Source organism: uncultured Rhodoblastus sp. (genome assembly GCF_903903185.1).
GTDB lineage: Bacteria > Pseudomonadota > Alphaproteobacteria > Rhizobiales > Beijerinckiaceae > Rhodoblastus.
This window is the reverse complement of the sequence record NZ_CAIUXT010000140.1, coordinates 1-54,420: the sequence shown is the minus strand read 5'-3', so window position 1 is coordinate 54,420 and position 54,420 is coordinate 1. Positions and strand designations below refer to the sequence as shown.

The 54,420-nt window shown below is 59.8% G+C and carries 61 protein-coding genes and 2 pseudogenes (1 of these 63 only partly in view); 34 read left to right on the top strand and 29 right to left on the bottom strand.

Annotation, left to right across the window (positions count from 1 at the left end; all coding sequences use genetic code 11):
• From repC to QZY01_RS13145, 8 genes and pseudogenes are all read right to left on the bottom strand, one after another.
• Positions 1-233 carry the start of a plasmid replication protein RepC gene (repC, locus tag QZY01_RS13180; RefSeq protein WP_294537765.1) on the bottom strand. 1,000 nt of this gene lie to the left of the window's left edge, so 233 of the gene's 1,233 nt are visible here — the first part of the coding sequence; its start codon is at positions 231-233; the stop codon falls past the left edge of the window.
• 224 nt (positions 234-457) lie between these two features.
• Complete coding sequence (locus QZY01_RS13175; RefSeq protein WP_294537764.1) at positions 458-835, bottom strand: helix-turn-helix domain-containing protein; 378 nt, start codon at positions 833-835, stop codon at positions 458-460.
• 346 nt (positions 836-1,181) lie between these two features.
• Complete coding sequence (repB, locus tag QZY01_RS13170) at positions 1,182-2,180, bottom strand: plasmid partitioning protein RepB (protein ID WP_294537763.1); 999 nt, start codon at positions 2,178-2,180, stop codon at positions 1,182-1,184.
• Positions 2,181-2,255: 75 nt separating this feature from the next.
• Positions 2,256-3,467 carry a plasmid partitioning protein RepA gene (gene repA / locus QZY01_RS13165; RefSeq protein WP_294537762.1) on the bottom strand — a complete coding sequence of 404 codons (1,212 nt, stop codon included), beginning with the start codon at positions 3,465-3,467 and terminating at the stop codon, positions 2,256-2,258.
• Between the two features lie 544 nt (positions 3,468-4,011).
• The gene (locus QZY01_RS13160; RefSeq protein WP_294537761.1) at positions 4,012-4,392 is read right to left on the bottom strand and encodes a hypothetical protein; all 381 of its coding nucleotides are present in this window, start codon (positions 4,390-4,392) and stop codon (positions 4,012-4,014) included.
• A gap of 79 nt (positions 4,393-4,471) precedes the next feature.
• A pseudogene (locus QZY01_RS13155) lies at positions 4,472-4,648 on the bottom strand (hypothetical protein); the annotation flags it as partial.
• A complete protein-coding gene (locus QZY01_RS13150) occupies positions 4,590-5,927 on the bottom strand; it encodes a methyltransferase domain-containing protein (protein ID WP_294537759.1) in 1,338 nt (445 codons plus the stop codon). The pseudogene QZY01_RS13155 and the gene QZY01_RS13150, both read right to left, overlap by 59 nt.
• 97 nt (positions 5,928-6,024) lie before the next feature.
• Positions 6,025-6,279 (bottom strand): annotated as a pseudogene (locus QZY01_RS13145) (transposase); the annotation flags it as partial.
• Between the two features lie 454 nt (positions 6,280-6,733).
• On the opposite strand from QZY01_RS13145, the gene QZY01_RS13140 reads away from it, so the two are divergent.
• The 3 genes from QZY01_RS13140 to QZY01_RS13130 all read left to right on the top strand — a co-directional run bounded on the left by QZY01_RS13140 (position 6,734) and on the right by QZY01_RS13130 (position 9,279).
• A complete protein-coding gene (locus QZY01_RS13140) occupies positions 6,734-7,474 on the top strand; it encodes a hypothetical protein (RefSeq protein ID WP_294537758.1) in 741 nt (246 codons plus the stop codon).
• 66 nt (positions 7,475-7,540) lie between these two features.
• The gene (locus QZY01_RS13135) at positions 7,541-8,767 is read left to right on the top strand and encodes a hypothetical protein (protein ID WP_294537757.1); all 1,227 of its coding nucleotides are present in this window, start codon (positions 7,541-7,543) and stop codon (positions 8,765-8,767) included.
• A complete protein-coding gene (locus QZY01_RS13130; protein ID WP_294537756.1) occupies positions 8,767-9,279 on the top strand; it encodes a hypothetical protein in 513 nt (170 codons plus the stop codon). Before QZY01_RS13135 ends, QZY01_RS13130 begins: the two co-directional genes overlap by 1 nt.
• Positions 9,280-9,357: 78 nt before the next feature.
• On the opposite strand, the gene QZY01_RS13125 is transcribed toward QZY01_RS13130, so the two are convergent.
• From QZY01_RS13125 to QZY01_RS13085, 9 genes are all read right to left on the bottom strand, one after another.
• Positions 9,358-9,666 carry a hypothetical protein gene (locus QZY01_RS13125; protein ID WP_294537755.1) on the bottom strand — a complete coding sequence of 103 codons (309 nt, stop codon included), beginning with the start codon at positions 9,664-9,666 and terminating at the stop codon, positions 9,358-9,360.
• Positions 9,667-9,717: 51 nt separating this feature from the next.
• Positions 9,718-10,215 (bottom strand): hypothetical protein, encoded by a 498-nt coding sequence (locus QZY01_RS13120; RefSeq protein ID WP_294537754.1) that lies wholly within the window; start codon positions 10,213-10,215, stop codon positions 9,718-9,720.
• A gap of 2 nt (positions 10,216-10,217) precedes the next feature.
• On the bottom strand, positions 10,218-12,563 hold the full coding sequence (locus QZY01_RS13115) for a DotA/TraY family protein (protein ID WP_294537753.1): 2,346 nt from the start codon (positions 12,561-12,563) through the stop codon (positions 10,218-10,220).
• A 60-nt stretch (positions 12,564-12,623) separates the two neighbouring features.
• Positions 12,624-14,915, bottom strand: a complete 2,292-nt coding sequence (locus QZY01_RS13110) for a hypothetical protein (RefSeq protein ID WP_294537752.1) — start codon at positions 14,913-14,915, stop codon at positions 12,624-12,626.
• Between the two features lie 11 nt (positions 14,916-14,926).
• Complete coding sequence (locus tag QZY01_RS13105) at positions 14,927-16,039, bottom strand: hypothetical protein (RefSeq protein WP_294537751.1); 1,113 nt, start codon at positions 16,037-16,039, stop codon at positions 14,927-14,929.
• Between the two features lie 124 nt (positions 16,040-16,163).
• Complete coding sequence (locus QZY01_RS13100) at positions 16,164-16,388, bottom strand: hypothetical protein (RefSeq protein ID WP_294537750.1); 225 nt, start codon at positions 16,386-16,388, stop codon at positions 16,164-16,166.
• Positions 16,389-16,400: 12 nt separating this feature from the next.
• Positions 16,401-16,946 carry a hypothetical protein gene (locus QZY01_RS13095; protein WP_294537749.1) on the bottom strand — a complete coding sequence of 182 codons (546 nt, stop codon included), beginning with the start codon at positions 16,944-16,946 and terminating at the stop codon, positions 16,401-16,403.
• Positions 16,946-17,359: a hypothetical protein gene (locus QZY01_RS13090; RefSeq protein WP_294537748.1), complete on the bottom strand. Its 414-nt coding sequence runs from the start codon at positions 17,357-17,359 to the stop codon at positions 16,946-16,948. The genes QZY01_RS13095 and QZY01_RS13090 overlap by 1 nt, the downstream gene beginning before the upstream one ends.
• A gap of 63 nt (positions 17,360-17,422) precedes the next feature.
• A complete protein-coding gene (locus QZY01_RS13085) occupies positions 17,423-17,878 on the bottom strand; it encodes a hypothetical protein (RefSeq protein WP_294537747.1) in 456 nt (151 codons plus the stop codon).
• Between the two features lie 320 nt (positions 17,879-18,198).
• Here QZY01_RS13085 and QZY01_RS13080 point away from each other — a divergent pair, with 320 nt between their 5' ends.
• The 19 genes from QZY01_RS13080 to QZY01_RS12990 all read left to right on the top strand — a co-directional run bounded on the left by QZY01_RS13080 (position 18,199) and on the right by QZY01_RS12990 (position 37,445).
• A complete protein-coding gene (locus QZY01_RS13080) occupies positions 18,199-18,561 on the top strand; it encodes a helix-turn-helix transcriptional regulator (RefSeq protein ID WP_294537746.1) in 363 nt (120 codons plus the stop codon).
• A 269-nt stretch (positions 18,562-18,830) separates the two neighbouring features.
• Positions 18,831-19,766, top strand: a complete 936-nt coding sequence (locus tag QZY01_RS13075) for a hypothetical protein (RefSeq protein ID WP_294537745.1) — start codon at positions 18,831-18,833, stop codon at positions 19,764-19,766.
• A 57-nt stretch (positions 19,767-19,823) separates the two neighbouring features.
• Entirely contained in the window at positions 19,824-20,453 is a 630-nt protein-coding gene (locus QZY01_RS13070; RefSeq protein WP_294537744.1) for a DotI/IcmL/TraM family protein, read from the top strand.
• Positions 20,454-20,467: 14 nt separating this feature from the next.
• Positions 20,468-21,409 carry a DotH/IcmK family type IV secretion protein gene (locus tag QZY01_RS13065; RefSeq protein WP_294537743.1) on the top strand — a complete coding sequence of 314 codons (942 nt, stop codon included), beginning with the start codon at positions 20,468-20,470 and terminating at the stop codon, positions 21,407-21,409.
• A complete protein-coding gene (locus QZY01_RS13060; protein WP_294537742.1) occupies positions 21,406-22,659 on the top strand; it encodes a DotG/IcmE/VirB10 family protein in 1,254 nt (417 codons plus the stop codon). The genes QZY01_RS13065 and QZY01_RS13060 overlap by 4 nt, the downstream gene beginning before the upstream one ends.
• A gap of 121 nt (positions 22,660-22,780) precedes the next feature.
• Positions 22,781-24,184, top strand: coding sequence for a hypothetical protein (locus tag QZY01_RS13055; protein ID WP_294537741.1), 1,404 nt, complete (start codon positions 22,781-22,783; stop codon positions 24,182-24,184).
• A 14-nt stretch (positions 24,185-24,198) separates the two neighbouring features.
• Positions 24,199-24,735, top strand: coding sequence for a hypothetical protein (locus tag QZY01_RS13050; RefSeq protein ID WP_294537740.1), 537 nt, complete (start codon positions 24,199-24,201; stop codon positions 24,733-24,735).
• A 95-nt stretch (positions 24,736-24,830) separates the two neighbouring features.
• A complete protein-coding gene (locus QZY01_RS13045; RefSeq protein WP_294537739.1) occupies positions 24,831-25,250 on the top strand; it encodes a hypothetical protein in 420 nt (139 codons plus the stop codon).
• 13 nt (positions 25,251-25,263) lie between these two features.
• Positions 25,264-25,821, top strand: coding sequence for a hypothetical protein (locus QZY01_RS13040; protein WP_294537738.1), 558 nt, complete (start codon positions 25,264-25,266; stop codon positions 25,819-25,821).
• A 19-nt stretch (positions 25,822-25,840) separates the two neighbouring features.
• On the top strand, positions 25,841-28,891 hold the full coding sequence (locus QZY01_RS13035) for an ATP-binding protein (RefSeq protein WP_294537737.1): 3,051 nt from the start codon (positions 25,841-25,843) through the stop codon (positions 28,889-28,891).
• A 105-nt stretch (positions 28,892-28,996) separates the two neighbouring features.
• The gene (locus tag QZY01_RS13030) at positions 28,997-29,476 is read left to right on the top strand and encodes a DotD/TraH family lipoprotein (RefSeq protein ID WP_294537736.1); all 480 of its coding nucleotides are present in this window, start codon (positions 28,997-28,999) and stop codon (positions 29,474-29,476) included.
• A complete protein-coding gene (locus QZY01_RS13025) occupies positions 29,469-30,521 on the top strand; it encodes a type IV secretory system conjugative DNA transfer family protein (RefSeq protein WP_294537735.1) in 1,053 nt (350 codons plus the stop codon). Before QZY01_RS13030 ends, QZY01_RS13025 begins: the two co-directional genes overlap by 8 nt.
• A 4-nt stretch (positions 30,522-30,525) precedes the next feature.
• On the top strand, positions 30,526-31,698 hold the full coding sequence (locus QZY01_RS13020) for an ATPase, T2SS/T4P/T4SS family (protein WP_294537734.1): 1,173 nt from the start codon (positions 30,526-30,528) through the stop codon (positions 31,696-31,698).
• A 12-nt stretch (positions 31,699-31,710) separates the two neighbouring features.
• Positions 31,711-31,959: an IcmT/TraK family protein gene (gene icmT, locus QZY01_RS13015; protein ID WP_294537733.1), complete on the top strand. Its 249-nt coding sequence runs from the start codon at positions 31,711-31,713 to the stop codon at positions 31,957-31,959.
• The gene (locus QZY01_RS13010) at positions 31,956-32,366 is read left to right on the top strand and encodes a hypothetical protein (protein ID WP_294537732.1); all 411 of its coding nucleotides are present in this window, start codon (positions 31,956-31,958) and stop codon (positions 32,364-32,366) included. Before icmT ends, QZY01_RS13010 begins: the two co-directional genes overlap by 4 nt.
• Complete coding sequence (locus QZY01_RS13005; protein ID WP_294537731.1) at positions 32,363-32,866, top strand: lytic transglycosylase domain-containing protein; 504 nt, start codon at positions 32,363-32,365, stop codon at positions 32,864-32,866. The genes QZY01_RS13010 and QZY01_RS13005 overlap by 4 nt, the downstream gene beginning before the upstream one ends.
• On the top strand, positions 32,863-33,993 hold the full coding sequence (locus tag QZY01_RS13000) for a hypothetical protein (protein ID WP_294537730.1): 1,131 nt from the start codon (positions 32,863-32,865) through the stop codon (positions 33,991-33,993). Before QZY01_RS13005 ends, QZY01_RS13000 begins: the two co-directional genes overlap by 4 nt.
• Before the next feature lie 556 nt (positions 33,994-34,549).
• A complete protein-coding gene (locus tag QZY01_RS12995) occupies positions 34,550-36,907 on the top strand; it encodes a TraM recognition domain-containing protein (RefSeq protein WP_294537729.1) in 2,358 nt (785 codons plus the stop codon).
• Positions 36,908-36,923: 16 nt separating this feature from the next.
• Positions 36,924-37,445 carry a DUF2726 domain-containing protein gene (locus tag QZY01_RS12990; protein ID WP_294537728.1) on the top strand — a complete coding sequence of 174 codons (522 nt, stop codon included), beginning with the start codon at positions 36,924-36,926 and terminating at the stop codon, positions 37,443-37,445.
• Positions 37,446-37,624: 179 nt separating this feature from the next.
• On the opposite strand, the gene QZY01_RS12985 is transcribed toward QZY01_RS12990, so the two are convergent.
• Entirely contained in the window at positions 37,625-37,894 is a 270-nt protein-coding gene (locus QZY01_RS12985; protein ID WP_294537727.1) for a DUF2312 domain-containing protein, read from the bottom strand.
• Between the two features lie 191 nt (positions 37,895-38,085).
• Here QZY01_RS12985 and QZY01_RS12980 point away from each other — a divergent pair, with 191 nt between their 5' ends.
• A complete protein-coding gene (locus QZY01_RS12980) occupies positions 38,086-40,311 on the top strand; it encodes an ATP-dependent RecD-like DNA helicase (RefSeq protein ID WP_294537726.1) in 2,226 nt (741 codons plus the stop codon).
• Positions 40,312-40,569: 258 nt separating this feature from the next.
• Here the strand turns inward: QZY01_RS12980 and QZY01_RS12975 are convergent, their stop codons facing one another.
• From QZY01_RS12975 to QZY01_RS12965, 3 genes are all read right to left on the bottom strand, one after another.
• Positions 40,570-40,854 carry a hypothetical protein gene (locus QZY01_RS12975; RefSeq protein ID WP_294537725.1) on the bottom strand — a complete coding sequence of 95 codons (285 nt, stop codon included), beginning with the start codon at positions 40,852-40,854 and terminating at the stop codon, positions 40,570-40,572.
• A gap of 307 nt (positions 40,855-41,161) precedes the next feature.
• Entirely contained in the window at positions 41,162-41,374 is a 213-nt protein-coding gene (locus tag QZY01_RS12970) for a hypothetical protein (RefSeq protein ID WP_294537724.1), read from the bottom strand.
• Entirely contained in the window at positions 41,371-41,832 is a 462-nt protein-coding gene (locus QZY01_RS12965; RefSeq protein WP_294537723.1) for a hypothetical protein, read from the bottom strand. Before QZY01_RS12965 ends, QZY01_RS12970 begins: the two co-directional genes overlap by 4 nt.
• A gap of 318 nt (positions 41,833-42,150) precedes the next feature.
• On the opposite strand from QZY01_RS12965, the gene QZY01_RS12960 reads away from it, so the two are divergent.
• Together QZY01_RS12960 and QZY01_RS12955 are read left to right on the top strand one after the other, a co-directional pair.
• Positions 42,151-42,384: a helix-turn-helix transcriptional regulator gene (locus QZY01_RS12960; RefSeq protein WP_294537722.1), complete on the top strand. Its 234-nt coding sequence runs from the start codon at positions 42,151-42,153 to the stop codon at positions 42,382-42,384.
• Between the two features lie 110 nt (positions 42,385-42,494).
• The gene (locus tag QZY01_RS12955; RefSeq protein ID WP_294537721.1) at positions 42,495-43,118 is read left to right on the top strand and encodes a transposase; all 624 of its coding nucleotides are present in this window, start codon (positions 42,495-42,497) and stop codon (positions 43,116-43,118) included.
• A gap of 430 nt (positions 43,119-43,548) precedes the next feature.
• Here the strand turns inward: QZY01_RS12955 and QZY01_RS12950 are convergent, their stop codons facing one another.
• Complete coding sequence (locus tag QZY01_RS12950) at positions 43,549-43,887, bottom strand: hypothetical protein (protein WP_294537720.1); 339 nt, start codon at positions 43,885-43,887, stop codon at positions 43,549-43,551.
• A gap of 40 nt (positions 43,888-43,927) precedes the next feature.
• Here QZY01_RS12950 and QZY01_RS23870 point away from each other — a divergent pair, with 40 nt between their 5' ends.
• On the top strand, positions 43,928-44,185 hold the full coding sequence (locus QZY01_RS23870; RefSeq protein ID WP_342394898.1) for a hypothetical protein: 258 nt from the start codon (positions 43,928-43,930) through the stop codon (positions 44,183-44,185).
• A gap of 270 nt (positions 44,186-44,455) precedes the next feature.
• Here the strand turns inward: QZY01_RS23870 and QZY01_RS12940 are convergent, their stop codons facing one another.
• The 3 genes from QZY01_RS12940 to QZY01_RS12930 all read right to left on the bottom strand — a co-directional run bounded on the left by QZY01_RS12940 (position 44,456) and on the right by QZY01_RS12930 (position 46,183).
• Positions 44,456-44,647 carry a Thivi_2564 family membrane protein gene (locus tag QZY01_RS12940; RefSeq protein ID WP_294537718.1) on the bottom strand — a complete coding sequence of 64 codons (192 nt, stop codon included), beginning with the start codon at positions 44,645-44,647 and terminating at the stop codon, positions 44,456-44,458.
• Between the two features lie 149 nt (positions 44,648-44,796).
• A complete protein-coding gene (locus QZY01_RS12935; protein ID WP_294537717.1) occupies positions 44,797-45,693 on the bottom strand; it encodes a hypothetical protein in 897 nt (298 codons plus the stop codon).
• A gap of 298 nt (positions 45,694-45,991) precedes the next feature.
• Entirely contained in the window at positions 45,992-46,183 is a 192-nt protein-coding gene (locus tag QZY01_RS12930) for a CsbD family protein (protein ID WP_294537716.1), read from the bottom strand.
• 557 nt (positions 46,184-46,740) lie between these two features.
• On the opposite strand from QZY01_RS12930, the gene QZY01_RS12925 reads away from it, so the two are divergent.
• Positions 46,741-46,968: a hypothetical protein gene (locus QZY01_RS12925; RefSeq protein WP_294537715.1), complete on the top strand. Its 228-nt coding sequence runs from the start codon at positions 46,741-46,743 to the stop codon at positions 46,966-46,968.
• Positions 46,969-47,545: 577 nt separating this feature from the next.
• Entirely contained in the window at positions 47,546-48,835 is a 1,290-nt protein-coding gene (locus tag QZY01_RS12920; protein ID WP_294537714.1) for a patatin-like phospholipase family protein, read from the top strand.
• 348 nt (positions 48,836-49,183) lie between these two features.
• Here the strand turns inward: QZY01_RS12920 and QZY01_RS12915 are convergent, their stop codons facing one another.
• Positions 49,184-49,516, bottom strand: a complete 333-nt coding sequence (locus QZY01_RS12915; RefSeq protein ID WP_294537713.1) for a hypothetical protein — start codon at positions 49,514-49,516, stop codon at positions 49,184-49,186.
• Here QZY01_RS12915 and QZY01_RS12910 point away from each other — a divergent pair.
• A complete protein-coding gene (locus tag QZY01_RS12910) occupies positions 49,515-49,661 on the top strand; it encodes a hypothetical protein (RefSeq protein ID WP_294537712.1) in 147 nt (48 codons plus the stop codon). The two genes, QZY01_RS12915 and QZY01_RS12910, sit on opposite strands and share 2 nt — an antisense overlap.
• On the opposite strand, the gene QZY01_RS12905 is transcribed toward QZY01_RS12910, so the two are convergent.
• Positions 49,655-49,870 (bottom strand): hypothetical protein, encoded by a 216-nt coding sequence (locus tag QZY01_RS12905; protein ID WP_294537711.1) that lies wholly within the window; start codon positions 49,868-49,870, stop codon positions 49,655-49,657. The genes QZY01_RS12910 and QZY01_RS12905 overlap by 7 nt on opposite strands.
• A 725-nt stretch (positions 49,871-50,595) precedes the next feature.
• Between QZY01_RS12905 and QZY01_RS12900 the strand changes: the two genes are divergently transcribed.
• The 4 genes from QZY01_RS12900 to QZY01_RS12885 all read left to right on the top strand — a co-directional run bounded on the left by QZY01_RS12900 (position 50,596) and on the right by QZY01_RS12885 (position 52,612).
• The gene (locus QZY01_RS12900; RefSeq protein WP_294537710.1) at positions 50,596-50,832 is read left to right on the top strand and encodes a hypothetical protein; all 237 of its coding nucleotides are present in this window, start codon (positions 50,596-50,598) and stop codon (positions 50,830-50,832) included.
• 225 nt (positions 50,833-51,057) lie between these two features.
• Positions 51,058-51,957, top strand: a complete 900-nt coding sequence (locus tag QZY01_RS12895) for a transglutaminase family protein (protein WP_294537772.1) — start codon at positions 51,058-51,060, stop codon at positions 51,955-51,957.
• Positions 51,958-52,021: 64 nt separating this feature from the next.
• Positions 52,022-52,270, top strand: coding sequence for a hypothetical protein (locus QZY01_RS12890; protein ID WP_294537709.1), 249 nt, complete (start codon positions 52,022-52,024; stop codon positions 52,268-52,270).
• 159 nt (positions 52,271-52,429) lie between these two features.
• Positions 52,430-52,612, top strand: coding sequence for a hypothetical protein (locus QZY01_RS12885; RefSeq protein WP_294537708.1), 183 nt, complete (start codon positions 52,430-52,432; stop codon positions 52,610-52,612).
• 466 nt (positions 52,613-53,078) lie between these two features.
• Here the strand turns inward: QZY01_RS12885 and QZY01_RS12880 are convergent, their stop codons facing one another.
• Together QZY01_RS12880 and QZY01_RS12875 are read right to left on the bottom strand one after the other, a co-directional pair.
• Entirely contained in the window at positions 53,079-53,357 is a 279-nt protein-coding gene (locus QZY01_RS12880) for a WGR domain-containing protein (RefSeq protein WP_294537707.1), read from the bottom strand.
• Between the two features lie 390 nt (positions 53,358-53,747).
• On the bottom strand, positions 53,748-54,131 hold the full coding sequence (locus QZY01_RS12875) for a phospholipase D-like domain-containing protein (protein ID WP_294537706.1): 384 nt from the start codon (positions 54,129-54,131) through the stop codon (positions 53,748-53,750).
• 107 nt (positions 54,132-54,238) lie between these two features.
• Between QZY01_RS12875 and QZY01_RS12870 the strand changes: the two genes are divergently transcribed.
• Positions 54,239-54,420 (top strand): hypothetical protein (locus QZY01_RS12870; protein ID WP_294537705.1); only part of this gene is annotated, 182 nt, incomplete at its 3' end.

Here is a 54,420-nt window from a genome sequence, read left to right as displayed (position 1 = left end):
AGATTATCTCCGGTCAGCGCCACTTCGGGATGGAAGGCCAGGAGTTCACTGAGGATCGAAAGCGCTCGATCGCTGAGGCAAAGACGGAAGGCGGCGGTTCGAATGTCGTGATAGACCTTCCATTTATGCGCCACGGCTTCCTGCGGGCGCTGGTTTGCGACCATTTGGTGTGCGACCTGGGCAAGCGACAGGGTTCGCCGCCCAAAGGGCGTCGTCGGGTAGATCGGTTCCATTGTGTTCGCCTTTATTCAGGCAACAGAAAACCGCTCGTCAAAACGACGTCAACTCTTGACAGTGATTCGGGAGGTCTCTAAGTTCAGTTTGCGAGATGAATCTAGAGGCTTCCGAGACGGTGACGTTTTGGGAGCTTTTTCTTTGCGCGTTTCTCCAAAATTTGGTGAGTGGTTCAGTTAGAGCGCCGATCCGGCGCCAGGTGTTCGACACGGCCTTTCGTTTTCTAAGTCTCCTTTTTGATTGGGGATGAACTCCCATTCGGGCGCGGATTGGCGCGAAGTCCAAACCGGCGCGAAATTGCTATCGACCTCCGCCGATGGGATGGTGAAGACAATAGGCTCGAAGCCCAATAGCTGCAGACGCTTCGCTTCCCCGGCGCTTGGATCGATCCGAGACCAGCCTCACGAGCGGGCTTCATGGAGCATTTTTCTGTGGGCATCCCGGTCGCCCACGCGTCAAATTCTTCAGCGCGGGCCGGGAGGGGCGCGTTGTCAAAACCGACACCGGACCCGTCCTTCCCTGCCCTGTTTTGGCGTGCGTAGCGTTCGCCGTTGGGATTATCACGGCGGATGATGAAGCCGCAGACGATGGGCGCAGCCATTTGACGCTGCGGCCATGCGGGCCCTCGCTCGAACACACAGATGCGAGCCTTAGCCGCACAGATCGCCCGAAACACATGCCATTTATGCACGAATTTGTCTGGCGGGCGCGCTTTTGCCGCGGCCTGGCTTGCTACGTGGGCGAGTTTCAGGGGCCGCCGCCCAAAGGGCGTCGTTGGATATGGGTTTTCCACTTTCTTTCACCTTGTCATCAGGCAAAAGAAGTCTGCTCACCGAAACTGCGCCAAAAATGCTTGACAGTGATTCGCGGAGATGAGATTCTCAGATTGCTTAAGTCAGAGAAAGGCTTCCGCGCGGCAACGTTCGGGGGCTTTTTTCTTTTGCGGTTTAGTCTCCTGTTTCGTTACGAACCTTCGCCGCCATGAACGCTTGATAAAGCGAATCAAGATTCGACGAAATGAATTGGCCAAACTCGCTCGCATGCTTCGATTTGAGCGAGAGGCTATAAGTCTTTCCTGTGTTCTGAATCCTCGCCGCGACCATTTTGTCGTCAGGAGACCAAGAAACCAGTTCATCTTTATGGGATACTGTCTTTCGCGGCGATTTCCGCGATGCAATCAATCGCGCGAGAAGATAATTGAAACGGTCAGACGCTTCCTTCGATTGGAACTGCAACGACGCTATTTCACGCTTAGCGAGCTCGGCCGCCGCCGGATGCGCTACCAGTTTTTTCAGCTCCTCCCATCGATCCCGACCGACGGTTCTGGCGTTGCCAATGGCGTCAATCACCGCCGACGGCACTGTTTCCGCCACAGAAAGCATCCGAGACAATAAGGAATCGTCGATCGTAAGCGCGGATTTTATGGTGTCCTTGCTCTGCCCCATGTCGAGCAGCTTTTTTGCAAACAGAGACTTTTCAATGAAGGATAAGTTCGCCCGTGCCGTATTCTCCTGCCCTTGCGCGACGATGTGGGCGATATCCTCAAGATTTTTGATCACAGCCCTTACCGGCACGCCAAGTTCCTTGGCTACCCTCGCCCGGCGATGGCCAAACACGATCATATATCGCCCGTCGTGATGAGGGTGAGGGCGAACCAAAATTGGTGTCGATTGCCCATGCGTTTTGATCGCATCGCGCAGAAGGAGATAGTCTTCATCATTGCCCTCAATCCTGTCGGAAACGAACGAACCATCAATGACATCGGCATCAAGGCTGACGATTGTTTCACCCGCGATCATCTTTTTGGTGTTTTCCGCCATTTCATCGATCGAAATCAACATTGAGCGTGACGCGCCGCGGCGGGCATAATCAGAACGTGCTTCAATATCTGCCTTGGACGGCGCAGAATCAGCTGCAACACTCGTGAGAAGATTTTTCCGAGCCATCCTAAGCTCCTGTGACATGCGCGGACGCATTGAAAAAATGGGTTAATTTCAATTTTTGCACGGCTGTCAAAGAAGTCATTTCCGCCCCCACGCGCGATGGAGAAGCTCGACAATCTCCTCGTTGACCGCATTGAGCGCATCAAGCGCTCGATCATAAGTGCCGCGGGTGAATTGGGATCGCTCAATCTCATAAAGAGTTTGGTTTGTGATCCCTGCATCGGAAATTGCAGTGGATTTCAACATCGGGCTCGTCAGCATTTGCTTGGGGAAAAGCGCTTGCATAAACCCCACCATCTGGGCTTGCGGCCCGTCGGTCGGCTCATATCGCGTAACAAGATATCGGAACCATTTCAGCCGAACCTCTGCGCCAGCTGCGCTTATTGACTGCAGGATACCGCCCAGCATGAGCAAAAATTGACTCATCGACATCACATCGAGCATTTGGGGATGGATAGTGATGAGGACCGAGCTTGAGGCGGTAAGAGCTGTAAGCGTAAGGTAGCCAAGCTGGGGTGGACAGTCGATCACGACGACGTCGTACCGGTCATCGACCTCCTTCAATGCGTTGGTGATGCGGGTGAAAAACAGACGTCCGTCAGCGGATGACTTATTAGTAGCAGCGATCGGTGTGTCGTATTCGTATTCTTGCAACTCGAGATTCGCAGGAACGATGTCGAGCCCAGGAAAGTTCGTTGGACGGATCACCTCGGAGATCAGCTTTCTAAATTTATCGTACCGAAGGGCTTCATAGAGCGACGGATTCTTGTCCAGCTCTGGCTGAATGCCGTGAAGAGCAGAAAGTGACGCCTGTGGATCAAGATCAATTGCCAGGACGCGGTGTCCGGTAAGTGCAAGATGCTGCGCAAGATGCGCGGCCGTGGTCGTTTTGCCGCTTCCTCCCTTGAAATTGACAACGGCAATTACCTGAAGCGGTTCTCCGGGACGCCTGTGAGGAACATATTTCTTGAAATCGGCGCGACCGTGCCGATCAAGATATTGACGCAATTCCAGCATCTGCTCGGCGGTGTAGGTGCGCCGCCCAGACGCTGATGTGATCGGCACAGGCCCTTTGCCATCCAGATGTAGTTTTTTGATGTTCGACGACGTTACACCTAAAAAATAGGCAACCTCGGCCAACGAAAATGAGCGTAACCCTTTCGTGGCGTTCGGCGGATAATGCTCCATTCGGAGCATATTCAGCTTATCGGAGATCAATTCTCCTTGGCGGAGGATTGCCTCGTGGAAGCTGAAGCTGTCCAGCTCGTCAATCGCGGTGACCATATTCATCTCGACAAATTCCGGAATAACGTTTTTTGCAGCGAAAGCACATTTCAAGCGGGAATTATGCCCGATTCGTTCATTGCATCAATGTTTTTTTAGTTAACGAAATATTAACGGCGCGATTCGTTCCGAATTTAGCACGCAAAATGAATTAGAATGCTGTAGTTGAGAGCTTTCCAGACGTTCTGCACGGCTGTCAAATTATTGCCCACTCGGGGTCTGGTCGGCCACAAAAAGATCGAAAGGCACCTAAGCAATATTGGCCGTGCTCCTCGGGCCGGCGACCAAAAAAATCAAAGACACCACCGTTGGACGGATACGGGCCTGACGCATCGCAAACTCTTTCCGCTGGCAATGTCGCTCCTTGGGGCCGGCAAAGTCGAAAACTTAACTGTCCAGGAAAACGCTCCTCTCCGTTCAGTTCAAAAGCGGGGCGAGATCAATCAGCCCATTTAGGGAACCTCTGCTCTGTTTTCGAAGTCTCCGTCTCAGCAGGGCAGGGAAGAGCATTCCTCATCACTAACGCCAATGCCGATATGGCGTCACGACCTCAAATCAATACAAGCTCAACGTCTTCGAGCGAGAACTCTTCGGCGCGGCGGTCGTAGAGCTGCGTCCTCCGCGTCGAGGCATGGTTCGCTATGTGCGCAGCGCGTTCCAGGCCGGTGGCGCCGAGCACGATTTTGCTGGCGCGCATATTCTCGTTTTGGGCCCATCGGGGCCTTTGAACTGGACGAGCGGAAATTCGCTTGGCGGCAATGGACTGGAACAAGGCGGTATCGTCGATCGATTCTTTGCTGACGCAGATCGGGTCGAAAACGGCTTGCGGCTCTGGCAACTGTTCGGGGAGGGGGTCCGCGTTAGCTGCATTGATCGGGAGCGCGGCTTGGGAAAAGACGGCGATGGAACGTGACGTTCGAACGATACGCATTTGGTTTTTCCGATGAGCGGCCCGTCTAGTTGGGGAGGCGGGGGCGATTGGGGGCTGTGCCTGATTAGGACTGACGCAGGAGCCCCTTGTACTTCGACGTGAAGCCGCATTTCGACGCGACAATTACGATCAACAGTGGTTGGCCGCGATACGCCGCGAGGCTCCGGTCCTCGCCCGTGGTTAGCTTGGCGGTGAAGTCATACAGCGCCGTCGCGCGCTCCCTTTCCTCTTGGTTTGCGCGCGGTCGCCAACACATAGTCGAAAGCGCTGTACACAGTGCGGGCATCGAAATTGAGCAGCAGCCGATAAGGCAGCCGGCCGGCCGGCGGAAGCCTGGCGAACAGCGCGGCGTCCTCACCCAGCGCGCGGTGCCAGCCCGGGAAGACATGGTCTCCGATAGGCGTCACATCCACGGACGCGAAGCCGGCCGCGTTCAGCTTCGCGGCATAAGGCGCTCGCCGGTCGGCATTGGCTGCGGGCACCGCGAATTTCTGCGCGAACTGGGACCAGGTGAAATCCTGCGCCCGCCGGCGCAGCGGTTCGGGTTCGGGAGCCGCACGAATCACGTCGGCTAGCACCAGCCGCCCGCCCGGCCGCAGCACTCGAAAGGCCTCGGCCAGGAAATCGGCGCGGGTGTGGAAATGGAAGGCGCATTCCACGGCGGTGACGATGTCGCAGCATGAATCCGGCAGCGGCATCGCGGTGGCGGAGCCCTCGGTGAGCGTGATGCGATCCGCCATGCCCCGCCGCTGCAAACGTTGGCGGGCGAGGCGCACCTGCACCGGCGTCACGTTCAGCCCAGTGATGTGGCGCGGCGCAAAACGTTCGATCCACAGCATGTCCTGATCGGCAAAGCCGAAGCCCACATCCACGACATCGTCATTCGGCCCCATCGCCGCCGCCTCGGCCACCAGCGTGGCCAGGGCCGGACAGGCTTCGTCAATCGTTCGCGCGGTCTTCCAGTAGCCGAGATTGAGGTACAGGCCCTTGGCCGTAAAGGCGCGTGTCGCCAGTAGGCCGTAAAGTTCCGGCGCCGCCAAGCTTTGGAATGGCGCGTATGCCCAGGCTGCGAAACGGGCCGCATCCCATAGGCTTGACCGGGCGCGGGTGGCGCTGGGTTTGGTTTCTGCCATCGGAGCCGCCTGTGTGTGATGTTCCAAAGGGTGGGTGCCGCGCGCTGGTTCAGGGGAAATGTTGTCTCGTTCTATTCTGCGCGGAAACGCAGGAGCCGCTTCCCGAGCGGTGAGCAAGAGTAAGGCCACACGGGCTTCAACCAACTGGTGACCATCATTTGTGGCAACGTCAAAGCGGCGTTGATGCGGAACGCAGGCGCCAGCAGGCCGGTCGTCGAGCCACGTCAGGCCGACAAGGCCCGCTGCGCAGATGGCGCCAGCCGGCAACATCACAGTGGCTACCCAGCGCGCGCCCACCTTCGGTTGCTCCGCAGCCCGCCAAGCGCCGAGGCGCAAAACGTGCCGCACCGAGGGACCGAGACCAAAATACAGCCCGAACGCCAGCACCGGCGGAAGCAGCATGAAGCCCGCAGCCGTGGCGTGTCAACGGCGGCGACAAAATGTGCCAAGTGGGGGCGTAAAAGTGAACCAGTCGGGTTGAGAGAAAAGGGCTGACGGCGGGCAGAGCGGTCAGCTTGCTCCAGGCGTCACATGCGGCTACGCAGATTTCCTCGTAGGTTTCGAAGACCCTGTTGGAAAGCCAATAGGAGCACAGTTATTGCCAGATATTTTCGACCGGGTTCAATTCCGGCGAGCGCGAAGGCAGCAGTCAGCGTCATGTTTTTGGGAACCCGGAGCTTGTCGGTCGTATGCCAGCCGGCGCGTCAAGCAGCATGACGGCTTGAGCGCCCTTGGCGACAGTTTGGCTGATCTCAGAGCGCGATTTTGATGGCGCCTATATTCTCGTAGTGGGATTATTGGAGGCGCTTGAAGGCTACGAGCTGGACTACGGGGCTTCTCTGGTTCGGAATGACGCCGGAAGACTTAATTTTAAAAGGGGGAGCCGCGGCTCCCCCAGCTTTGGTTTAAAACCGTACCGCGACGCAGGATCATGTTGGTGCAATATTTGCCCGTTTCATGCAAAAAAAATCTCTGCGGAATAAAATCAAGAGGGCGGGACCGGATGAAACCTATCTTGCCAGACTACGATCCTGTTTTGCAGCGATTTTTCCTGAAGAAGGAAGCCTGGCGGGCTTGAAAAAATTGAATCGATTGATAGAATCCGTTTTGCTGTTTGAACGGCGGTCAAAATCTTTCATCGGCTAATCATGAAATGTAATCATGGTGTATCTCTGTAACATAAGGACTAATTCTAAAGGTGAATGCAGATGGCGTCAGGAAAAATTCACGGAATTTGTTTTGATATCGAGGCGCTAGGCGCAATTCCCTCAGACGACCACGCTCTTTGGTCAGCAGCATTAAAATGTTGCACCATTCACTCAAAGCTGGTGGGCGAAGTGGAATTTGGAGTGGATAACCTGGATCCAGCATCTATCGACACCTTAGCAACCGAGCGCGGGCGCGCTGTGACAGATTTAGCAGAAATGCGTTCCTGCGGGATAGACGGAATCATTCTGAAAAAAGTTATTTTAATGTCGGTAGCTGGGGGTTACGACGAAACCGCGCTGTTGCTGAGATCTTGTCTTTCAGATTGTGATCGGGTGATTGAAAGCCAGAGCGAAGTTAACTTGATTGACATCGAGCCGGAGCTTTCGACACTGATCGCAAATTTTTTTCAACCTGTAAATCAATTAGTTAAAGAGTCAGATCGTTTCGCCGACGTGAGCATAGCGGGTGCGGAATCTGATCTACGCGAGTCATGTCGTGTAATTAAAGACCTGGGCGCTCAGATTGAAGCCGCGATGGATGCTGTTGCAAAACATCCGGCGACGACCTTCGCCGGTTTGAACGCGAAACTCGAAATATTCGAAATGTCTGACGGATGTCGCGGCAACGGTCACGCTCTCTTATCTTTGAGGGGTTCGATGTTTCGCGATTTCGACAGGCTGCTGGAGCCTTTAAAAAAGCCGGTTCTACCATGCTCGGAAAAGATTTGTTCCGAGCCCTAAATCGCGCGGACTTCGCGCCGTTCGATCCTAGCGTGTTTCCTGTCACTCGATTGGAGGCACATGAGAATGCGTTTTTCTATTGGTATTGCGGCCCTTGCGAGCGGTCTTGCACTCTCGACCTCGGTGCGAGCGCTCGACGCTGGACACTGCGCGGTCGATCTTTCCAAGCCTCTTGCCCTCGCGGCGGGCGACCTGCGGGTTGTCGACAAGAAGCCGGCTGCGGCTGTCATAGCCGAGCCAAGAATTCCGGAACTGGTCGCTCCCGCGCCATTGGACGCGCCGGCGCTTTTAGCCGAACCGAAATCTGCCGTTGCGGAACCGAACGCTGAATTCATGACGCCGCCGGCTCAAGTTCCGGCCCGCGATCCCGTCGCCGCCGAGGCGCTGTCGGTCTTGAAGGACGTCGATAGCGTGCCGGCGCTTAAGCACGTGGCCAGCACTGGCGCCAAGATTCTCGATCTCGGCGAAAGACACGGTCTTCATTCCGTGGCGGCGCGAGTCGGGGACCAGTTCATGATTTTGCAGGTCGCGCCGGACGGGCAGGCCGTCGTTGGCGGCCCGGTCCTCGAACTTTCCGAGGCGCGGCTGATGGCGATCGGAGGCGCCCAGGTCACGGACATAGGCGAGAGTCACGGTCTCAAAGGCCTGTTTCTTCGGAACGGATCGGAGATTCAGGTCCTTTACGCCACTCCCGATAGGCAGGCGATGATCGCCGGCGTGATGTGGGATTCGGCCGGCAAGAACCTCACCCGCGATCAGGTTGCGAAAATCGACGGGGCGATCCCGACCGTTGTCGTAAGCGACGGGGACAAGGAATTTTCTGCAAAAGCTGTGGAGTCCGGTCTGGCGGTTGTGAAGCAGGCGACATTTGGAGTTTACGGCCGCGATGGAGCGCCTGAGTTGTGGATGATCGTCGATCCGGCCTGCACTTATTCCATCCGCGCTTTAGACCAGCTCAAGCCCTTCGTCGAAGCAGGGCGGGTTCAGCTCCGGATCGTCCCGATCTCGATCCTCGATCACGAAGACAATGGGATGAGCACCCGGGCCGCGTTGGCGCTGCTGAGCAATCCGCTGGAGCACATGGCGAGTTTATGGATGCAGCGCAATTTCGGCGGCCAGCCATCGGCGGAAGCCGCTGCCAAGCTACAAAAGAACGGGCAGATTTCCGAGTCGATCAAGCTGACCGGCACGCCGACCTTTTTGTTCCGCAAGCCTGATGGCTCCGAGGGGCGGTTGGATGGAATGCCGACCGACATCAAGGCGCTGTTGGCGGAAGTCTCCGGGAGGCGCTGATGGGCGTGATGAGCCGCATCGGCCGGGGAGTTCGCAAAGCTGCCGCGGTACCGTTTATTCTCGTGCCGTGGCGACAAATCAAAGAGAGCCACCGCGCGATTGAGGACCAGGCACGACGATTTTTGTCGCAGGCGCAACCAACGAAAGCGGCCGAACAGCAAGTGATTAGCGACGGAGATCGACTGCTCGATCTCCGGGCTTTTGCGGAAGCGCGAGGGCTTTCGGATGGGCAGGCCTGGGCTCTCTTGGCCAAGCGGCGGCGGGAGACGGCCGTGGCGGCCTATGCTTGCTTCGGCCTGGCGTGGGCGTCGTTTTTGTGGCTGCTCTATCAATTGGCGACAGTGTCGTGGACGTCGAGCGCTATTGTCATCGTGATGGAATTCAGTCCGTCTTGCGTGCTGTTTTTCTTGATGGCGTTCAAATTTGCGCTGGATAATTTTCGGTTGCGCATGTTGCGTCATGCGACGGCAAGCGAATTCGTGAGTACGAACGAACCGTTTTGGCCGCGCTGATCGCTTCGTCCGGTACAGAAAAAGGGGCGGGGCCTTGGGTGGCGCCGCCCCTTTCGTTTAGGAGGGGAGGGGGGAGCGTCAGAACGTGCCAAGTGGACGATTTGCGTCACCGCCCGAAGCACCCGTCGCCCATTGGGAATGTTCGTAATCGGGGCGATTGCCTTGCGAGGCCGGCTCGACGGGTTTGACGATCGTGCCGTTGCGATCAAAGACCGGCGGCGCCCAGGTGGCGTTTGCCGAACCATAGGCGGCGAAGGGATTGAAGAAGAAATGCTGGATCGGCGGCGCTGCCGGCGCGCGATAGCTGTCGGGCGTTTTGAGGTTGGGGCTGGCGCAACTGGCGAGGGGGAGGGCGGCTATCGGCAGGATCAGAAGAAGGAATTTCATGGAACAGGCTCCTTGTCAGAAGCCTATCCTCATTAGCTATGGCGCGAAGACCTAGCGCAGCGCTTCCCAGATCTCGCGAAGGCGAGCCATCTTTTTCGGCTGGTCGGCAAGTCCTTCATAAATTTCGCCGCGCATGTGAATGCCGGCGACTTTGAGGGCAAATTCACGCAGTTCGGCGAATTCGGGACGCGCCGCTTTCCCTTCTCTTTGAGCCTGAAGAAGGTGCCCAGCCATATCCAGGAATTTTAGCAAGCCGTTGCGTTCGGCCGTCACCCGGTTGAGCGCGGCGACCTGGGATCTCAACGCGACGTTTTCTTGTTCGAGTTTTTTCGCATGGGTAATCCATTCGCTCGCGATTCGGTGGTTATGTTCAGCGTTCGCCTGAGCGTTCTGGAATTGTATGCTGAGGGAATCCAGATAGCTTTGGTCGACCGTGATCTGACGTCGCCCGTCGATGCCCTGCCACACGCTGTCGATAGCTTTTTGCCGGTCTGTTGCCGATTCGCCGGCCATGTAACCAGCCAAAAAGGAGTCGGAGAACGCGAACATTTTCAACCATCCGTTGGTTTCTGCGAGCTGCGCATACCTGTCGTCGCTTGTAGAGTACTATCGAGACTGCTCGTTGTCGATTGCGATGCTGGTAACGCGGCAGTGCGGCTTCCAGAAGCGGGTAAATAGGGGCCGCCCGAGCCGGTTTTTTGACTGGAGGAAAAAACGGATTGGGTTCTGTTTGTGAGGGCATTGACCGAATTCTCAGTGCCTTTATAGGCCGCGAGTTGCGCAAATTCGTTCATGTCGACGCGGTTGCCGCCGCTGAAGCCGATCAGTCGCGGCAGGTGGTGCGGGATCAGCGAGACCATGCGAAACGACATGACTGCGGCGGTCACATTCGTCAGGATAAACACCGACATCAGGGTCAGGAAGCCGAGTACGTTTGTGACCAGCCAGCCGTTGGCTAAAACAAAGCCGGCGGCGATGCCAAAGCTCATACTGATGAGCCACGCCATTGATGCGAAGATGAAATATCCGAGGAAGAGGCCGAGCAGCATCAAGGTCGGCCGGAAAAGAACGTTGAAAATGAGTTCGTAACCGGGACCGCCTCGCCCATGCAGTCCTTCGCCTTCAAAGGTCATGTGGGCGAGCATCCAGAGCGGCACCGCAACGAAGGCCTCGCAGACGAGGATCAGATAACCGGCGACGCCCGCCATCCAGACCACCCAGGGAATCATCGGCAAAACGTAAGCGATCATCTGGCCCTGCGCGAGAAACACGCCCGCGCCGACAAAAATTGGGGTCGACAGAAAATTGATGACGCTGGCGGCGCCGGCGGCCGCGAGCCCGCCAAAGATGCCGCCGCTCGCTAAGCCGCCGCCAACGGCGGAAACCGTTCCGACGGTTGTCGTCAACGCCGCGGCGGTTCCCATGATCGCCAGGGCCGCCAATATCATTTTGTTGCCAAGAGCGATCAACCCGCCAAATGGGTCGCTCCATTGGTTGGTCGTGGGAGACAAGTTATTGACGAGACTATTGAGCAAGGCGGGCGTGATATTGAGCGCCCGAAATACCTGCTCGAGGGTGCTGTTGGGGTCGCCTCCCGTATATTGCCCTGTTTGTTTTCCGCCATAAGCGCTTGGCGTCGAAAGACCGTCTTGAGTGTTCACGTAGATTTTGAGCTTGCCGAGCAGCGAAGTCGTCGAAAAGAAAAGCGGTCCGATGTCGGACGTGAGTGCGGGCGAAAGGCCTTGGAAGCTGGGCGTGTTGATAACAGGCGTCGCGCTGGCGAGCGACAAGGTGAGACCATTCAGACGCGCGAATTCGAGATAATAGGCGCCGGCCGAAGTCCACCCCAAAGCGGAGAGCTGCGTTTCGTTCTGGATCAGTCCGAGGTTGCCAGTGCGCGCATCCTGCGATTGCTGACTGCTGCGCAATTGTTGCGTCAGCGATTGAGCTGCCGTGGTCAGCTGGCTAGTATAACTTTGAACGGTTGATGTATAAATCGATTGCAGACCGGACAGCGAGGTTTGGTTCTTTGTCTGCCAATAATTATTGGCGATGCTTTGAATTTGTGGACGAAGTGTGCTCAAGGTATTTTCGAGGATTTGCTGCTGCTGTTGCGCCATCTGGTTGGAGAGATTGGTGTAATTGCCAGTGCTGGAGAGAGGTTCGTTAAGGGTGATTGAGCCGCAGGCGGGCGAATCGGTCGCGTTTCCCGCGCTCAGGGCATAGGTATAGGTGACGACGCCCCCGCCGGAGCTTGAACCGGCGACAGTGGCCGTTGGCGCGGGAACGATCGTCGATGCGGCCGCCACATTGACGAAAGCGGCGCAAAGCTCGTCCTCCATCAGGTTCAAGATCGTTGTGCCTGCGCCTGGAATAATCGGATCGGCGACGATCATGGCGTCGGGACCGATCGCCTGAACGACGTTCGTGTATACCGAGCGGGCCATTCCGATCCCCCATCCGGCCGCCTGAATAACAAAGCTTTGCCCCACGGAAAATCCGGACGAGGTTGGGAGCATCATGATTGCGGCGAAACCGATTCGCACGACTGCGAGACTGGTCATCGAATTGGTCAGGAGCCTTGAGGTTTCGGAAACGCGATGAATATTGATGATCGTCAAATAGCAAATAAACGCCATGGCGATGGCCATGACGAAGCCTGTAAGCTGCCCGATAACCTGGCCGATGACGTTTGCAGCCGCGCCGGTCGAGGTCGCAGCAGCTCCGTTGACTGGAAAAACGCTTTGGATGGTTTTCCACGCCCAGTCGTCGCCGGGATCGAGGGCGGACCAGCTTACATTGAAGCTGCCGTTGCCTGCCTGAGCCGCGTCGGCGCCGGCGAAGGCGAAAGCGAAAAAGAGGGCGATCGGGAGAAAACGGATCAGGCGACAGGTCATAACAGCCTCGCGGATTTTGGTCCGTCGAGGCTGTCACGCATTGGCGCGAAGTCGAAAGGTTCAAGGCGACATGCCTGGGCTGGCCGACGGGCTATGTCTGGAGAAGACGTTGCGGATGGTCTCGAAGGCTTGGGTCAAAGCCTCGCGCCCGTTTTGAAGCGCTTCGTCGAGGTTGCTTTTTCCAGCCTCCTTGCCGGGAACTTCGGCGCTGGCTTTGACGATCTGCTGGTCGAGAGCTTCGAGCCGGGCGAGAAGGCCGGCGTTTCCGTTTTGCAGGATCGGAGCGGCCTTTTCGCGTTGATCGGCGAAGGCGTCGAGCGCGCCGGCCGCGTTCTCGTAGGCGGCCGAAAAATTTTCGTCACGCGCCAGCGTGGCGTTGAACTCTTTTCGCAAATCCTCGTAGGCGCCGCCGGGCCGCATTTCGGAAAGCACTTCCTTCATGCCGCCGGGAGCGGCCTCGGCCGCTTCGCGGATGCGAGTGAGAATGGCGGAGGAATCGGCTTTTTCGAGAGCTTCGAAAGATTTGACGGCTGCCTCGCCGGCGCGTTCGGTGGCCTCTAGCTGGTCGGTATCGCGGCGCGGCTGCATTCGGGTGTTGTTGAATCTGTCCAAAAGCGCGCGCGCGCTGCCCGGTTTCGCTGGGGTGTCGGCGGCAGGCTGCTTGGACTCCTGCGGTGCGGTGGCATCGGATCGTTCGGGGCGAAAGCCCGTAAGCAAATTTCGGAGAGCAAGGCTGCCTCCGACCGGGTTTGAGGGTCCGTGGGCGGTCGAATTTGTCTGCGCTGCCGGTGGGGCAGGGGAGGGCGTTTCCGGCTTTGCGGCTGAAGGGTTTTGCTGCGGCTGGGCAGGGGAGGGGGCGGGCTCCTTTGGGGCCGGTTCGGCCGCTTGCGGAGCGGGGCGCCCTGCGGAAGGATCGCCGCGAAAGGCGTTGGCCACGGTTGCGGCGATGACGCCGGCGGCCGTGATCGGCGCTATCACAGGCTGCTGCGTTCTGTCGTAAGACTGCTGATGGTCGTTATTGCGACCTTGTGGCGGGCGTGATTGTTCGGAATTAAGTGGACCGTCGATTTTCGTAGCCGCCGTGTTTGTGTTTTCTGTTGTGGACGGTGTTTGATTTTTGTCCGGCGAGAAGCGTTGCTTTTCAGTGGTGTTTTCGGCAACAGGCTCGCTCGTCGTATTGGCCCCAACGTCTTCGTTGGCAGGCGTCTGCGCTGCCGCCGTTTCGGGAGTGCCGGTGATTTTGCCGGTCGGTTCTGCTTCGGAGTCAAAAGCCGCGATCAAGTCTTTTAGCTCGCGCGACGGTCTCTCCGCCGAACCCTCGAACGAATTTGAGGGTTGCGCCGACTGATCGGAGTTCATTGGTGCGAGGTCGATGCCGAGGCTTTCGGCCTGCGAGCGGTTGTAGGAGCGCTTTGAATAAATGCCGCCATGGTCTTCGATATAGGCATCGTCTACCGATTCGAGATCATCGGTCAGCATTGCGGTATCGTCGTTGAAAATCGTCACGTCGAAAGTTTCTTCAGTTTTCGTATCGGTCTCAAGCGCGCCGCCCGCGGCGGCGGCTTTGCTGGCAGTGTCCGCGTCGAGATCGAAAGCGCTCATCAGTTCTTCGTTGCCGGGTGCCTCTTTGTTGGCCGAACCTTCGGCAGAGGTGTTGATATCGTCCTGGTCGTCCAATCGGGGCGCCGGCGTCTCGCCGATGAGTCCTTCATAAATATCGGGGTAGAGGTCTTTGACGTTTTGCCGCGCTTCGGCAAGCTCCGACAGGTCGAATCGTTCGGGGAGTGAAACAGCGATGATCGATCGCATGCCGGGATCGTCGTACCAACCGTCCGGGTTGCGGAAGGTCTCATCGATCCTCTCGTTCAATTCGGGGGTAACGTGAAGACGCGTTTCAATAGGCGTCTCAAATAAGGAGATGCCTTCGCCATGGTAGTTCCTGGTGGTCGTGTAACCCAAATTTTCGTCAGGATTTTCGAACATTTTGGCCGAGAACGCCTGATAACTCTCAGGGTCAGCTTCTTTTGCTTGCAAATGGGCGTTTTTCAATTGCTGCTCGGTGAATCGTTCCGGAAAACTTATCGCAACTGGGAAGTCGTCGACGCCCTGATACCATCCATTGGGTGCGCGCCAGACGGCATCGATCTTCTCGTTAAGGGCGGACGAAACGTGGATACCGGAATGCTGCGCGTCGGGACCGTTGTGAATTGCGATGCCTTCGCCGAGCGGTACTCGCGTTTTCGAGTAAAGCCAGGGCTCGTTTTTGTTTGCGGCGCCAGGCGTGTTTTCTTCGGCGGTCTCTACGAGAACGTCGGGCTTGCCTGGATTTTGAGCGAGATCGGAATCATCCATGACAAATCTCCTCAGTTCGAGATATTGGGCGAGGCCATTTGGGTAGGGGGCTGGTAGTCGCGCTCGACGTTTTGAGCCAGTTGCGCGGCGGCGGTGGTCGCGTGCATGAGTTCCAATCGGAAAAGTTGCACGAGCAGATAGTTGGTTTCTGAAATTTCGGTGGCGATCTCGCGCTCGACGGAGGCCAGAGGCATTGCGGCCAGTTGCGCGTGGTAGTTTGTGCTCGAAAGTCGGCGGTTGGTGTCCAGCATGAGCGCCTGGAGCCAGGAGGCGGTAGGCGTCGAGGCCAATCCTTCGTTTTGCATTTCTGTTTGCTGGTCCGCCGTAAGCGTGACCGAAGGCGATTGGACGCCAATCGCATAACTTGTCACCCGGCGGGCCAGAGACATCCGCGCATTGTAGGCGCGGCGCCGCGCTATCGCCTCTGTGCCGATCGCTGAGGTGAGCTGATCGCCGCGAATGGTCGAGGGAACGACGGGCTGGATCAAGCTGATCGTATAGTCGTTCGCGGCGTTGACGCCATCCTGACCGTTGAGGGTGCCGGAGATGAAGAGCGTCGATGCTTCCTGGTCGCCGTTTGGCGTCGATGAAAGGCTGCATAGCCCCGCTGCCGCCTCGACGTCGGAGCAGTATCGCTTGTAATGCAATTCGTTGTTGGCTTGCGCGGCTTGGGCGGACCCGTAGTAGGCGGGCTGGTTTTTGCCGCCTTCGCCGCGTTTGTCGGTGACGGCCGTGATGGATGTGGCGACCTGCCAACTTTTCGACGCGCCGGTGATGACCGACTGTCCCCCGTCGAGGGCGGCGCAATGGATCGATCCAACCGAGTGTTCGTCACGGATTTGGGCGTTGCGGAAATCGCGCTGAACGCGGGTCATCGCAAGATTTTGGCCGTCGAGCAATTGCCCATGGGCGTCGACCTGCGCCTTTTGGTAATTGGCGATTTGAGTAAAGCCTTGCTGCAGAAGGGTGGTCACGCTGCCAAACTGGTTGGAGCCGAGAAGCTGGCCGAGCGGCCCGTTGGCGCCGAGCTGGCCGGTGATGGAGGTCAGTGTGTTACTCATCTGATTTTGGATGAATTTCATGGCCTGACTGACGCCAAGGCTCGCCCAATCGACGACGGCCATTTGAGCGGAGGCGGAAGTTGGGGCGAGCACGGCGCCGATGGCGACAGCTCTCGCTATGGAGGAGAGAAGACGTTTTTTTTTCATCGCAAAAATCCTTCGGCCGTCCCGAGAGGGAGCGCTTGATTCAGTTGATGGTGAGGAGGGGATCGATGGCGGCGTTGGCGCTGAGCTCACCCGGCATGAAACCGAATCTGTCGATCCGCTCCTGGAGGAATTGCATCGCCGTATCGATGGTGATCGCCGGCCAGTCGCCAACCGGCAATTGAGCCGATCCGATGGTAGAGGCCAGGAAGGCGGCGCTCACCGCAATTGCGATGCCCGCCGCTGAGATCAGGGAAAAGGTTTTCATTGGAGTCGTCCGTCAAAACAAGCCGAGAAGGGAGGTGATCGGGTAGCCGGTCGGGGCGACGGCATTGCCACTGAAATACAGGCCGCCATTGTTGTCGGAGCCTGTGCCTATCCGCGCGATCGTTGGACCGCCGCCGCCAAACGAGAGCTTCGGGCAGGAAATTCCGCCGCCGAGCGAACTGCCGCCAAGGAAGCCGAGGTTGAGCCCCGTCAGCGTGATTCCGCATTGTTTCGACCCCAGTGTGCTTTTCCAGATCTGGCTGAGCTTGTTGCAAATCTGCGTCTGGATGGACTGGAGCAGCGTTTGCGGGTTGAGGAGGTTCATGACGATGTTGAGACCGCTGCCGTTGAAGAAATTGTCCAGACAGGTCAGATTTTTGATCGAATTCGGCTGGGCGATGTCCTTGTCGTCAGCCGCGACGCGCGACGAAATCGCGTTGCTTGCGGCCTGTGTGATGGCCGTGCAGCCGGCGCTCCCTGTCGTTGTGGCTGTTTGAGCGAAGGCCGGCGCCGAGAGCGCGACGCCGGTGGCGAGAACGAGTATTTGGGCGAGTTTCATCAGAACGGTCCTCCTTTGATCGTGGAAGTGGAGACGGTTTCGCAGGCGCGTTGCAGCGCCTCGATGCGGGAAGGATCGAGAATGCGGGAGAGCAAGGTTTTGCGCGCGAGAGCAGCGACGGTAGAGTCAGGAAGAGCGGCGCTCGAGGGCGCGCGACCGCTAGCGGTCATTTTGTGGAGGAGGCTGGCCAACGAGTCGGCTGCGAGGCGTCGAGTGATGTTGTTGAAACGAATTCGGCCAGGGTCGACCGAAAAATAGTGCGCGAGGAAGGAGACCTGTGGCTCCTTGACGGCGGCGATCGCGCCGGCGAAGCGCTCAAGCGCTGCTTGCACGTCGGGCGGAATTGGTGCGGGCGCCACGAAGTCCGCTGAATGTGGAAGGTCAAGCCAAATAAAAGGCGGTCGCGTCGACATCGAGCTCTCCAGATCAGGTTGTTGGAGAAGGATCGGCGTTCTTGGCGCGAAGTCCTAAGAAGATTATTGAGCGCGCGCGGGGCCGATCGTGACCGTTTTGTCATGAACGGAAACCGTGAGACCGAGGGGTTGAACGGCGTCGGCGAGCGTGCGGGTCCAAACCTTTCCTCCACGCCAGTCGACAACCGTGTCTGGATCGGCGGGCGGTTCGAGAACGATTTCGTAGCCATCGGGCGCCATCTGGCGGATAGCGAAGGCTAAGGGAACCTGGGCGCCGAAACCCGCGGCCACTCCGACGGTCTTCTTCGGCGCTTCGGCAGCGGCGCGGTGTTTAGAGGAAGGCGCTTGCGGTTTTAGGGGTCGAGTGGTCTCAGGGGCGGTTGAAGCTCCAGGTCCGGGCATTGCAGCGGCATCCGGCGACGACGGAACCTCTGCTTCGCTTGAAACAAGAGAAAATTCGGCGCGAGCGGGGCACGCAAGAGCGAAAAGAACCAGGAAAGGGAGGATGCGTTTCATCATGAGGGCTCCTGTTTGACGGCGATCATGATGCCAATCGGCGCGAACAGCGAAAAACTCGGACCTCTGCCAAGCTTTGCAATTCGCGCCTGTTAATTACCGTCCGCACGCGGAAAAATCAGGTTGCTCCAACGGTTCGGAACTGGCGCTTCGGCCCTATGTGATCCGGCGCAAATTCACGAATGGCTATGGAAATAGGATTCGTAATTACCGTGTCTGTTCATTTTGTTTTGAGTTTGTTAATTGGTTGCTCAGTGTCCGCCTATCGCGAATCAGAGCGAACGTTTTCTGCGTGAAACCAGTATTTTAGGGGCTTGCAGCAGATGTCTAGAAGACTTGGTGAAATCGATGAAGTCGAGCAGGAACTATTTAATCACGTTTTAACTTTATTCGCGGCTCGCGTCCGTGCGGCGCGGAAGGAAAAGGGTTTCACGCTTCAGACTTTAGCTGAAGCTGTTGGCGTTACGACACCGACCATGTGCCTCATCGAGACTGGTGCAACGAACGTTTCGTTGTTGATCGTTTTTTCGATTGCCCGTGTGCTTGGCATGGATATTGGCGTGTTGCTTGAATCGACGATACCGGTCGATGTAACTCCTGTGCGTGGATTTCCTGTGTTAGGGAAGCCTAAGGTGGACGCTGCAAAGCGGCCGCGAGCCAACGAGACAAGCCACAAAAGGAATTAGAAAATTAGGCTAGCTAATAAGTGAGTCAACGTTCCTGGGTGCATTTTCGCGCCGCAGAACTTGCGCAAAGCCGGCGACGTGAGTGGCGGTGAAAAAATCTCTTCGGGTCGGGGAAGAGTTTATTTGGACTGTGGCAATAAAATCACTGCGTCATGATAAATTGCGATTTTGGTTGAAAAGCTTTTTTTAAGCCGCTTGACGGTTAAGTGAACGCTTGCTTTTTACGACTAGCCATAAAATTATGGGTCCGCTTAACCACGGGGCCAACCATGACGATCCAATTTTCAACCCAATCATACCCGACTTCTGCCGCGAATTTAGGTCCTCTCGAGAATGCGGTCAACGCTCCGCAAACAGCCGTCTTGCTAGACCAACTGCTTCGTGGGATGGCGCAAAGGGGTTTGGGAAGCGCCGCAATTTCGGAATTCCTTGGCATGACGCCCGAGGCGGTCGATGAGCGCGCGGCGGCGCTCGATCTGCCTCGGCCGCACGACCGGCCAATGCGCAAGTCCGGCCCGCGCGGATGGTCGATCGCCGACGTGCAGAGATTTATCGCTCTCTGGCTTGATAATGCGGCGACGAAGTCGATCGCCGCGTCGATCGCGCGCTCGACTGGCAGTCTTTATTACAAGCGCAAGTGGCTCGGTCTCGAATCCCGCACGCGGTCGGAACTGCGGCAGCGTTCCCTTGAAGAGTGCGCGGCGACTCCGCTTCTCTGGACGCCACTCCCTGCGGTCGACACGATCGCTGCGCCGACAGAAGAACGCGCCGTCGGCTTGCAAGAACGTCCGAAGCGGGAAGAGCGGTGGAATTCCGATCGAAGCAAGCGGTGTTCCTCTCTGGCGTTCGCCGGATTGAGCAATGGCGCGATCGCCGCTCGAATGACCTTGGAATTTGGCCTGGAATCTGGCGTGGCGTTCACCGCCAAAGCGATCGCCGACCAATTGTGCCGGTTACAGGTTTTTCGCGATCGCTCGACCCGGTCGGTTGAATTCATCGCTGACGATGAGATCGAGCCGCGCGCCGAGGCCTTTATCGCGGTTTGGGGCATGCAGTGGCGCAAGTGCGACGGTACAACTCGCAACTTCTGGTACTCGCGGGCGCGCGGCGGCCCCCGCAACACCTGCCGCGCATTTCAGATGCGGCAGAAATACGCTGGGCAGCGTCAGGATCGGGAATGCACCGCGCGTTTCGGCGGGGCTTAAAGAGAATAATCGAAAATAATCGTTCGAGTTCGCGCCGTCAACGCCGAGGGTTGATCCATGGACAACCAGAACGCTGCCATCATGCGAAAACTTTCCGATCCCGACTTTCAGGCGGGTCTCGTCAACAAGAGTCTTGTTCTTGTGATGGGGCTTGGAGCGCTGCTTACCGCCTTTGTCGCCCACGACGCCTATCTGTGGGCCAATCCGCCGACGCCGAAATATTTCGTCATCGACGGGAAGAATCCGCCCAAAGAGGTGAAGCCTGTCGACAGTCCGATCATGGACGACACGCAATTGCTCAACTGGACGGTTACCGCCATCCTTGCGCCCTATAACGTGAATTATCACGATTACGCGGAGCAATTGAACCGGGCCGGACGTAAATTCTCGGCAAGCGGCTGGCGTTCTTTTGCCTCAAGCTATATCGCCAGCGGCAATTACGAGGCCATGAAAAAGGGCATGTTGCTTTGTTTTGCACAGCAACAGCGCGCGGCGATCATCACCGAAACCTTGTTCGAAGCCGGGGCGCTTGCCTATCAGGTGCAAGTGCCGGTGGTGCAGACGTGTCAGAACACGCAGGAAGCCAATTCGCAAAAAATGATCCTGACGGCACTGGTCAGGCGCACCAACGCCGAGGATCACGTCGAGGGTCTGGTCGTCGACCAGCTCGTCGCCAAATCGCAATAGAGGGGGACCAAAAAATGAGAGCAAGCGTTCTTTGCCTGTCCCTTTGCGCGGGGTTTATCGTTCCGTTCGCCGCGTTGGCGCAACAGAGCGCGTCCATCGGCGCCGGCGGCGCTGGACACCCGGGGAAAGCCGAGGAAAACATTCCTCTGACGCCGGACATGATCCGCGATCTCGGCAGGCGCGTCGGCGACACGCGCCGCGCGCAGGAAGAGGTTAACACCCAGCAGGCCGCGCCGCAAGCGTCCCGAATCAATGTCGGCTTCACGCCGGGTCAGACGACGCCGATCATTCGGCTGGTGAAGGGCTATCCCACGGCGATTTCGTTTTTTGACGACACGGGCGAACCCTGGCCGATCGAATGGAACACGAATTCCAATCCGGCCGGCGGAGGAGGGGGGTCGACCTGCAGCCAGACGCCGGCGGGCGGCGGCGGTCCGGGCGTGGCGACGGTAGGTTTTTATGTTTGCACGCCGACCGTTGGCAGCAATGTGTTGCAGATTTCGCCGGCCTCGATCGAGCCACGCGGCGGCCTGGTGGTCAATCTGAAGAACGCGCCGAAGCCGGTTTCCTTTTTGCTCGTGAGCGGGGGAGGCGTCTATGACGCCGATCTCACCGTTCATGTCGGCAAGCGCGGCCCGAACGCGCGAGGCCCTGTCGCCCCTCCGGCCGCGCCCGATACGGCCTCGCCCTTCCTCACGTCGATGCTTCAGGGCGCGCCGCCCGCCGACGCGGCGCCGCTCAATGTCGCCGGCGTGAGCCCGGACGATCTCAGGGCATGGAGGATCGGCGATCGGGTGGTGATCCGCACGATCTATCAATTGGTTTCGCCCGAATGGTTCGCTTCGGAAGCGGCCGAAGGGGGCGTCACCGTCTATTCGCTGCCATCGACGCCGGTCGTTCTTCTGTCGAAGAACGGCTCGACCGTTTCCGCCTCGCTTTCGGAGCCCGGCCAATGACCCATACCCCGTCTTCGGAGCCAACATCGGTTCGACGCCTCAAGCCTGGTTTCCTAAGCAGCGCGGGAAAAGGAGGTCCGGCGAGGCTCATCGCGATCACCTTCACTTTGGTTGCGATGGTCGGTTTGGTCGTTGTGTTGTCGATTCGGCGTGACGCCAAGAAAAACGATTCGCAGGTTACGAAAATGCAATCGATGAACCTTCTGCCGGGCGGTCTCAACAGCACTCCGGCGCAGGAAAAGCTTCGGGTCCTGCATGCGAATGCGGAAGCGGAGAAGGCTGAGGTTCAAGCCAAATCCTACACGCCGTCGATGCCCGGATCGCAGCCAATGTCCGTGCACGAAGTCGGTTTGGAAAAGCCCGATGTCGCGGAACAGCCTGCGCCTGCAATTCATATGGTAATGCCTTCTGCGCCTTTATACACGCCGCCCGAGAAGCCGGCGCCTGCGCTACGGCAAGACGAAATGTTCGACGACGCGCCGAAAGTTCAGAAAGTGTCGATGACGACGCCGGATCCAAACGCCGATCCGGGTCTGACGCCGGAGCGCCGCAAGGCGTATGACACTATGATGGCGCAATGGGACATTCAGCCGATGCGAACGACCGTGGTGCTGCCGGAGCGCATTCAGGAGGAACGGGAGTCGGCGGCGCGTGTTCAGACCGGGCGCGAGGCGGTTTCCAACGCGGGGCCCAACAAGGGCAAGTTGCTGGTGCCGGCCGGACGCGGCGTCTATGCGCACACGGTTCTTTCCGTGAATTCGGATTCGGGTGGCCCCATTGTGCTCGAGGCCGACACCGGACCGCTCATGGGCGATCGGATGATCGGTACTTTTACGAAATCCGGAAATGACCGGCTGGTCGTGCGTATTTCGAGAGTCGAGCATCATGGGGAGCCGCTCGAAGTCGCGGGCCTCGTTGTGGCGCCGGATTCGATGGAGACCTCGGTCGCGTCGAATATCGATCAGCACTATGTGGAGCGCTTTGCTTTGCCGGCGGCGGCGGCCTTTATTCAAGGCATCGGGCAGGCGGCGTCGATGAGCAACACGTCGACAACCGTCTCGCCCTATGGCTCGACGACGTCGGTGATCGGGCGGATGTCCGTGGCTCAACAGGGGTGGATCGCCGCCGGCGCGGCGGCTAGCGCGGTAGGCCATGAGCTTACCCAGTCAACTCCCAAGGGACCGACCATTCATCTCGACGCCAACATCGGTGTGGGCGTCATGTTTCTCGATAATGTCGTGCAAAAGTAATCCGGTCTCATCGGGACGAATGTGAGAGCGAAAACCGGCAGTCAAAGGGTTGCCGGTTTTTTGTTGCGTGTATTCGCGCCAAACCTTGCCATCCTGTGAACTCGCATCAAAGGAGCATGTCATGAATCCGCAACCGAATTTTCGCCAGCAACCTGATCGAGAGGATAGCGATCGAGAAATTCATATCGACGTCGAGGCGCCGATCGGCCTTCCGGGTGAGGCCGCGCCAGAAATCACGCTTGTCGAGGGCGAGGGCAGGGACGAGAAAAAGCCGGACGTAAGCCGCGGTCTTGGAGGCGTCCTGGTGAATATTCGTGACGCCTTCGGTCGCAAGAAGACCACGAGGCCGGAAGGGCATGATGTCGTGGACTTCGACGCGTCTGAAAGCGCCGGGCAAAGCGGCGTCGGAGCGCGCTTGGAAGAACGCGAAGGTAACGAGGCCCAAGCCGAGGCCGAGGGGAAGGCCAGTCCCAAAAAGAAGACCGAACCGCGTGTGTTGCTGGGCGGCCTGGCGGCGGTTGCAGTCGTCGCCGCGACGGCCGGCGTGGCGCTTTGGCCGTCGACCGCGACCAGGCCCCCGGTTTCGGAACAGGGAATGGCGGGACAGCAAACGCTGTTGGCGCCAGCGGCTTCTCTCGCGTCTTTGCCCAAGCCCGAGATCACGTCGGCGCCGGAGCGTCCGTCGAAGAAATTTGGCGATCCGTTGCAGGAGATTATGGCGCTCAAGCCGCAGGACGCTCCGCTGGCGGCGAAGGACGCCGCCCCCACACCGGTTGAGGAGAAGAGGGTGCGGCTCGATGACGGCGCGCAGAAGCCGGCGTCGGCGCAGGCAGTTGCAGAAAAGGCGAACGCGGAGTCGCCTGCCGCTCTGCTTGATGGAGCGCCAGGTGAGCCGGCGGGAAAAGCGGCGGTGAAGCCGATTGTCGAAGCGGCTCTCCAACAGGGCGTGGCGGAAGCCGGCGTTGTGGCTCGCGGCCAGGTCGCACCGGTGAAGGAACCGGCGTTGAGCCAGCAGGAAGGTCTCGAGGCGATGCGGTCGCAAACCGCGTTGCTCGAGCGCGTGACGCAACTGGCGGCGCTGGTCGCCCATCTCAACCTCCAGATCAACAGGCTTGAGAGCGTGCAGACAAAACTGTCGACGGGAACGGAGGAGCATTTCGCCGATCTTCAGCGGCGCATGGCCCTGGCTGAAGCGAGTGTTCAGCTCGATGGGGCGGCGAGGGCGCAGGATGCGCGGCATGTCCAGTCGCTGGCCGTGGCCAGTCCTGCGGAGGCAAAAACGCCGCCGGCGCGGATTGTCTTGAAGACGGGATCTGCGCCGGTTCCGGCCGAGAGCGTGGACGACAAACGGCCTTACCGGGTGCAGGCGGCGTCGCCCAGTCTCGCCATGCTCGGCACTGGCGGCAATGAGCGGCCCCTGGAGGTCACGCCGGGGGCAATCGTTCCGGGCTGGGGCCGCGTCAGCAAGATCGAACAGCGCGGGCAGGCGTGGGTGGTCGTGACCGCCGGCGGCGTCATTCAATAGGAAGGAAGACGTCCATGCAGGGATTGGTCAATTTCGCCGGCGACGTCGGAAACGCGATTGCAATTTTTATCCCGACGATTTGCTATTTGATGGCGCTGTTCTGCTTTCTGTTCGCCGCCTGGGGCTTCTGGATGCAGAGCGATCCGACGAATCCGTTCCACGGGCGGCCATGGATCCCGCTCGTGTCCCTCATTCTGTCGGGCGCTTTTGCGAGCTTCGATCAGGTGCTCACCCTGGCCAACGGTAGCGCGGGGACCAATCTGACCGTCTCGATTGGCGCATTGACGAGCTATTCGCCGCCGACCGCCAGCGCTGTCCTCGGCAATGGGCCTGGCGACGCCATCGTGAACGTGGTGACGCTGTTTCAGGGCTTTTTCCAAAGCTTTGGCGCTCTTGCCTGTCTCTTCGCCATGATCGCGTGGCGAGCGATCGTCAACGGTCAGAACAACCGGACGCAGGGAGGTTGCTGCGTTCAGTTCGTTTTTGGTGTGATGCTCATCAATATCGTGACGGTCACAACCTGGCTCACACAGATTTTTCAGACCGCGTGAATTTTTTCCGATCGAGTTCGCGCCGTTTTTCGAGACAGTCGAATGCGAGGGGGACAACAGCGACTTCCTCGCCTCATAAAATCAGGAGTCATCACGTGAAACATTCGGTCATTTTCAAATTCAGCAAACTCGGCGCCCGTATCGCTCCCGGCGTGTCGGCCGGCGTCGGACTCGCCTTGGTCTCGGCTCACGCGGCGTTCGCGCAGGCCGCCGGCGGCACGATCGGCGCTCAGATGGGGACGATGGCGCAGGAAGCCTCCACGGCGGGCGGCACCGTCGCCTCAACGGCGATGTATGTCGGCGCTCTGATCACCTTCGTCTTCGGCGCCTGGGCGCTCTGGCAATCCCGCCAGCCGGAAAACCGCGAAGGCGGCAAGGTGGTCCAGGGCGTCGCCGGTCTTGTGCTCTGCGGTCTGCTCGTCACTGGCGGCTCGTGGATCAACAAGGCAGCCCAGACCGCGACCGGCGCCGCCGCGTCGATCACCAGCACCGCAGGCGTCGTGAGCTTCCAGTAAGAGCATGACGAAAATGGCGCCGCTTGTTCTTTCCGTCCGTCGCCCGACCGGGTCGGGTAGCATTCGGCAAGACAGCGCCGCCCGCGAAGGCTCCTGTCGGTTTTGCGCTGCCCCTGCAAAACCACAGGAGCCTTCTTCTTTTCTGGACGCCGATGGGGCCTGTCCATTTTGTATTCTGGTGAGGCGCCTCGACCGGCCGGGCATCGATGAAGAAACGGTTCTGATCTGGTTGCCCGAGCTGACCCAAGCGGCGTTGATCGCGATTGTTCATGAGTGCCATCGCCGGCTCGCTAAACACGGCCTTCAGCATTTGGCGGGCGTTGGACGATCGGCGGCCGGCGAAGAATTTATCCCTGTCGAGGCGCGCGAAGCGCTGGTCGCGATCGCCTCGTTGCGCGGTCGAATCGAGGAGGTCGAGGCGCGGCTTGGGTCGTCTTCTCCCAAGGCGTTGGCTCAAGCGCTCGTGCGGGTGGACGCCAAGACCTATGCGGATCGGGCGCGCAGACTTCATGGCGTGCGCCTTATGCCGCTCGGCCGAAACGTCAAGGCGGCGCCGCAAACTCTTTCTTGAGACTTTGGAGGATAGGGCCGTGAATGCGATCTCTCGATTTTTGGCAAGCATTTCGTTGGCGCTGAAACAACCGCTGGCCGGCTACTTCGACGTCGAGACGACGCACGGCGACGCGTTGATCACGAAGCAGGGTGACTATTTGAGCTTCATTCGCGTCGGCGGAATGAAGCGTATCGCGACACGCAAAGACATCGAACGCCTCTCGGAATCGTTGCGCGTCGAACTGTCCGGAACGCTGGAAAGCAAAGGCCACGCGATTGTCGGCTGGTATCTTTCCGATCCCGAAATGGCCGAATCGGAAATCGAGCGCGTCAGTCTCGCCTCCTGCCGCAAGGTCGGCAAGGAACTCGGGCTCGATCTCGGCGATCTCCTGGATGAGCGCGCCAGGTTGTGGGCCACGACGATGCGCTGGGAGGCGTCGTGCCTGATCTTGTGGACGCGCAGAGCCGTCCTCACCAAGGAAGAAGTCAAGCAGATGAAGGAGGAGCGCGCTTCAGCCGCACGACAAGTTCCGGCGATCGGCGACGCGCAGCGATTCTTCATGCGCTCCGAGTTGATGGCGGCCCATCATGACGGGTTCGTGAGCCGCGTGTCTCAGGCGTTGCGAGGCATCGACGTCAACGCGACCGAGATGAGCGCGCGCGAAGCTTTGGTTCTGGCGCGTGAAGCCATGTATCGCGAGACGGCGGGCTCGGCATGGCAGCCGGTCCTGATCGGCGACAAGGTCATGTCCCGGATGCCGGAAGACGACGTCAAAACTCCGTCCAGGGAGGGGCTTCTTTGGCCGTCGTTGCGTAGTCAGTTTTTCCATGAGGACGCGGTGACGAGCGGCGGCCAGGTGGTAGAGATGGGCGCCTATGAATATGCGCCTGTCGATTTGATGATCGGCCCGGAGGATCCGAGGCCCTTCGTTGAACTCGCCGCGACCCTTGGTCAGGACAGGGTTCCCTGGCGATGCTGTTTCATTCTCGAAGGCGGCGGTCAGTCTGGATTGGCGATGAAGGAAATCGGCGCGTCGTTTTTGGCCATTTTTCCGCAAAACCGGGATTTGCAGCGCGGTTTCGCTGCTTTGCGGGCGGCGCGAGAACAAAACAATCATATTTCGGTCAAGCTCCGGGCCTCTTTCGCGACCTGGGCCAAGGCGGGCGAAACGCGCGCCCTGCGAAGGCGCTCCTCGACGCTGGCGCAAAGGATCGAGGGTTGGGGCGGATGCAAGTCGGCGCGCATCGCCGGAGACCCTCTCGACGGTGTGATGGGTACGGTGCCGGGCATCGCCCTCGCCTCGACGGGAAATCCGTCGCTGGCTCTTCTTGGCCAGGCGCTCCCCATGCTGCCCTGGAACCACACGATTTCTCCGTGGACCGAAGGGAGCGTGCTGTTCCGGCTGCCGTCCGGCGCCATCTGGCCCTATGACCCGGCGGGCGGATCGAAACGGCCGGTGGTGATCGACATTTTTGTCGCGCCGCCGGGCTCGGGCAAGTCCGTGATCGCCAACACGATCAATCTCGGTCTGTGCCTGTCGTCCGCCGTGCTTGGCGGCTCCGAGCCCAAACTTCCGCTGATCGGCAAGCTCGACATTGGGCCATCGGCTGAAGGATTTGTAAGGTTGATCCGGGAAAAACTCGGCCCGGAGCGCGAGCACGAGGCGATTTACGTGACCATGCATTTCGCGGCCGGCTACGAGTTCAACGTGTTCGACCTGCAGGTCGGCTGCGAAGATCCGCTGCCGCTCGAACGCGCGTTCCTTGAAACGTTTCTGTCGCTCTTGACCCTTCCGGCGGACACGTCGAAGCCGTTCGAGGGTTTGACGCAGATGATCAAGCTGGTGGTCGACGAGGCCTATCGGCGATGCAAGGACGTTCCCGGCGGCACCCCGAAACGATATGTGCCGGGGGTCGAACCACTCGTCGACGCCGCGCTCGACAGCCATCGCATCCAACTCCATCCGGAATATCCGATATGGCGTGACGTGGTGACGGCGCTTTGCGAAAGCGGTGAATACCGTCTGGCGGAAATTGCGCAACGGCATGCGGTGCCGGTGCTCGAGGATCTGATCGTCGCGGCGCGCTCCGAACAGGTGGTCGATCTGTTCGAATCATTGAAGATCGAATTGACCGCCGAGACGGCGTCGCAGCTTTTCGACCGCTATATTCGTGACGCCATTCGGCGCTTTCCGACGCTCAACCAGCCCACCCGGCTCGACTTTGGCTCGGCGCGCATCATCGTGCTCGATCTGCAGGAAGTGGCGCCGACCGGCTCGGCGGCGGCCAATCGCCAGACCGAGATCATGTATCTTTTGGGCCGGCACATCCTCGCAAGAAACTTCTTCCTGAAGCCGGACTATCTTCGCTACGTCCCGGAGTTCGTTCGGCCGTATCACGCCAAACGCTTTCAGGAAGTTTACGAATCGGTCAAGCGTCTTGACTATGACGAATGGCATCGAACCCGAGGCAGCGAACTGGTGCAGGCTCAAGCCCAGCTCGATGCGCGCGAGGGCCGCAAGCACAATGTCCAGCTTGGCTTTTCGAGCCAACGCCTCGGCGACATGAGCGATTCGATCCTCGCGCAATCGACCGGGCGCTTTATCCTGGCCGTCGGCGATGAAAAAGAAGCCGAACAGGCGATCGAGCGGTTCAATCTATCCGAGGGCGCGGCCCAGGTGGTTCGGCATGGACTCCATGGGCCCGGTCCAAACGGCGCGCCGTTTCTGTTTGTCCTTCAGGTGGACAACGCCAAATACGAGCAGGTGCTGGTCAATCAGTTGGGGCCGGTCGAGCTGTGGGCGCATTCGACGACGCCCGGCGACAGCGCGTTGCGCAATCGTCTCTACAGCGCCCTGGGCTTTGAAGAGGCGCTTCGCCGGCTGGCGACGGTTTTCCCGAAAGGCTCGGCGTTGAAGGAAATCGAGCGCCGCAAGGCCGATCGGCTCAAGGCCGGCGGGATGGAATCGACGGCGCAAGCGGGCGTGGTCGACGATCTGGCGGCGGAGCTGATCGACGGGCGCGGTATCGCGTTGACGCTGCGACCCTATGAGCGAGACGGCGCAGCGCTTTTGGCCGCGGCACAATAAGTCTTCGACGAGCGGGCGCAACCGCTCCTCGTTTTTTTTATCAAAACGCATTTCGAGTTCGCGCCATCGCCGCCGAAGTTAATTGTGACGAAGGAGCCATTCATCATGGGGCAAAAGGTTTCCACATGGGTTTCGATCGGCCTGGCAGCGTGGTGTCTTGCCGGCTGCGCTCAGGTGACGCCGATCGCGACGACTGTGCCCATGCCGGGCATGCCGAATGCCGAATTCGCGCTCCAGCGGAGTATGAGCGACGTCGGCGTGGAAATGGCGCGCATTGGCAAAATAGGACCGGAGGTCGTGGCGTCGGATCGGCCGATCGTCGTTCCGGGCGAGCTCGATCGCCGGGTGTCCTTTCAGTGGAACGGATCGCTCGACGACGCGGTCCGCGAGCTGGGAAAAGTCGTCGGCTACACGGTTGAAATCAGGGGAGCGTCGATCTTCATGCCGCGCGTTCAGGTGTCGATCGATCCCGCTCCGCGCCGCGTCTTCGACCTGTTCATCATCCTGGGCGAGCAGGCCGGGTCGCAAGCGGTCGTGCGTCTCGACTCCCGGCATCATGTGGTGGAGGTGGTTTATCGTGGCTAAGCGTCGTCTTCTCTCGGGTGGCGCAGCCGCCGCAATGCTGGCTTGCCTCGCGGGCGTTGCGACCGCCGCCGATGTGGGCGCCCCGGCGCCGGCGCCGGAGCCCGCTCCAGCGCCGGTTCTCATTCAAGAGCCGCCGCCCGTTCCGTCGCGCCCCGACGGCGCGATCTTGATGCCTGTCCCGCCGGCCCCCTCTCCGGAGGAAGTCGATCGCAGGGCGAGTGAGCTGGCCAGTGGGCTGAACAAGCCTGTGACCGGCGCCCTGGTGGAACCGCAAGTGGTTGGCGGCGAGCGTCCCCCTTCGCTTGAAGCGCTTCAGTCCGCGCGTCCAGGCGGCGTTGTTGGTATTCCGGGGGCGCCGCCGCTCGAACCGGGCCGTGAGGAAACATTGCGCGACGCCGGCCTGACTTATGGCGCCAAGGGCGGCCTTGCGGGGCGCGCCTTCGCCATCAATGAAATGTTGCGCAGATACGAGGACAATCTCGATCGCGTCTATGATTTCGACGCCGTGGTGCTTCATCACCCGGGTAGCCGAATTCTGATGGTCCCGCCGATCGTTTCCGAGGCGCAGATGGCCTTCGCCTTGACCGAACAGGGCCAGGTGGCGCGCGAGACCGCGTGTGTCTACTCGATCACGCGCGCGGCGCGCCTGGCGTCGGCGCCGCCGAACTGGCGGGCCTATCTCGTCCGCGATTGGGGCTGGCCGAAGCAGCCGGCCGACGCCGTGCTCCCGCGCACGGAACAAGAAGTGCAGTATTGGAACAAGTTTGTCGCTGAAGGCTGGGGACGCGGCGAGAAACAGGCGGTCGACATTTACCTCGCCGATCTCGGCCGGCTTCAACGCGACATCGTCGGCATGGCGCGTTACCGCGTACTGTTGAAAAAGGGCCTCGTCGAGAATCCGCGTGTCGTCTTCAACGAGAAATCCGTCGATGGCGGCGGCGGGGAGTTGCGTGGCGGCGATCGTGTCGTCCGGATCACGGGTCAGCCGGGTCTCAGGGCGAACGGGGCGCCGTGGTCGCGCGGCTCACGCGATTGTCCGAGGTAATCCGATGCTCGCGATGGTGGAAAAACCAGAGGCTGTCGAGGCGGACAACTCCGTCGAATGGCGCGACAATGGCGAGCGGTGGGTGGTCGATAGCCGGCACAATGCGCCGGGTTTGGACAGCTTCATGAGCCATGTCCATCGCCTGGGCGGGGAGCAAATCCAGTTCGCGACGTTTCAGCCGGCGGCGTTTCGCCGTTACGGCCGGAATTACAAGGTCACGTCGCGCCTCTCCCTCGATGAGAGAGAAGCGGCGGCGATCGTCAATCATCTTTATGGCGCCGATGGAATGGCGCGGCTTCAAGGCGGCCAGGACATCAATGTGATGTATGTGATCGGCGTGCCGCGAAAAGAAGTGTTGAGGTTTCGCGTCAATATCACGCCGGCTGTGACGAGCCAGGGCATCGGCGTTCATGCGGTCATTCGTCCGGTCAAGGATCTTCCGCCACCCCTTGAAATGCAGAATGTCGAGCCGGGCATTATGGCGAATTTTCGCATGAGCAAAGGGCTGATGATTGTCTCGGGCGCAACGGGATCGGGCAAATCGACCCTGATTGGCGGCATGACGATGGCGAAGCTGATGGACCCGGACGGGCATCGCAACATCATCGAATGCGCCGAGCCGATCGAGTTTCTGCTCGATCGCGTGCGCAGCCGGACGAGCACGATCACGCAAAGCGAAATCCCGCGTAATTTGCCGAGCTTCGACGCCTTTATGGAAGGCGCCATGCGGCGCCAGCCGACCGACATCATCGTTGGCGAATGCCGCAAGCCCGAACATATGCGCGCGACGATTCACGCGGCGATTTCGGGTCATGCGACCGCGACGACGCTCCACGCGGAAACGGTGTCGCTGACGATGCAGCGCATTGCAAGCCTGCTGCCGCCCGAGCAGTTGAAGGATCAGATGATCGCCCTGGCGCAGGCGCTTCGGCTCGTCATCAATCAAAGGCTTGTACCAACGCCCGAGGGCCGCTGGACGCCGCTGCGCGAGTTTTTATTCTGCGACGCCGAGTACCGGCGGCGTCTTGCGACGGCGCGCGCCGACGACTGGCCGCAGATCACGATGGAGGCGCTCGAGAGCACAGGGCAGACTTATGCGCGAGCGATCGAGAACGCGCTCAAGGAGGGCCGTATCGACGAGGAAACCGCTGAAATGGTTCGGCGGGAAATCCAATAGGAAGGACTGGGCATGTGGCGTGATACTGGAAAGCCGGTCAAGGTGTGGGTGCTCGACGCGCGAGCATGTCTCCCGGTGCTTGTTTTCGTCGTCTACTGGTGCTGGCCGACTTTCTATATCGCTCTCATCGGCGTGATCTTCTTCTCGATGATCAGCTGGGCCGGGATGACCGTTCCGGCCACGTTCAGGATGGTTCGGCGTCTCCTGGTCGGTCCGTTCCGGCCTGCGGTCCCCGCGTGGAAGCGTCGGAGGTTCGCGTGAGCAAGGGAATCGATGTCGCGCGCGTCGCGGCGGTGGTGCGCCAATTGCTGGTGGACGCCGGGCGCGAAATTTTGCTCGAGGATCGAGCGGGCGGGGAAACGGTCGTGGTGCCGCCGGACGCGGCGGCGGCGCCGGACGGACTGCTGCCGGTCTTTTTGGCCTCTGGCGAAGCGCTCGCGCTCGACGCTTTCGGCCAGGGTTTTGGGCTCAAGCTGACGCGCGATCTCGAGGCGTTCTTCTCCTGGCGTGTCGAAGCGATTACAGCAGACACGTTTTCGGAAGTCATGCTTCCGACCATGGAGGCGATCGCTCAGGCCTCGACGCCCCGCGGGATCATGGTTCTCGATCTGGCGCGGGTATTCGACGAGGCGTCCGCCAGAGCGCAGGCGCGGAGGGCTCCGACATGACGCGACGCGCGGCTGTTTTCGGCGCGGCGGTTGCGAGCGCCATTATGGTGGTCCGGCCCGCGAGCGCGGACGAGTTGATGATTGGAGCGTGCATCAAGGCGGCGGCGGAGGCGCATAGCGTTCCCGCCGGCGTTCTTGTCTTGCTGCTGGACGTCGAGCGCGGGCGTTTGGGGGCCGTGAGCCAGAACACCAACGAGACCGTCGACATTGGCCCGATGCAGGTCAATCAGATTTGGGTCGACAAGATCGCGCAACGCTGGAGGACGTCCAGGGAGGCGGCTTATCTGGCGTTGCGCGACAGTTTCTGCGCCAACGTCGAGGCCGGCGCCTGGATCTTGAGGCAGGCGCTCGACGAAGCGCCGGGCAATCTGTGGGACGGTGTGGCGATCTATCATTCCCATAACGCCATCCACAAACGGGCCTATCTCAAGGCCGTGTACGCGCATGCGATGCAACTGCGCCAGCGGGCGATGGCGGGGCTGGAGAGGGCGACGCCATGACGCCGGCGCGCGGTTCCGGCGCCGGCGCGGGCGATTCCAGCGCGGTTCTGCTTGTCGTCATATTCGTCGGCTTGGGGTTTCTTCTGTGGACCTCATGGCAGACCGCCCATGGCGCGATCAGCACGGGGGCGATGTGGCTCGCCCATTGGGAAATGAAGGCGATCGGCTATATGTCGGATCGCTTTCAGGTCGCCGATGCGCAGGTCTTGAAGGCCAATCCCGAAGCGGTGAGTTTCGACCAGCTCGTCCGGCTCTATCGCAACATCGGCGCGTTTTTCCTTTATCCGGCGGTCGGGATGACGGGGCTTCTGGCGGCCGTCTGCTTTGCTCGAGCGGGCAATCAGCGCTTCACGCGGCGGCTCGATCTCGAAGGTCTGATGCGCGAGCAGTCGAAAAGTTTTCCGTTCATTTCCTGGGTCGTTGATCGAAAGCTCGGACTGACCGGCGTTCGGGACGGAAAACCGCGTCCCGGCGATCCAGCGTTGCGGCCGGACGAATGGGCTCGCCTGTGGGCGGTCGGGACGGAGGGCGCATTCGACGCGGCATTGGCGCGTGAGGCGCTTTTTCGCCAGCTCGGCGAGCCATGGAGAGGGGTGAAGGCAGCGCCGGCGTCGGTGAAGTGCATGTTGGCGGTATGTGCGCTGCACGGAGAGGGAGATCGGGAGGAAGCCATCGAACTTCTCGGGCTTTTGTCGTCGTCTCTGCCGTTTGACAAGAATGACGGCGCGACGGGGCCGGAACAGCCGCTCGCATTTCCGAAAAAGACGGTCGACATCGCCGATCTCGTTTTGAACGACGAGGCGATTGCGCGCAAGGCGCTCGAAGCCATGGGCCGTCATTTCTACACGACGACAGGTCTGATGACCGTCTTGTGCGAAGCCCGGGCGCGCGCCGGCGCGCTGCCGCCGGGTCAGTTCGCTTTTTTGAAGCTGGTCGATCGGGAATTGTGGTTCGCGCTGCACTCGCTTGGCTTCGAAAGCGAGGGGCGCCGCACGCATGTCCATCCTTGTCCGAGGGTCGAAGCGATCGGCGCGCGGAGCCACTGGGAGGCGGAACGCGGCGCGGGACGGGCCCTGGCTGTCTCGGAATTCGAAGCCGCTTTGACGGCGCTGAAAATTGCCTTGTGACGGGGCGTTTGGGCTTGGGAGTTCGCGCCGTTTGAGCGGATCGTCGAGGTTCAAATCTGGAGGATGCGATGAACAGTGAAGGTGAGACCGTTGAGCGGACGGTGAAGGTGGAGTTGCATTTTCATGTGTCGCTGGCCGCGGCGCCTGGTCCCGATTGGACGGCAGGGGCGAGCGGAGATCGGAATGAGCCGCGATTTTACCCCGAGCCGCCGAGGAAAAGCCGATGGATCGCCAAATCCTTCGGGGCTTTGTCTTTGCTCGCCGCGGCGGCCGTGGGCGTCAGCCTCGTTCATGGGTTTGCCGTAGGACCGGGGAATCGGGCGGAGTTCGCGGCGGCGGCGCCGCCGCCTCCGCTCTGGGTTCCGTCTGCGCCGGCCGGCGTCGACACGGGGCGTATCGAGAGGCCGGTCGCGGGCGAGGAAGCGCCTCAAGGCGGCGCCAACCCGCCGCGTCGCGGGACTACGGCGTTCGGTCTCCATTAAGCTTTGTCGCAATCGGGGTCTGGCTCGGGATCGGGGTTTATCTCGGAATCGGCGGAAAACGTTAAGGAGTCGTCGTGCTTCAACGTCAAATCGTGGGTCCGCAGGAGCGTTTTGAGGTTTCGAGCGGTCGCCTTCGTCGCGACGTGCGGCCTTTGTCGACAAGAATCTCGGCCTTCCTGATGAGCGAGGCGTCTGGTCTGGTGCTAGGCGTCGCCGGCGTCGCCATGTTCATTGAACCGGCTTTGGTCAATCTTGCGGTCCCGGCGTCCATCCTTTACGCGGCGGTGGTCCTCGCCCAGAAAGTGACGTTGCCGCTGCGCCTGCCGATGAGCGCGCGGATGAAGGATTATAATTATCCCTCGCCCGACGACCGCCGGCCGAGGCAGGCGGCGGGAACGATTTACCTCGGGCGCGATCTGAAAGGCCGGGAGCTTTGGCTATCGTCGGACGACGGACGCCAGCATGCGACCGTTCCGGGAACGACGGGAGCGGGAAAGACGACCGCGCTCGTGGGGTTTTTGACCAATGCGCTGGCCCATGGCAGCGGCTTTGTGCTGGTCGACGGCAAGGCCGATAACAAGCTTTTCGGCGAAGTGCTGGCCCTGGCGCGCCGGTTCGGAAGAGAGGACGACGTTCTGTGCCTCAATTTCATGACCGCGTCGGGTGAAAAACAATCCAATACCTTCAACCCGTTTGCGGTCGGCAACGCCGACGCGATCGGTGAAATGCTGTCGAGCCAGTTGGGCGAGGCGGGCTCGGGAGATTCGAACCAGGTCTTCCGCGATCGCGCGGTCGCGCTGGTCGGCACCATGGCGCCGGTCCTGGTCTGGATGCGGGACAACAAAGGCGTGTCCCTCAATATCGACACCATACGTTTCAGCTTCGAGCTGCGCTGCATCTGGAAGGTCGCGGTCAAGAAGCTTTTCGAGCTGCGCGACGTGGTGTCGGGGGAGATCCAGAACATCGACGTTTCGGACATTCCCGAGGACGTGATTTATCCGCTGCGCGCCTACCTCGGGGAATTGCCGGCCTATGACATGGCGCTGGACTGGAACAAGCAAAAGACCGAGGAGCCGTCGAAACAGCACGGGTTCGCCGTGTTTTATTTTACCCGAACCTTCGAGCTTCTGGGCGTTTCGCTTGGTCACATTTTCAAAGTGCAGCAGTCTGAAGTGGACATGCGCGACGTCGTTCTCAACCGCAGAATTCTGGTGGTGAACCTGCCGGCGCTCGAAAGCTCCGACGACAGGCTCGCCGCGCTCGGCAAAATCGTGGTGGCGTCGCTGCGCGGCATGATGGCGCAGATGCTGGGGTCGCGGCTCGAGGGCGATCACGACACGATCGTCGCCAACAAGCCGGGCATGGGAACGGCGCCTTTTCATGTCGTTCTCGACGAGGTGGCGAGTTATGCGACGTCGGGCATGGATCGAATGCTCGCCATGGGGCGCGGCCTGAATTTCATGTTCTGGCTTGGCCTTCAGGAGATTTCGGGCATCTGGGCGCGCCTGGGCGAAAAAACGGCGTCCCTCCTCGGCAACGCCAATTTGACCGTGGCCATGCGCTTGCAGGACGCGAACCGCACGCGCGAGTGGATCGAGAGCACGGCGGGCCGCACCACTGTCTCGCAAGTCTCGAATTTTCAGGTGGACGATTTGGGCGAGTTCGCGAGTGGCCGGTCGGCCGAGCTTCGGGAAACCTCGCGGGTGGATTGGCGTGATTTGCAAGGGCTGATTGAAGGCGAGGCGATCATCCTTTTTGGCGGCCGACGCATTCATGCGAAATTGTTTCACGCCGATGTAAAAGTGAAAGGGCCGATGCGGCTGAATCGCTGCCTGGCCCTGCCGCCGCCGGATGTGAAGAAGATCGTGGCGGACGCCGCGAAGGTCGATGCGCTGGTCGGCCGGATTGAACGAGGGCTTGCTTCCGATGGCCGGCGAGCGGAACGGTCGCCGGCGTTGAATGCGATGATCCAGACGTTTGCGCGCGCTTCCGGCGAGGGACGCGGCGCGGAGCCGTGTATTGCCGAAGCCCTGCGGGCGGCCGGGGAATGGGCGAAAGGATCGCCGGCGCCGGGCGAATCGTTTGAGACGATTTTTTCCCCGATGTTGGAACGGCCTCTAGTTAAGAAAAACGATCTCGAGCCGCGAGGCGGCGATGATCTGATCGATCCGGCCGATCTTGAAACGATAGGCAAGCTGGTCGCTATCGAACCTATCGTGGGCGGCGATGTCGAAGCGGGACGCGAGGCCGTTCGTGGGCTAGTGGCCTCGGCGAAGGCGAGCGGGTACCGGTCGCCGGGCGCTCCAATGGGGCGAGAGGATCAAGCGAGTCTTCGGAGCGAGTTGGTCGAGGTCATCCTGGAGGTGGATGCGGCGCTCGGTGAATATGTCGAGGAGCATCAAGCTGTGCGGTCGGCGAGTATGGCGCCGTGAATTTCTGGAGGCGGAAGTGAACCTGGACGATTACAATTGGTTGGAATTGCTGATCCTGGTCGGTCTGATCCTTTGCCTTGCATTGATGGGCCGCGGCTTTCGCGATGCGCGGTATTGTCGCGGCCGTTTTTTGAGCAAGAACGAGAAGGAATTCCTGCGAAAGCTGGATCGCATCGTTGGCGCCCGTTATCGGGTTTTCGTGCAGGTTCGTCTTGCCGATCTTGTCGATGTCGAAACGGGCGCGAGCAATCGTTCCCGCTGGAAAGCGATAAGCCGGGTTTTTGCCAAAAGTGTAGATTTTGTCCTTTGCAATCGGTCGACTCTCGACCCAGTCTTGATTCTTGAGCTTGACGATCGTTCCCATCAGGCGGCGGATCGACGGCGGCGAGACCAGCTCGTGGATCGCGTTTGTGCGGAGGCTGGACTGCCGCTCGTGCATTTGAAGGCGCGGTGGTCCTATAGCGAGGGAGAATTGATAAAAACGTTGCGTGGGGCTGGCTTAAGCTTGGCGCTGAGCAATTCGATGGAAGATCTTTGAAATGCGAATCCTGGCGCCTGGTGGTTTGATCCGTCTCTATCCGTTGAAGAAGATTACCCACTATTTATAGAGGCGACGAGACGCCTTACGTGGCGGCGGCAACATTGCGCCAGGATCCGATACTTGGTTTGGACGCCGATCAGCGCCGGCGCCTTCGCGCTGATCGGCGGCCTAAAATTCTATGCGGCTTTTGATCGTTCGGTCTCAGCAGAAGCCATAGCGCTGAGATATAGATCGAGCAGCGACTCATGCTCATCTCGTTCGTCCTTGTCCTGCTTACGCAGGCGGATGATTTCCTTGATAACTTTAAGGTCGAAGCCTTCGCCCTTGGCTTCCTGGAAAACTTCCTTCTTGTCCTCGTTCAGGGCCTTGATTTCTTCCTCAATGTGCTCGATGCGCTCGACGATTGAGCGAATCCGGTCACCTGCAATACCCACAGTGTCTGTCATACACGGCCTCCCTTTGTTGGCGCAATCGGAGGCTAGGGCCGAAAAGGTCACCAGGATGTTAACCCCATCGCCGAAGCTGCGGAGAATTCCGAGTCCTGCACGCTTTGGCCTCGTTGACGCCTTCGGAAAGGTTGCCCTTCGGAAGCTCGTGGTACATTGTCCGCTGATCAACCCGATTTCGGTCAATTCCTGTGAAGCCATCCTCCGGCGCGCCGCTGCCCCGAGACACGCTCGTCGGCTCGGTCGAGCGGGTGACGTTCCATAACGAAGACAGCGGTTTCGCCGTCCTGAAGGTGAAAGCTCGGGGCAAGCGCGACCTTGTGCCAGTCGTCGGCCACGCGGCGTCGATCTCGGCGGGGGAATTCATTCACGCGGTAGGCGTCTGGATCACGGACCGAACCCACGGTCTTCAGTTCAAGGCGGATTTCCTCAAGACCACGCCGCCGACAACGCCCGAGGGTATCGAAAAATACCTCGGCTCGGGGATGGTTCGAGGCATCGGCCCGAAGCTCGCGGAGCGGATCGTCGCCGTATTCGGCGCGGCGACGTTCGAAATCATCGAAGCCAACCCGGAGAAGCTCAGGGATGTCTCCGGTATCGGCGAATTCCGCGCCGGAAAAATCGCTGCGGGCTGGGCCGAGCAAAAGGCCGTCCGCGACATTATGCTCTTCCTGCACTCGAATGGCGTCGGCACGTCACGCGCTGTCCGCATCTTCAAAACCTACGGACATGACGCGATCCAGGTGATGACCGAGGATCCCTACCGGCTCGCGCGCGACATCCGCGGCATCGGGTTTCGGACGGCGGACGCCATCGCCATGAAACTCGGCATGACTCGCGAGGCGCCCCAGAGGGTGCGGGCCGGCATCTCCTTCGCGTTGCAGGAAGCAACCGACGAGGGCCATTGCGCTCTGCCTGAGGAGGACCTTGTCAAGCTTGCAACGACCCTGCTCGAAGTTGATGCCCGCATCGTCGGCGCGGCCCTTTCTCATGAGATTGCTGGCTGCGAGGTCGTGGCGGATATGATCGAGGGGCGACCTTGCGTCTTCCTGCGAGGGCTTTATCTCGCCGAGCGCGGCATCTCCGAACGTCTGCTTGCGTTGGGGCAGGGGGCGCCGCCATGGCCGGCGATCGACGCCGAAAAGGCCATTCCATGGGTCGAGAAGAAGACAGGCAAGACGCTGGCGGCGTCGCAGCGCGCTGCTGTCGCCATGGTCCTGCGGTCGAAGGTTGCGGTCGTCACCGGCGGCCCCGGCGTCGGCAAGACGACCCTGCTCGACGCCATCCTGCGCATCGTCGCGGCCAAGGGAGTGAAAATCCTCCTCGCGGCGCCCACGGGCCGCGCCGCCAAGCGCATGGCCGAGCAAACCGGCATCGAAGCCAAGACCATCCACCGACTGCTTGAGACCGACCCGAAAAACGGAGGCTTCAAACGCAACGCCGAATACCGGCTTGAATGCGATCTCCTCGTCATCGACGAGACCAGCATGCTCGACACCTCGCTGATGTTCGCCCTGGTGAAGGCCATTCCCCCCAAGGCGGCGTTACTGTTGGTCGGCGACATCGACCAGCTTCCATCCGTCGGCCCCGGCCAGGTTCTTGCCGACGTCATCAATTCCGGCTCCATCCCCGTTTCGCGCCTGACCGAGGTCTTCCGGCAGGCCGCCGAAAGCCGGATCGTCGTCAATGCCCATCGCATCAACCGGGGAGAAATGCCCGAGTGGACCAAGCCGGGCGCGGATACCGACTTTTTCTTCGTTGAGGCGGCCGATCCCGAGGATGGCGCGGCCAAGGTGGTCCAAATCGTCAAGGAAAGAATCCCTCGGCGTTTCGGCCTCGATCCGGTCAGCGACATTCAGGTGCTCTGCCCGATGCAAAGGGGAGCCCTTGGCGCGCGGGCGCTCAACATCGACCTCCAGAACGCCCTCAATCCAAACATCGGCGAGAAAATCGAGCGCTTCGGTTCGGCCTTTGCTCCCGGCGATAAGGTGATGCAGACCGAAAACGACTACGACCGCGAGGTGTTCAACGGCGATCTCGGCCGGGTCAGGCGTATCGACCAGACTGACGGAGTTCTGATCGCCGATTTCGACGGGCGCGAGGTCGAATATCCGTTCGGCGAACTCGACGCGCTCGTCCCCGCCTACGCGACGACAATCCACAAGTCGCAGGGCTCGGAATATCCCGCAGTGGTGATCACGTTGGCGAAACAACACTATACCATGCTCGCACGGAACCTGGTCTATACGGCGGTCACCCGCGGAAAGCGCCTCGTCGTCATCGTCGGGCAGCGCAAGGCGCTAGCGATCGCCGTCCGCAGCCATGGGGCGAGGCGGCGGTGGACGAAGCTTCGGGAGTGGCTGGTGGGCGAGCGAGGCTTGCCGGAATCGAATGAAAGCAGTCTGCGGGTGGTTTGATCCGTCGCTACCCGGCAAAGACAAAGACCCACTATATATAGATACGACGAGACACCTCATTGGCGGCAGCAATGCGCCATTTCCGGTCATTGCCGAACAGGATGACGGTCGCGCGGGGTCGGCGGAAAGCCGCCGTCGGATTGGCTCGCAATAACCAAATTCATGCACCTTATCTTTGCATGGGCTACGAGTGGCGGCCGTCGATATGCTCAAACTTGCCTTCGGCGGTTCGCGGAAATTCGAAGAACTCGACGACGGTTATAAGCGGCGCCCTTCATCGATCCATTCGCGGAACTCATCCGCCGTGGTGGAGTCGCTCCCGACACGGCTCGCCTCGATCGCGTCCGCAAGATCAGGTGAGAATGCAGCGAATTTGGATAGAACGCCGGTTAGCGGCTTTCTGTCACCGTGAAGATGGCGCGCCCTGGCCGCCGCTTTGAACTCGGCCATATCGAGCGGCTCAGACTTGCCGCTTCGGAGCCCCACGAGGATTGCGGCGCGTAATTTCCCGTGCATGCGGCGTCGACGGCGTTTCGAGGTCATGAGTCATGTCCCCACATGGCGTCGATTTCGTCCTTCATCATGGCGCGGCGGTTTGGGCCGGCGCATCGGGCGAGGTCGGCGCTTAGAGAGGCGCACACGTCCGCAACCGATCGACCGCGCGATGGATCCGCCTTGATGGCGTCAGCCGCCGGAGCGACTTCCTGCCGCAACCATTTTTCCAAGGCCTTGTCGCCGGTGATTGGAAGAGGTCCGATTCGGCGCCTAATGGCCCGATCACGCCGATAGTTTTTGGTGTGGGGCGACGTCATGGTTCCTGCATCCGCTTCGTTGGAAAGGCAAAAGATTTTCATGGGCGGCGCGACACCAGGAAGACAGACGCCTCGCCGCAACCGACCGACACTTCAAAGGCGCCTTCCCATTCTTTCGCCTCGTCATTCGGCACGATGGCAATCCGCTCAATTCCGTCAATATCGTCGAAACCATCCTCATAGCCGCGAACGACGACGCGCGCGGATGGGTTTTCGGCCTTGAGCTTTTCGATCAGTTCGGCAACGGTCATTTGCGATCATGCCTCATGTGCTTCGGCACGCTGTTGACCAGCGTCCTCATTAGTCTCGCCGCGTCTGCCCCGGCGCGGTGCTCGATCAGAACGTCGTCCGAGTGCGTCGCCGCAATATACCGCGCGACGGCGACATGAACGCCAATACCCGCCCGCGCGGCGATATCCGGCAGCACAATCGATGGGCTATCGATATCAAAAGGCGTTGGCCACCCAGCTGCGTCGCAGAGTCGTTGCAGCCAGCGTTGATCAAATCCGTTCGCATCGGAGACGACGACGTAGCCCGAAAGCTCGGCAAGAAGCGCGTCGTAAACGTCAAGCACGTCGGCGCCGTCGCTCTCCAGGGTCTCGCTCGTTATGCCGTGGATGGCTTCAGCCTTTTCGTCCCATTCATCCATCGACCAGGACGAATGCGGCTTAATCAGCATCGATTTTGGCGCGGTGTCGCCTTCGCGCATCCAGCCGACCTCTATCGGCCAGCCGATGAACGACGACGCCTCAAAATCGATTGTCGCCAGTCGTAAATTCACTTGTAGACGCCGTGTTCGAGGCCGTTAAGAACGGAATCAATGGCCAATTCCAAAAGGTCGCGACTGCATCGATTTCGGCCTTTAGCTTGTGAACGGCGCGCGCGGGCGATATGCGAAACCTTATTTTCGTTGGCATACATCCGGGCGGCATCCCTTTCGCAGTAGGGCTCCGCACCATGGCTGATTGCGGATTATCACTTAAAGTATATAGAATGTCCAGAGGATCCGCGTCTCCATCGCAGGATCATGTCGCAGCCCAAACAAGAATCAGCTCGAGAGGTTTTCGCCCGCAACCTACGCCGACTTCGGCGGGAACGCGGCGTGACTCAGGAACAGCTTTCTCATTCGACAGGGCTTAATCAGTCCTACCTTTCCGAGGTCGAAGCCGGAAAGCGCAACATCAGCATCGATAATATCGACGCCCTCGCAAAGGCGCTAGGCGTTGGGATAGTTGTTCTCTTCGAAAACCGCCCGGTGTGAAGCTCGTGCTGCGACAAGTCTTTTTTTCGAAGGATCCGACCATGTGCATTTAGCGGGCATTCGCGGGCGACCGGCAACGACGGCTCCGCGCCAAAAGCGGGAATACGGCATTGGCCCAGCAAATTGGCGATTTCGGCCGGAAGCTGACGTCCGTGAACACCTGCGGCAAGGGCAAGAAAGCCCCCAGAAAGGAAAGTTCGGCGTCGTTGCCCGAATATACCAAGCGTCCCTTCGCCGGGCCGCAAGCCGTGCTCGCCTATCTCTCGCGCTACACCCATCGTGTGGCGATCTCCAACAGCCGTCTCCTCGGCTTCGACGGGGGGAAGGTGACCTTTCGCTGGAAGGATTATCGCGCCCGTGGCAAGGCGCCGGGCAAAAGCTGGATCAAATCGATGACGCTGCCGGCGGAAGAGTTCATCCGCCGCTTTCTCATCCACGTCCTGCCCAGCGGCTTCCATCGCATTCGCCACTACGGGCTGTTCGCCAGCCAGAAACGCGCCGCCAACATCGCCCGCCTGCGCGAACTCATCGCCGCCGCCGAGGGCGCCGAAAAGCCGCTCGGCGACAGCTGCGCGACGAGCAAAGCGCCGCAACCGACAGAACACCCGGAGACGTCCGCGCCGGCCAAAGCCTGCCCTTGCTGCGCGGGACGCATGCGCGTCATCGAGACTTTCGCACGCAACTCGCCGCCACGCCGCTTCAAAGCCGATTGCGCGGGACTCGACACGTCATGACCAAAACCAAAGCCTGCGCCCATTCCGCCGACTTTGAGGCAACGCCCACAGGCGCGGCCAATACAGCCTCGTCGCATCAACACCCCAGGCGCCAAAAACGACCGACATCGCTGATCCCCACTCCGTCAAAAGCGCCTTTCTCCGCCGTCAGGACGCGCCACGAGCATCTCATCGAGCCCTTCCCGGCATCGGCGGCGCGTTCAAAACGGTGACGCCGTTCTACAAATCCCCATAAATCGCAGACTAAAACATCGAGGCTCACCGTCCCGCGGTTTCCTCCCATGGAGGCTTTCGGACGCCGGCCCCGCCGCAGCCCCTTCCGTCGTGATGGGGCCGGCGTCCGAAACCCTTCACATAACCGGAAATCCAAATTTGGTTGGATGAACCCGTAATTTCGTCGGAAAGCGGAACTTCCGGTCAAGACCTCTGGTCAGCGAACTGCCCCAAGTGGACGCAGCCCAGCCAAAGATGACCAGCGGTCGGGTTTTGAGCAGGATGGCGTAATCGGCGGCGATGGCGGGGTCGGAGGCTGCGCCGGAGGCCGGTCCCAGTCTCTGGCGCTGTCGTTGTCGATCGCTGCGGCGGGAATGGAAAGAACCGCCACCGCACTCAGCACGGCGAAGACTGGCGCCAGCAGAAACACGGCGCGTTGGGAAAAGAAATAGCCGACAGCAGCCGCCGCCAGGGCGATAGCGACATTGCCTGCTTGGTCGAAGGCCGAGTTGCGTCGAGTTGCGTCCCATCCGCCGCGCCAGTCTTTTCCGCGCATACGTTAGCTCGTCGCCGACCGAAATCTGCGGCGCCGCCCCTTGCTGTCAATTATGCTGGTAGTGGCGGTGATGATGATGATGATGGTGGTGGCGGTGGTAGTAGCGGTGACGGTGGTGATAATGACGGCTCTCAGGAGCCCCGACCACGCCTTTGACGCCGCCGACAACTCCACCGGTCACTCCCCCAACCACGCCGCCAACCGCTGCGCCAACCGGACCCGCGGCGCGGCCGCCTTCTGCCGCGCCTCGCTCGCCACCCTGGATAACGCCCTGAGCCTGTGCGGCGAGAGGCATTGAAAGAACGACAGAAAGGCCAAGAAGGCCAGCGGCTATTGTTAACCAGTTTTTCATCGGTAAACTCCGTTTGCTTGTTGTGAACCTGAATTGGTTCAGCAGACTTGCAACAAATGCACAATTATCAGACGCGCCGACTCCCAAGACAGGTTCGGAGAGTACTCAGAGATTGTGAATCGGTCGCCTGGCCGATTGTCCTAAACGTTGCTAAGGTCTGAGTAAAACCGTTGTCACGGGCGACAATACGCCTGCCCCGACTATCTTTTAGGCGCTTCATTTTCCAACACGAAAACTGCTGAGCGATCCCAGCACTCCGAAAGCCTGCAGCAGCCAAAGCACGACACAGATGACCACAACAGCGTTCAGGATGCTTTTGATTTTGCTGTCCATGGGGATGTAGTTGTTCACAAGTGACAGCAGCACGCCAACCACGATCAAGCCGATGACCACATTAATGAGAGGCATGGAGGTTCTCCTGTTAGTTCTAGCCGGCAACTCGCAAAACGCTTGCTCAGTGACGGATCAGGGCCAGAAGGATGATGATCGGTATGGGAACGCCGAGCATCCAGAGCAAAATGGAACGTCACATGACTTGACTCCGCTTTGGAGGGGTTTCACCAGCGCGTCAGATGGCTGGCGTCAAAATTGTCGTCGCGGTGGCGACCCCCGACGCCGGCTCCCCACCAAGCGGCCGTCGCTCCAAGAACCATCGAGGCTGCCGTCAGGAATGCTAGAAGGATCCCGGCTTTGCGCACGGTTTCAGTCGCCGCGCGCTCCTTTTCAGCCGACGTCTTGATCTGTTCGGAAATTGCGGCAACGCGCTTTTCGGCGTCAGCCTGCTTGAGTCCGGGGCGCGCCGAAACAATGCGCGTCAGATAGACGCGATCATCGTCGCTCAGGAAGCCATTGCCGGCGCCCCTCGCCAATATTCGCGCGACTTCCTGGCGAGAGGTTTCCAGGCCGCCGCCCATCGGGACTCCATCGTTTCGCAACAGGGCGTCAGACTCATAACCCATGGGATCGGCACCCGGCGCGAGGCTCGACGAAAGGGTTGGCGCTCCGGATTTTGCCTGGTCGGCGCCGCCTCTGATCCCGGAGGAAAGCGACATGGTGATGACTGCGGATGAAAGCGAAATTGTCGCGAGCGAGGCGCCGATGACGACGGTGGCGGCCCAGACCACAAGCCCATGGGCGCCATCCCTGACCTCGACCTCATGGGGCGTCGCGCCATCGATGGGTCGGCGCAAGCGGCCCGTGACATAGCCACCCGCGACAAAACTGGAGACTGTGATCCAGGTCACCCAGAGCGCCAGAGCTAGGTAAAATAGTGCGGGCGACGGGCCGCGGTATGGGGAGACAAGCGATAGACCGATGGCGGAGCCAAAGGCGGTCATCAGCACGATGATCGCGGACGCCAGAAGCGCCCCCGCAAAGATCGCCGACCATTCGACGTAGGACGCCCCTGAGGCGCCACGCGTGATCTGGCTGGCTGCCGTCGATGTTTCGGTCATGGCCTTGTCCTTCTTGTCGTGCTCAGCGCAACCCCAGGAATGAAAGGATGAACATGACGACCACGATAAGGCCGACGAGATAGATGATGCCGTTCATGGAGCCCTCGCTTCAGGCGACGGTCCCCAAAAAGGCGTCGCCTCGCCGACCATCAAGCCTTGCGCGACCATTGCCGCCTTGATTGCATTTTCCGTTATGGTCTCTCCGATCGGCACGCATTGGCCGGATGGCCCTGAGCCCTGACGCGCCATAGCAAAAAATGGCCAAGGCGGCCCTTTTCACTATGGCGGAGGGTCACAATCAAGCCTGGTCGACGACCTTCTTGACCGCGTCCTTGACGTCGCCAACGGCCTCCTGCGTCTTGCCCTTAAGCTTCTGGGCGGAGCCCTCAACTTCAAGGTTTGGGTTGCCCACGGCCTGGCCAGCGGCCTCTTTGACTGCGCCAACAACCTGGTTCGCCGCCCCTTTGAGTTTGTCGGCAATGCTAGTCATGATCGTTGTCCTCACGAATTTCAGGCAATGCGTTTATCCACATCGTCTTCAGAAATTCTTGCCAATTCTATTTGGCGGCGATGGGCCGCGCACAGGTTCGGAAATTACTCACGCTGCTGCGCCGGCAAACCTGATCGTCGTGTAGCGCGCCGGAGCGTCCGGCGTGACGATTTCGATTTGGTATTATTTCAAGATCGGGGAGCCCTTGCAGCTCTTTCGCGCTTCGTATGTGAAACGGCGTGGGGTCCGGACGCCGATCGGCGTCGTAAGGCGTTGATCTGTTTGTAGTCGGAGGGGTCATGCTGCCGCGCCAATTAACACCCATTCCAGACGATCCTCGGCGCCCTGGCCTAAAGCCGCAAAAAAACCGCGCCTAAAAATGGGGTTGGGTAATTACCGATTTTCAATACCCGGCTGCCAACCAGATTGGCGCAATTTCATATAATTCGAGCGTGGGTATCTTCCGAACCTGTCGTCATTATTGCTGGCGGCTATCGTAAATTCTCCAGGCGAGAAGGGGCTGTTTGCCAACCCCCTCGTTTCCGTGGGAGAGCAAAATGATTAGCCGACTGTTTATCGTTTTAGTCCTGGCCGGCGGTGTCGTGGTCGTCGCATCTTGGAATACCGGCAGCGACGGTTCCGCCGCGAAAGCCAGTCGCCAAGCCAGCCAGCCGAATCAGGTGATCATGACGGTGGCGATCGAACCCGACCGGGCACCGCCCATTCCCATTCCCGTCCCATCAGTTGGCCATTCGAACCGGGAACGGTTGATCGCCCAAAATTAGCTCGCCGTCCGCTTGCGCAAAGTGTTGATGTTCGGACGGTCGGTTGGTTCGCGGATCTCTCAGCGCAGATTGAACGCCATGGTCTCAATGCGAAGGCATTGGCAAACAAAGTTTCATAGCACTTGATTCTCAAATGAAAAGGAGAGGGAAAGGCACCGTGACATGAATCGCTGCGACCCGGCATCGACGACATGGATTGCAACTCCTCGCGAGCTCGGCGCTGACAGGCTTTCCTCTCAACTAAGGGTCGATCGCCCAGACCGGCGATAACACGCCGACGACCAAATCCCAGCGCAAGACCGACCGGCGCACAACCAGATCGCCAACGAGGTCGACACAAGTATTGCTCAGCTCAAGGCGCACTTGAATCTGACAGTCGATCAGGATAAAGAAATGGCCCGGCCTGCCGGCCTCATCGCACGACTATTGTATTGGATAGTTGAAGAACGCTATCGAAAACAGAAATCGCTCGAATCGGCGTGGCCGCGAACAACAGGTTCGAGATCGGCCGAACGATATCGCACTGATGCGGACCATGGCTGACAGCCATACCGCCAGGGGCGCGGCCTTGAAAAAATTGCCGGCGCCGCCGAGCCGCTTTATGGTAGTCTCGACGATAGGCAGACGAGCGAATTATTCTAGTTCCTCAGGACCGACTTCGAAAAGCGCCACGGTTAACTTCATGGGTCGTTCCAGTCCGTACTTTCTGGCGCTTGCTTCGTGTGGGTTTTTGCTCTCCGGCTGCGCCAGCGAGCCTCGCATTCCGTTCAGTCAGGCCGACCAGAGGGCGGCAGTGCCCTTAGGGCCGCACCCCATTCGATTCTGGGCCGATGATCCGGAAAGTGTCGTGCAAAACGCCGCACGGCGCGCGGTCGTCCAGAAGGGGCAGAGTTTTGCCTATCTTGCTCTATCGGGCGGCGGCGGCGGCGGCGCCTACGGCGCCGGCGTGCTCAATGGATGGACGCAATCTGGAACGCGCCCGGCGTTCACTGTAGTGTCAGGCGTTTCCGTCGGCGCCATGATCGCTCCCTTTGCATTTCTGGGTCCGGACTATGATGCGAAGCTGAAACGGATTTACACCAACGGCGAAGCTCAAAGCCTGATCAACCAAACCAGCCCCCTTGGAGCGCTCTTCGGAGGCGGCTTGATCGAGAGCGGGCGCATGCGTGAGTTGGTCGAACGCTATATCGACGACGAGATGCTCGCCGAGATCGCGCTCGAGGATCGTAAGGGGCGGCGGCTTCTGGTTGTCACGACCGATCTTGATGCGCAGCGCGCTGTGATATGGGACATGGGCGCCATCGCGGCGACGGGCGGACCTCGCGCGTTCAAACTGTTTCGCGACGTGATCGCGGCCTCCGCAAGCGTCCCTGTCGTGTTCGCGCCGCAACTCATCGACGTCCAGGCCAATGACCGGCTTTTTCAGGAGATGCATGTCGACGGGACCGTAACGGCGCCTGTTTTCATCCTGCCGGATACGCTTCTGCTTGGCGGCAAGAAGATTGAAACGCGCGGCGGCCGGCAAAACCTATACGTCATCGTCAATGCGCGGCTCGACGCGGGTTTCGAGGTCGTGCCAAACAAGGCTGAGACGATCGCGGCGCGTTCCTTCGGCGTGATGACCCGGGTCGAGACCGAAGCTGTGCTGGCTCAAACCTATAAGGTCGCCACCGGCGAGGGGCTGGGTTTCAATCTCAGCTATATTGGCAAGGACGTTCCCGACAGCGGCGGCACGGGCTTCGAGACCGACACGATGCGCCGGTTGTTCGACTACGGCTATGCGAGGGCAAGCGTCGGCTCGTTCTGGGAAAACAAACCGCCTCAGGTCGAAACCGCGAAGGCGATGGCAAAGGCGACGGAAAACTGAATTGGTTCGGTTGGGCACGGTGCCGGCGGGCATTTTTCATCGTGGCGGAATGCGAGCGTCCACATCCTGAACCCCCGGTCTAAACCTGCTATCTGCAAGTCTCTTGGTATCTGCGGCAATTGCCCTCGCCTTGCTCGCCTCGCTCATCCTTATGTTCGCAAGCGCGCCGCAATTGCTCGCATTGCCCATCCCGCTGCCGATACCGGTCCTGGTCCCGATCCCGATCCCGATCCCGGTCGCCGCCGCGGTCTATGTGGACGCCTCCAGGTCCAATCTCGATCTGTTGAGAATAAGCCGAAATAGGAGAAAAAAGAGCTGCGGCGGCAGCGATGGCGAATGCATATTTGTTCACGGAGAATTCTCCTGACGTCGAATTGATTGTATTGGCGCTTTATCCTCGGGCGGCTTTTTTTCACCGAGAAGCGAAAACGAAAAAAATGCCGAATATGGAGACTCCGATTTGCCCCTCACGCTTGAGGTGACATTCTCGAGAGCGCCGCCGAATTCAGGATCGGATGGCGCCATTTTGGCTTTCGGAGTTCCGGCGGCCGGATAAGGCGACTCCAGCCCGCTAAAATCGATCCGCTTCATTTCGCGCGGGAACAAGTCGGATGGGATGGCGCGCGGAGGGACGGTCCGGGGCGCGCCATCCCATTGAGACACCTGATCGACGATCCGCATGATGCGGTGGGTCCGCGGATCGACCGGCGCCGTCTGCCAGTTGAAAGTAACGAACGCCGCCGCCGGCGGCGCCAAACGCTCCACCAACGACGGCGTCAGCATAGGCCGCAGCGCGATTGCGGTCATCGACGCCTTGGCTCAGTAGCGGCGGTAATGGCTGTTTCCCCATCCGCGATGGTGACCACGTCCCCATCCGTAATGGTGGCCGCGGCCTCCGCCCCTGTAATGATTGTATTGGGCCAGGACGACCGCTTGGTCGGCTTGCGCGGACGCGACCGGCGAGGCGATCGGCATGGCCAGCGTCGGCGCGACGAGCGCGAAAGAAACAATGGCGGCTGCAGCCAGAATTTTCATGAGGCGATCCTTATCGCTTTGCGCAGGAGCCGGCGAAAACCCAGCCTGCCCAAGCGGATGAACCATAGTCACCCGCCATGATGACGATAGATTCGGAAATCACTCACGCCCCGTTCTCGGACAGGATAAGGCCGACGTTCCGTTCCCCTCTCTTACTTGGGCTCCAGAAGAGGTTTGACTACAGAACCAATTGTCGAGCCTACGGCTCTAGATCGCGCTTCATCTGGTCATACTGTTCGTTGGCGATTTCGCTGCCGCATATCAGCGGTCGAGAATCGCGCGCGGTGTCGGCGAAGCGATATGCAGGATTTGCTGGCCACCCACGGCGCGAAAGAAATGTAACCTCATTTTCCACGCGCCCGTCACGGCTTCGACGTCAAGCGTATGGGGTTGATCGGCGAATGAATAGGGCGGGGCGCGATTTTCCGGGCGCTCGGTCGGGGGCGTCGGCCCTACTCGCGCATCAACGGCCTATTGAGCGAAACCGGCCGCAGAGGAAAATAGGTAGTTTCCGAGGCTGCCTCGCTAGCATACAATTATTGTATTATTTAAACTGAGATTGATAATGACGCTGCATTATACGTATTCAGACAACAAGAATATGTCTTAATAATATATCCAGAATGAATCTTTTGTAGACTTAATTCTGGCTTTTAAGATGATGCGTTCAATTCAAGGGTAAATCCTCCGTCCAGGCCTTTCTCGATTTCTGAAGGAGATCATCGATGTCGATCCAGTTGCAAATCTCGATTCTCGTCTATGTGATGGTTCAAGCGGTGCTGTTTGGCGTCGTGACCGTCTTGGTGCTCGCAACGCCCTTGGCGGCTGTCGCGATGAATCTGATGCCCTGGGTTGTCTGCGTAAGCGCCGTTATCTCCGTGCCGGTCTCGTGGATCATAGCGCCCCGTTTGCGCGCGCGCTTCCTGCGCCAGACTGCACAGTCGTTGCTCCCGGCCGAGTAAATTGATTTCAAAACAATGCTCGATGGCGCGCTTGCGCCTGACTTGGCTTCGGCGCGGGTTCCGCTCCGGCTGGAGCTGCGCCGAAGAGGTCCAAAACCGTTGCCGCGCCCAGGGGATTGAAAGCCATACATGGAGAGAAAGTTCTCGGAGCAATTGATCATGCAAGATCGCGGTCGCGCGTCAATCGGAAGTCAGGCGACCATGCAATGGCCGCCATGCCCCAGCATGCCGGAGCTTCCATCGAAAATTTTCAACATCCATCACAGGACAGTCTATCGCTACCGTCAGCCGGTCAGCCTTGGACCCCACCTTTTGATGCTTCGTCCACGCGAGAGCCGCGATCTCCGCTTGATCTCGAACGAAGTGACGATCGCGCCCGCCGCGTCCGTGACCTGGGCGCAGGACGTGTTCGGCAACGCGGTGGCGACGGCGACGTTTCAGTCCTTGGCCGACCATCTCGTGATCGACAGCTTTACGGAACTCCGGCTTGGAGCCGAACTCTGGCCCGTTTTCGACATCGCCCCATCGGCGATCTCCTATCCGTTTCTTTATACATACGACGAGTGGAGCGACCTCGGCGCGTTGACGGTCCAGCAATACCCCGATCCCTCAGGACGCCTGATGGCTTGGGCCTGCGCTTTTGTTCGCGGCAAGCCGACCGATTCCCTGTCGCTGCTCAAAGACCTCAACGCCGGCGTCTCCAGCTGGATCTGCTACCAAAGTCGCGAGGCCGAGGGAACCCAGTCCCCGATCGAGACGTTAGATCGCGGCTGGGGTTCTTGCCGAGATTTGGCAGTGCTGTTCATGGAAGCGGCGCGTTGTCTCGGTTTCGGAGCCAGAATCGTCTCCGGTTATTGTCACAATCCAGGCGAGGGCGAGATCGGGCAGTATCATCCTGGATCAACCCACGCGTGGGCCGAGGTTTATGCGCCGGGCGCCGGATGGATCACTTTCGATCCCACGAACCGCAGCTTTGGCGGCTTCAATCTGATTCCCGTCGCCGTCGCGCGCGACATTCGCCAGGCGATGCCGGTGGCCGGCAGTTTCATCGGCGCCAGCGACGCTTTTGAGGGAATGTCGGTGGAGGTCCACGTCAAATCGAAGAGCCAGGAGAGGATGTCATGAGGCATTCGAATCCATCGGTCGCTGCTGCGGCAAGTGCGCGCTCAACAACATAAAGGGAGGTCACATGAAAACGGATACCAGAATTCTTGCCAGAATTCTTGCCAGAATTCTCGCGGCGTTCGTCGCTGTCGCCGCAATCGCGCCGTTGCAGGCCGAAGCAAAGGGGTGCATCAAAGGCGCCATCGTCGGGGGCATCGCCGGTCACCTGGTGGGCCATGGCAAGCTGGGCGCGGCGGCAGGCTGCGTGGTCGGTCATCACGAGGCTAAGAAGTCAGCCGCAGGAACGGAAGGACAGCCAGCCCCGGCGAAATGAAGCAATTGTCAGCGGGTGCGCGGCCAGCCAGCGAATAGGTTTGGCCGCCGCTGCTGACGCCATCGACGCCTCTTTGCTTCCGATCATTCTCAAGATCGTCCGCAGACGCCGCCGATAGTCGTCTTGAAAATGTTGCAGCCAGGATTGGGAGAGACCGTCATGCTCACACTCGTAATTGGCATTCTGATCACCGTCGTCATCGGCGCGATCCTGTTCTGGGTCATCGATAAATTCGCTCCCGAAGCGCGGCTGGCGCAGCTTCTCAAGCTGCTGGTGGTGCTGCTCTGTCTGGCGTCGATCGTGTCCCGGTTATATCCGCTGTTTGGATCTTCTGTTCCGTAGATGACCCTCGAATTGCCGGGGTCCAAGGCGACATATGCATCTGCGTTCTTTCCAGCCCGCATTGCCGATCGCATAAGTCGGTTTGGGGCGGTTGTTTGCAACACCGCCTGCACGACTTTTTAATTCTTGCATTTTTGAACGTGCTGGGGCTCAACAAGTCCGGCTCGAAGCTGTCGCTCGGGCACCCGAGCGTAGGTCGGGCGCATCGACGAAATGGCGACGACTTCAACGGGAGCGATTGGGCCGCAGCCGACATGATTGCCCCTCGTCGCCGAATGTCAGCTTTCCGCTGCTGATCGAAGCGCGGGGAAAATTCGCGTACGGCCGGTTTGGGTCATGAACGGCCGTATGGGCGCCCCCTGATATCGTATCGGGCTACTCTACATCTTGTGGGGAGGCAGGCGGGAGGGCTGGAGAGTTATTCGAAGAAGCCCTCCGAGGCTTTGGTCCAAGCGAAGGGCCTCATCTAGCCGCTGCGATCGGGACCATAACCACGCCGACGCTTCGAGGCGAGCAAACGTTCGATGCGGAGATAGGCGTCATCGGCGCTGTCGCAAAAATCCAGCCGGAACCGTCCTCGACAGCCGATGCGCCCCCACCGGCGCACGATGGCCAAATCGCCAAACAACGAAGGTTCAAGCGAGATTTCATAAAAGCGCGCCATGTTTCGCGCGGGGTCGATCCGGTGCAAGAACACAGGCTCGGAAAATTCCCAAGAAAATTGGTTCGGATCTCTGGAGGTCATGGCGCAGAATCGCAAAGCGTCGAACCCCCGTCCAATGAAAATTTTGACTCAATTCTCTGCTATCGATTCACTCCGTCGATCGTATTTTGCCGCGAGGCGCGATAAATTCCGAAAGCGCATGCAGTGAGGCGGCGCCAAATGATCCGCAAGCCGAAAGTTGTCGTTGGATAAGTTGGTATGCACTTTCGGCCGATTCCGGGCCTAATCGGTTAGCGGAAATTTGGCTGTCTTGGCGCCGGGCTAGCGCGAGGAAATTCATTGCGCGCCCCAGATCATCTTGAAATTGGCGTCGAAGGCGGCGCAGGCGGCGGGGCCGCGCAGGAGCGTTAGGTCGTTGTCCTGCTGCTTCAGGCCGCTGGCGGAAAAATTGGCCGCGCCAGTGCGCAGGGTCTATCCGTCCACGCAATAGGATTTCAGGTGCATCAGCGCGCGCCCCGTGTTGAAGCGGACCGCGACGTTCGGGGTGGCTGCGAGTTTCTGCAGCGCTTCGAGCGGACGGCCGAAGAGCTCGCGACCGCTCGAATCACGGAAAAGGCGCACGTTGACGCCGCGCCCCGCTGCCTGGGTCAGCGCCTCGATAACGGCGACGTCGGTGAGGACATAGGCCGCGATGTCGATTGAGCGCGTCGCCGCGCGAATCTGCGCGACGTCGATCTTTTCGAGATTTTCGGCCGGGGAATAATGGGTCTCGACCGCCAGGGGATCGGCGGCGACCGGTGTGACAAGGAGCGCGAGGGCGGCGGCGAGGCGGAGCAGGGGGAGCGGGCGGGTCATTCTGGATTCCTAATTCAGCGTCGATCCGAAGACCAGAACCACCGTCACGCCGGCGGGGATAGGCGCGCGCGAAGTTTTCGGACGCAACAAAAGGGCAGGGCGGCGCGATGGTCCGCAACGAAATTCCCCGCGGCACACCCGCGCGGCCAAACATCGGCGCCGGTTCGCGACCAGCCGGCGCCGATGATCTGCCAATTCTTACCCTGGCGATGGCGACGAAGGCTTGGCGCTTGGTTCGTCGGCTGAAGCCGCGGAAGCCGATTCAGGTGGCCGAACCGCATTGCGCAGC

Excerpts from the sequence above, each read along its gene's own strand:
- QZY01_RS12975 (WP_294537725.1), bottom strand. The coding sequence starts at position 40,854 with ATGACCTCGAAACGCCGTCGACGCCGCATGCACGGGAAATTACGCGCC.
- QZY01_RS12950 (WP_294537720.1), bottom strand. The coding sequence starts at position 43,887 with ATGCGCGGAAAAGACTGGCGCGGCGGATGGGACGCAACTCGACGCAAC.
- QZY01_RS13150 (WP_294537759.1), bottom strand. The coding sequence starts at position 5,927 with ATGCTGCTTCCGCCGGTGCTGGCGTTCGGGCTGTATTTTGGTCTCGGT.
- QZY01_RS12960 (WP_294537722.1), top strand. The coding sequence starts at position 42,151 with ATGTCGCAGCCCAAACAAGAATCAGCTCGAGAGGTTTTCGCCCGCAAC.
- QZY01_RS13005 (WP_294537731.1), top strand. The coding sequence starts at position 32,363 with ATGACGCGACGCGCGGCTGTTTTCGGCGCGGCGGTTGCGAGCGCCATT.
- QZY01_RS13030 (WP_294537736.1), top strand. The coding sequence starts at position 28,997 with ATGGGGCAAAAGGTTTCCACATGGGTTTCGATCGGCCTGGCAGCGTGG.
- QZY01_RS13060 (WP_294537742.1), top strand. The coding sequence starts at position 21,406 with ATGACCCATACCCCGTCTTCGGAGCCAACATCGGTTCGACGCCTCAAG.
- QZY01_RS12965 (WP_294537723.1), bottom strand. The coding sequence starts at position 41,832 with ATGCGCGAAGGCGACACCGCGCCAAAATCGATGCTGATTAAGCCGCAT.
- QZY01_RS12905 (WP_294537711.1), bottom strand. The coding sequence starts at position 49,870 with ATGAAAATTCTGGCTGCAGCCGCCATTGTTTCTTTCGCGCTCGTCGCG.
- QZY01_RS12985 (WP_294537727.1), bottom strand. The coding sequence starts at position 37,894 with ATGACAGACACTGTGGGTATTGCAGGTGACCGGATTCGCTCAATCGTC.
- QZY01_RS13115 (WP_294537753.1), bottom strand. The coding sequence starts at position 12,563 with ATGACCTGTCGCCTGATCCGTTTTCTCCCGATCGCCCTCTTTTTCGCT.
- QZY01_RS13075 (WP_294537745.1), top strand. The coding sequence starts at position 18,831 with ATGACGATCCAATTTTCAACCCAATCATACCCGACTTCTGCCGCGAAT.
- QZY01_RS13100 (WP_294537750.1), bottom strand. The coding sequence starts at position 16,388 with ATGAAAACCTTTTCCCTGATCTCAGCGGCGGGCATCGCAATTGCGGTG.
- QZY01_RS13055 (WP_294537741.1), top strand. The coding sequence starts at position 22,781 with ATGAATCCGCAACCGAATTTTCGCCAGCAACCTGATCGAGAGGATAGC.
- repA (WP_294537762.1), bottom strand. The coding sequence starts at position 3,467 with ATGAATATGGTCACCGCGATTGACGAGCTGGACAGCTTCAGCTTCCAC.
- QZY01_RS13135 (WP_294537757.1), top strand. The coding sequence starts at position 7,541 with ATGCGTTTTTCTATTGGTATTGCGGCCCTTGCGAGCGGTCTTGCACTC.
- QZY01_RS13040 (WP_294537738.1), top strand. The coding sequence starts at position 25,264 with ATGGCGCCGCTTGTTCTTTCCGTCCGTCGCCCGACCGGGTCGGGTAGC.
- repB (WP_294537763.1), bottom strand. The coding sequence starts at position 2,180 with ATGGCTCGGAAAAATCTTCTCACGAGTGTTGCAGCTGATTCTGCGCCG.
- QZY01_RS13175 (WP_294537764.1), bottom strand. The coding sequence starts at position 835 with ATGGCTGCGCCCATCGTCTGCGGCTTCATCATCCGCCGTGATAATCCC.
- QZY01_RS13140 (WP_294537758.1), top strand. The coding sequence starts at position 6,734 with ATGGCGTCAGGAAAAATTCACGGAATTTGTTTTGATATCGAGGCGCTA.
- QZY01_RS12970 (WP_294537724.1), bottom strand. The coding sequence starts at position 41,374 with ATGACCGTTGCCGAACTGATCGAAAAGCTCAAGGCCGAAAACCCATCC.
- QZY01_RS13120 (WP_294537754.1), bottom strand. The coding sequence starts at position 10,215 with ATGTTCGCGTTCTCCGACTCCTTTTTGGCTGGTTACATGGCCGGCGAA.
- QZY01_RS13105 (WP_294537751.1), bottom strand. The coding sequence starts at position 16,039 with ATGGCCGTCGTCGATTGGGCGAGCCTTGGCGTCAGTCAGGCCATGAAA.
- QZY01_RS13160 (WP_294537761.1), bottom strand. The coding sequence starts at position 4,392 with ATGCGTATCGTTCGAACGTCACGTTCCATCGCCGTCTTTTCCCAAGCC.
- QZY01_RS13080 (WP_294537746.1), top strand. The coding sequence starts at position 18,199 with ATGTCTAGAAGACTTGGTGAAATCGATGAAGTCGAGCAGGAACTATTT.
- QZY01_RS13065 (WP_294537743.1), top strand. The coding sequence starts at position 20,468 with ATGAGAGCAAGCGTTCTTTGCCTGTCCCTTTGCGCGGGGTTTATCGTT.
- QZY01_RS13000 (WP_294537730.1), top strand. The coding sequence starts at position 32,863 with ATGACGCCGGCGCGCGGTTCCGGCGCCGGCGCGGGCGATTCCAGCGCG.
- QZY01_RS12910 (WP_294537712.1), top strand. The coding sequence starts at position 49,515 with ATGATGCGGTGGGTCCGCGGATCGACCGGCGCCGTCTGCCAGTTGAAA.
- QZY01_RS12885 (WP_294537708.1), top strand. The coding sequence starts at position 52,430 with ATGCTCACACTCGTAATTGGCATTCTGATCACCGTCGTCATCGGCGCG.
- QZY01_RS12880 (WP_294537707.1), bottom strand. The coding sequence starts at position 53,357 with ATGACCTCCAGAGATCCGAACCAATTTTCTTGGGAATTTTCCGAGCCT.
- QZY01_RS12875 (WP_294537706.1), bottom strand. The coding sequence starts at position 54,131 with ATGACCCGCCCGCTCCCCCTGCTCCGCCTCGCCGCCGCCCTCGCGCTC.
- QZY01_RS13070 (WP_294537744.1), top strand. The coding sequence starts at position 19,824 with ATGGACAACCAGAACGCTGCCATCATGCGAAAACTTTCCGATCCCGAC.
- QZY01_RS13110 (WP_294537752.1), bottom strand. The coding sequence starts at position 14,915 with ATGGATGATTCCGATCTCGCTCAAAATCCAGGCAAGCCCGACGTTCTC.
- QZY01_RS12895 (WP_294537772.1), top strand. The coding sequence starts at position 51,058 with ATGCCGGAGCTTCCATCGAAAATTTTCAACATCCATCACAGGACAGTC.
- QZY01_RS13020 (WP_294537734.1), top strand. The coding sequence starts at position 30,526 with ATGCTCGCGATGGTGGAAAAACCAGAGGCTGTCGAGGCGGACAACTCC.
- QZY01_RS13130 (WP_294537756.1), top strand. The coding sequence starts at position 8,767 with ATGGGCGTGATGAGCCGCATCGGCCGGGGAGTTCGCAAAGCTGCCGCG.
- icmT (WP_294537733.1), top strand. The coding sequence starts at position 31,711 with ATGTGGCGTGATACTGGAAAGCCGGTCAAGGTGTGGGTGCTCGACGCG.
- QZY01_RS12935 (WP_294537717.1), bottom strand. The coding sequence starts at position 45,693 with ATGACCGAAACATCGACGGCAGCCAGCCAGATCACGCGTGGCGCCTCA.
- QZY01_RS12900 (WP_294537710.1), top strand. The coding sequence starts at position 50,596 with ATGTCGATCCAGTTGCAAATCTCGATTCTCGTCTATGTGATGGTTCAA.
- QZY01_RS12925 (WP_294537715.1), top strand. The coding sequence starts at position 46,741 with ATGATTAGCCGACTGTTTATCGTTTTAGTCCTGGCCGGCGGTGTCGTG.
- QZY01_RS12940 (WP_294537718.1), bottom strand. The coding sequence starts at position 44,647 with ATGCCTCTCATTAATGTGGTCATCGGCTTGATCGTGGTTGGCGTGCTG.
- QZY01_RS12915 (WP_294537713.1), bottom strand. The coding sequence starts at position 49,516 with ATGCGGATCGTCGATCAGGTGTCTCAATGGGATGGCGCGCCCCGGACC.
- QZY01_RS13095 (WP_294537749.1), bottom strand. The coding sequence starts at position 16,946 with ATGAAACTCGCCCAAATACTCGTTCTCGCCACCGGCGTCGCGCTCTCG.
- QZY01_RS13050 (WP_294537740.1), top strand. The coding sequence starts at position 24,199 with ATGCAGGGATTGGTCAATTTCGCCGGCGACGTCGGAAACGCGATTGCA.
- QZY01_RS13085 (WP_294537747.1), bottom strand. The coding sequence starts at position 17,878 with ATGATGAAACGCATCCTCCCTTTCCTGGTTCTTTTCGCTCTTGCGTGC.
- QZY01_RS13125 (WP_294537755.1), bottom strand. The coding sequence starts at position 9,666 with ATGAAATTCCTTCTTCTGATCCTGCCGATAGCCGCCCTCCCCCTCGCC.
- QZY01_RS13090 (WP_294537748.1), bottom strand. The coding sequence starts at position 17,359 with ATGTCGACGCGACCGCCTTTTATTTGGCTTGACCTTCCACATTCAGCG.
- QZY01_RS12890 (WP_294537709.1), top strand. The coding sequence starts at position 52,022 with ATGAAAACGGATACCAGAATTCTTGCCAGAATTCTTGCCAGAATTCTC.
- QZY01_RS12930 (WP_294537716.1), bottom strand. The coding sequence starts at position 46,183 with ATGACTAGCATTGCCGACAAACTCAAAGGGGCGGCGAACCAGGTTGTT.